A 54,358-nucleotide genomic window follows, 5' to 3' on the forward strand; every position below is an offset into this window, starting at 1 on the left:
CTTCTTGCGACCGCCGTCGAGGAGCTTGACGTTCTCGTGGCCGTAGAGCTTGAAGTACCAGTAGGCGTAGGACGCGAACCAGTTGTTGTTGCCGCCGTAGAGGATCACCAGCGTGTCGTTGGCGATGCCCTTCGCCGACAGGAGCTTCTCGAAGCCCTCCTGGTCGATGAAGTCGCGGCGGACCGGGTCCTGAAGGTCCTTGGTCCAGTCGATGCGGATCGCGTTGCGGATGTGGTTCTTCTCGTAGGCGGAGGTGTCCTCGTCCACCTCGACGATCGCGATCTCGGGGTTGTCCAGGTTGTCCTGGACCCAGTCGGCGTCGACCAGGACGTCGCTGCGGCTCATGCTCTTTCTCCTCCGGGGCAGATACGGCGGGGCGTGCGAGTGCGGGTGGTGCGCGCGTCGGCGCGCACGGATGCCCTCGGCGAAGGAGGGCAGGGGGGATGCGGAGGCGGCACGGCCTCCGCCGTCAGAAGGGGCGACAGAGCATGGCGGCGACGCGGCACAGGTCGACTGCCCGCCGCTTCGTGAGATCCGCCTGACGCTTCATGGGCTCGATCGTAGGGACGGATAACGGGGCATGTCACCGGCATGTCGTATGGTGAGACGCGATCGTCCGAATTGCGAGACGCCGGAAGGGCCCGAGGCGTGGTTCCGGGGCGGCCGGGTGCCTGTATCGGTCACCACATCTACGGTACGGACGCGGCCGTCTCGCGTGGTGGAACGGCGCCGGTGGCCGCCGTGCCGCCTCCTACCCGGCGAGCAGGACGTTCGAACCCTTCACCGCGATCTCCACACCGGCCTTCTGCGCCTCGACCTTGTCCAGCTTGATGCCGCCGGGGAGCCGGTCGATCGCCTGCTGGAAGTCGGCGGCCTGCCGCAAGCGGTCCTCGGCGAGGCCGATGCCGGCGAGCTTGGGGAGGTTGTCGGCGTGCACCTGCACGGTGTTGTCCTTGACGGTGACCGTGCTCAGGACGTTCACCTTCTGGTGGGCGCTGACGCCGGGGACGGTGACGTCGACGGTGACCTTGATCTTGCCGTTGCCGCCGTCGGCGAGACCGACGACCTGGCCGGTGAAGCCGAGGCCGAGGTCGGTGGGTTCGGTCTGGGCGTCCTTCAGCAGCTCGGCGTAGGAGATGAACGCGGTGCCGGTGGCGGTCTGCGCGGTGGCGGAGCTGTAGTCGCCGGTGAAGGTGACGTCCTTCATGTCGGCGTTCAGGTCCTGGATACGGATGGTCTTGCCGGCGGTGCCGGTGGTGGCGTCGTAGTCCTTGATGCCGACGTGCACGTCGTCGAGGGTGCCGCTCGCGACCTGGGTGAGGAAGGGGAAGCCCTTGATGGAGACGTCGGGGGTGCTCGCGAGGTCCTCCGTCGTCTTCAGCTTGCCGGCGGCCTCGCCCTGGGCGAAGTGGACCGCGACGCGGTCGACGATCACGAAGAGGACGCCGAGGACCACGACGGTGATCAGAAGGATTCGTAGTGCACGCATGTGGTCGGTTTCCCCCGGGGTCGGCTGCTCACGTCGGTGCCGCCACGCTAACCCTGCGGGAGCGGGCCGACGCAGAATTGTCGAGCACCTGTGACATGTTCCGCGGGGCGGGGGGCCGCTTTCGAGCGCGGCCCGGTGGGGGCTGGTCGCGCAGTTCCCCGCGCCCCTTACGGGCCACTACGACCGCCCCCTCTCTACCAACCGAGACGGGCGGGTGGGTGGGAAAAGCTTTTCGGCCTCGCCCTCTCTACCAACCGAGACGGGTGGGTGGGTGGGGAAGGTCTTTCGGCCTCGCCCCCGGAGGGGCTAGTGGAGGATCCACACCACCGGGGCCGCTGCGGTCAGGGGGAGGGCGACGCCGGCGGTGAAGTGGACGAACCTCGACGGGTAGTCGTAGCTCGCTGCGCGGTGGCCGACGAGGGCGCAGACCCCGGCCGACGCTCCAATGAGGGCACCCTTCGTGCCCAGCCCCGTCATGCCGCCCACCGCGATGCCCGCGCCCGCCGCGGCCAACAGGGACACGACCACCGAGGCCGGGGTCGGCAGGGGCAGCGCCCGGGCCAGGACGGCCACCGCGACCGCCGCCGCGCCGACCGACACCGTGTCGGGGTCCGCGCCGAGGTACCCCGTCGCGATGATCGCCAGCGCCGAGGAGGCGACCGTGGCCATCAGGCCGTACATACGGGTGTCGGGGTCCGCGTGCGAGCGCAGCTGGAGGACGAGGGTGAGCAGCACCCAGACGCCCAGCGGGCCGAGGATCGCCGCCGGGGCCTGGTCGCGGCCGGCCACCAGGACCGCGACGTCCGCCGTGACCCCGCCCAGGAAGGCGAGGGCGATGCCCTGCCGGGCCGGCCACATGCCGTTCAGCCGGAACCAGCCCGCCGCCGTCACGGCCTGGAGGATCACCAGGGGGACGACGAGGGCGTACGAGGAGATCGGCGCCGTCGCCGCCAGCAGCACGCCCAGCAGGGCGGTGAGCAGCGCCGGCTGCATGCCGGGCTCGATGATCGGCGAGCGGCCCTCCAGACGGGCCCGCTGGGCGTCCGTGACGCGCGCGTTGCCGGCGAGGGTGGCGGGACCGTAGCCCGAGTCAGGGTCGGCGGGGGCGGGAGTGGGAGCGGGGTCAGCGGCGGCCCGGGGGGCGCCGTACACCTGCTGCGGCTGCCCCTGCGGCTGCGGTTGCGGCTGCGGTTGCTGTTCGGCGACGTACGGCCGTTCGTACGACTGCGGCGGCAGGTACGCCGTCTCCGCGGCCGGCGCCGTCGGCGGGACGGCCGCCGCCTGCACCGGGGCGTGCGTCTGCGTCTCCCAGGTCTGGCCCTGCCACTGCTGCGTGGCGTACTGCTGCTCGTCGTACCCCCACTGCGGCTGCGCGGGCGGCTGCTGCTGGTAGGGGTCGTAGCCCTCGTACGGCTCGTACGGCTGGTTGGTCATCGCTCTCGCTCACCCTCCTGCGAACGGCGGGAGCACCTCGACCGTGCCGCCCTCGGCCAGCCGTACCGTCTCATGTCCGCGCGTGCCCACGGGGTCACCGTCGACGAGGAAGGAGCATCGCCGCAGGACGCGCGCCAGTTCCCCGGGGTGTCGCGTGCGCACCGCGGTCAGCGCCTCGGCGAGGGTGTCCGCGTCGTACGGCTCCTCGGCGATGCCGGCCGCGGCCTTCGCGGCGGCCCAGTAGCGCACCGTGACCTTGGGCATGCGGTTCCTCGGGAGACTCGGAAGTTCATCAGTCGGCCGTGTACCCGGCTGGGTACGGCTGTGTACTGGGTCAGGCTAGCCCGCCCGGGACGCCGCCCAGTCGCCGATCCTGGCCAGCAGCGCATCGTCCGCCGCGTGTTCCGCGTGGCCCATGCCGGGCTCCAGCCAGAGTTCGGCCCCGCCACCTGCGGCGTCGGCCAGCATCCGGGGATGGTCGACCGGGAAGTAGCCGTCGCTGTCGCCGTGCACGATCAGCAGCGGGGTCGGGGCGATCTTCGGCACCGCCTCCGCCGGGGAGAGCGGCACCGGGTCCCAGTCGCGGTAGTGGATACGGGTGTGGAAGCCGTAGCGGCCGACCAGCCGGCCCTCCGGTCTGGTGACCAGCCAGTGGACGCGGCGCATGGGGGCGGTGCCCCGGTAGTACCAGCGGGCGGGGGACGAGACGGAGACGACCGCGTCCACTCCGGCGTGCAGCGCCGCGTGCCGCAGGACCACCGAGCCGCCCATCGAGAAGCCGACGGTGACGACGCGCGCGTGGCCGAGGTCCCGGGCCCAGGCCACGGCCGCCGCCAGGTCGAGGACCTCGCGGTCGCCGACGGTGGTGCGGCCGGCGGACCTGCCGTGGCCGCGGAAGGAGAAGCTGACCACCGGCGCGTAATCCGTGAGGGCGGCCACCACCCGTCGTACGTGTGGCCGGTCCACGTCTCCCGTGAACCCGTGGGCCATGACGAACACCAGGTCACGGGAAGGTGGCCGGGAACCGTCGTATACGACGGAGGCGGGATCGTATACGGAATCGATGGAAACCCCGTCGTCCGTGCGCAGAAACGTCCGCATAGAGGCGTTTCTGCTCGTCTCATATGTCGGACGAACGGCGGAACGTGCCACATGACCTGCCGGACCGATGCTCATGTGGGCTATTCTGCTGGGCAGAGGACTCGGGCAGCGCCGCCACCGGGTCCTTTTGTGCTTTCGGAAGGGCTGTATACGAAGCGGGAAACTCCAGGTGACCTGCGATGTACGGAGTCTCGGGAGCGCAGCGCAGTGTCATTGCACACAGTCCTCGCAGGGACCGAGGAGGAACCAGACATATGAGTTCTCTGCTGCTCCTGACCAACGCCCTCCAGCCGTCGACGGAGGTGCTGCCGGCTCTCGGCCTGCTCCTGCACAACGTGCGGGTCGCACCGGCCGAAGGGCCCGCACTCGTCGACACCCCGGGTGCCGACGTCATCCTGATCGACGGCCGCCGCGACCTCCCGCAGGTCCGCAGCCTCTGCCAGCTGCTCCGCTCCACCGGGCCCGGCTGTCCGCTCATCCTCGTCGTGACGGAGGGCGGGCTCGCCGCCGTCACCGCCGACTGGGGCATCGACGACGTCCTCCTCGACACGGCGGGTCCCGCCGAGGTCGAGGCGCGGCTGCGGCTGGCCATGGGCCGGCAGCAGATCGTCGCCGACGACTCCCCGATGGAGATCCGCAACGGCGACCTGTCGGTCGACGAGGCGACCTACAGCGCGAAGCTGAAGGGACGGGTCCTCGACCTCACCTTCAAGGAGTTCGAGCTGCTGAAATACCTCGCCCAGCATCCCGGCCGGGTGTTCACTCGCGCACAGCTGCTCCAGGAGGTCTGGGGCTACGACTACTTCGGCGGAACCCGGACCGTCGACGTACACGTACGACGGCTGCGCGCCAAGCTCGGCGTGGAGCACGAGTCCCTGATCGGAACCGTCCGGAACGTCGGTTATCGATTCGTTACGCCCGAGAAGGGCGACCGGGGCGAGCGGGCCGCCGACGCGGCCAAGGCGCACGCGGAGCGGCCAAAGCCGGAGGATGCGGACGCATCGGCGGCCCTGGACGCGGTCGAGGTACCGGCGGAGGCGTAGTCGTCGTCCGGGCGAGGGGTGGCCGTCGCCCGGACGGGGCATTGCTTACGCAAGCGAAGCTTCGATTCGCCCTGCCCAGAGCGGGTCCATCCGCGTAGACTCCGCGCGTGGCCAAGGTGACTCGGGATGATGTGGCGCGGCTGGCGGGGACTTCCACCGCCGTTGTCAGTTATGTCATCAACAACGGACCCCGGCCGGTCGCCCCGGCCACGCGCGAGCGTGTCCTCGCGGCGATCAAGGAGCTGGGGTACCGCCCGGACCGGGTCGCCCAGGCGATGGCGTCCCGGCGCACCGACCTCATAGGCCTCATCATTCCCGACGCCCGTCAGCCGTTCTTCGGCGAGATGGCGCACGCGGTCGAGCAGGCCGCGTCCGAGCGCGGAAAGATGGTGCTGGTCGGGAACACCGACTACGTGGGCGAGCGCGAGGTCCACTACCTGCGCGCGTTCCTCGGGATGCGGGTCTCCGGCCTCATCCTCGTCTCCCACGCGCTGAACGACCTGGCCGCGGCCGAGATCGAGGCCTGGGACGCCCGGGTGGTGCTGCTGCACGAGCGGCCCGAGGCGATCGACGACGTGGCGGTGGTGACCGACGACCTCGGCGGCGCCCAGCTCGCCGTCCGTCATCTGCTGGAGCACGGCTACGAGTACGTGGCCTGTCTGGGCGGCACGGCGGAGACGCCGGCCGTCGGCGACCCGGTCTCCGACCACGTCGAGGGCTGGAAGCGGGCGATGGCCGAGGCGGGCCTGCCGACGGAGGACCGGCTGTTCGAGGCGCCGTACAACCGGTACGACGCGTACCGGATCGCCCTGGAGATCCTCGCCGGACCCAGCCGTCCCCCGGCGATCTTCTGCTCCACCGACGACCAGGCCCTCGGCGTCCTGCGGGCGGCGCGGGAGCTGCGCATCGACGTGCCCGGGGAGCTGGCGGTGGCCGGCTTCGACGACATCAAGGAGGCGGCGCTGGCGGATCCCCCGCTGACGACGATCGCCTCGGACCGCCCGGCGATGGCCCGGGCGGCGGTGGACCTGGTCCTCGACGACAGTCTGCGGGTGGCGGGGTCGCGACGGGAACGCCTGAAGACGTTTCCGTCGCGGCTGGTGGTGCGTGGGTCCTGCGGGTGCCAGTAGTACTTCGGCCTAAAAGCAGGGCGATGCGCTGAGCGCCCCTTTAGGGGCGCGGGGAACTGCGCGACCAGCCCCCACCGGCGCGCACCCACAGGAACACCTTCATGAACGGCCCATGAGAACCGTCCGCGACCTGCGAGAAGGTTCCTTACATCGGGCAAACGAGCTTCTCGCGGCGTTCTCAGCGGGCACTCAGGGAGCTCTCATGGTCGCGGGACAAGCTGTTTGTCATGACCGAGAGCTTCCGCCGCAGCGGCGAGTACGAGAACCCGCAGGGTCCCCAGGGTGACGCCTACCAGGGCGCGTACCCCCAGCAGCAGCACGCCTCCTCCCCCGTCAACCCGGAGTGGCCGCCCCCGCCCACCCACCAGCCGACGCAGCAGCCGTCGGCGCCCGCCGACGGCACGGCCGTACTCCCCACCGTCGGCCTCGACGCGGAGCACCCGGCGGAGCACGGAACGCACTCGGCCCCCAAGAAGCGCACCCGCGGCCCGATAGCCCTCCTCGCCGCGGTCGCCATCGTCGCGGCGGCCGTCGGCGGCGGCACCGCGTACGCCTTCCAGGAGCTGACCGGCAAGAACGACGTCGTCTCCAGCAGCACCACCACCAGCGTGGTGCCCTCCAGCAAGAAGGGCGACGTCGCCACCATCGCCGCCGCCGTCAGCCCGAGCGTCGTCGAGGTCAACGCGACCCTCAGCAACGGCACCTCCACCGGCTCCGGCGTCATCATCACCAGCAACGGCGAGATCGTCACCAACAACCACGTGATCTCGGGCGCCCAGTCGGTCAAGGTCTCCACCAGCGACGGCAAGTCGTACACCGCGAAGGTCGTCGGCACCGACAGCTCCAAGGACCTCGCGCTCCTCAAGCTCGAAGGCGCCTCCGGCCTCACCCCCGCCGTCCTCGGCAACTCCGACGGCGTCCAGGTCGGCGACACGGTCGTCGCGATCGGCTCCCCTGAGGGCCTGACCGGCACCGTCACCAGCGGCATCGTCTCCGCGCTCAACCGGGACGTGACCGTCTCCACCGACGAGGGCCAGCAGCAGGAGCAGCAGGGCGGCGGCAGCGGCCAGTGGCCGTTCTCCTTCGGCGGCCAGCAGTTCAACGGCGACACCGGTTCGTCCACCACGACCTACAAGGCGATCCAGACCGACGCGTCCCTCAACCCGGGCAACTCCGGCGGCGCGCTGATCGACGCCAGCGGCGACATCGTCGGCATCAACTCCGCGATGTACTCGGCCAGTTCGTCCTCCTCCTCGTCCTCCTCGGACGCGGGCAGCGTCGGCCTCGGCTTCGCCATCCCGATCAACACCGTCAAGTCCGACCTGGCCAAGCTGCGGTCGGGCTCCACCAGCTGAACCACCGGCACGAGCACGTAGGGAGTACGTCATGATCAAGCAGGTTTCGCACACGATGCCCGCCGACAGCCCGGCCGGGTTCAGCCTGGCCCTCGCCGTGGCGTACGAGCTCCACGCACCGACGGAGGCGGCGGTGGCCCCGACCCCGGCCCCGCGCGCCCCGGAGGTCGCACCGGCCCCGCAGCTGATGGGCCTGCGCACCTCGGCGGCCCGGCCGCACCAGCGCAAGGTGCCGCTGAGCCGCATGACCCTGGTCCGCGGCTAGGGGCGTACCGCCCCACCAGCGTGCATACCCGACAGCCGAGAAACATGCGAGGCTGAGAGGCGTCCCGACCCAGACCCACCGCACCCCGAGGAAACGCGAGCGATGAGCCCCGCCGATGGCGACCGTGAACCCCAGCGCATCCTGATCGTCGACGACGAGCCGGCCGTACGCGAGGCGCTCCAGCGCAGCCTCGCCTTCGAGGGGTACGAGACCGAGGTCGCGGTGGACGGCGCGGACGCACTGGAGAAGGCGACCGCCTACAAGCCGGACCTGATCGTCCTCGACATCCAGATGCCGCGCATGGACGGCATGACGGCCGCCCGCCGTATCCGCGGGGCGGGCGACACGACCCCGATCCTGATGCTCACGGCCCGCGACACGGTCGGCGACCGCGTCACCGGGCTCGACGCCGGGGCCGACGACTACCTGGTCAAGCCCTTCGAACTCGACGAACTCTTCGCCCGCATCCGTGCGCTGCTGCGCCGCAGCTCCTACGCGGCCTCGCTCTCCGAAGGCGTCCAGGAGGACGAGGCGCTCACCTTCGGCGACCTGCGCATGGACCTCGCGACCCGCGAGGTCACCCGGTCCGGCCGCCAGGTCGAGCTGACCCGCACGGAGTTCACCCTCCTGGAGATGTTCATGGCGCACCCGCGCCAGGTCCTCACCCGCGAGCAGATCCTCAAGGCCGTCTGGGGCTTCGACTTCGAGCCCTCCTCGAACTCCCTCGACGTCTACGTCATGTACCTCCGCCGCAAGACCGAGGCCGGCGGCGAGCCCCGCCTCGTCCACACCGTGCGCGGCGTGGGGTACGTCCTGCGCCAGGGCGGCGCCGAGTGAACAGGCTCACCGCCCGCTTCCGCACCCTCCCCCTCCGCGCCCGCCTGTCGATGCTGGTCGCGGCAGCGGTGGCGTTCGCGGTGGCTGCGGTGTCGGTGACGTGCTGGTTCATCGTGCAGGGGCAGCTGTACAACCAGGTCGACAACGACCTCCAGAAGGTGTCGGGCATGCGGGGTCCGCAGCTCGGCGATATCGCGGATGCCCTCAAGAACTGCCAGCACACCACGCAGGGCACGGTCACCGGGTTCCGGAACAGCTACTCCCAGGCGATCAAGGCTGACGGCACCGTCTGTGTCAGCCAGAACTCGGCGGGCACCATCAAGGTCACCCAGGCCGACAAGGACGTCATCAAGGAAGCGAGCAGCAACAAGGGCCTTCTCCGCAACGGCGTCGACAACAAGGGCAACGCCGTGCGGGTGTTGACCCTTCCGGCTCCGTTCATCGTCACGGACACCAATACCGGGACCAGCTCCCGCACAGCCCTGATGGTGGCCGTTCCCTTGAAGGGCACCCAGTCCACCCTCAACGAGCTGGCACTGGTTCTTCTGCTCGTCTCCGGCATCGGAGTCCTCGGCGCCGGAGCCGCTGGCCTCGCCGTCGCTCGTGCCGGTCTGCGCCCCGTCGACAAGCTCACGGAGGCCGTCGAGCACGTCGCCCGTACCGAGGACCTCAGCGTCCGCATCCCCGTGGAGGACGAGTCGGACGACGAGATCGCCCGTCTCTCCCGCTCCTTCAACAGCATGAACAGTTCGCTGGCGAGCTCCCGGGAGCTCCAGCAGCAGCTGATCGCGGACGCCGGCCACGAGCTCCGCACCCCCCTCACCTCGCTCCGTACGAACATCGAGCTCCTCACCCGCAGCGAGGAGACGGGCCGCCCCATCCCCCTGGCGGACCGCAAGGCGCTGCTCGCCTCGGTGAAGGCGCAGATGACGGAGTTGGCGTCGCTGATCGGCGACCTCCAGGAGCTGTCCCGCTCGGAGGGCCAGCGAGGCGAACGCGTCCAGGTGGTGGCCCTTCAGGACACGGTCGAGGCGGCCCTGCGCCGCGCCCGCCTGCGCGGCCCGGAGCTGACGATCACGGCGGACGTCCAGCCGTGGTTCGTACGGGCGGAGCCCTCCGCCCTGGAGCGCGCGATCGTCAACATCCTCGACAACGCGGTGAAGTTCAGCCCGGAGGGCGGCAAGATCGACGTCGCTCTGGACCGCGGCGTCCTCACCGTCCGCGACCACGGCCCCGGCATCGCCGAGGATGAACTCCCCCACGTCTTCGACCGCTTCTGGCGCTCCCCGAGCGCCCGCGCCCTCCCCGGCTCCGGCCTCGGCCTCTCCATCGTGGCCCGCACGGTCCAGCAGGCCGGCGGCGACGTCACCCTGGCCCGCGCCGACGGCGGCGGCACGGTGGCGACGGTACGGCTGCCGGGGGCGCCTACGGCTCCGCCAGAGGTTCCGTAGGCGCTTCGCCTCCCATCCAGAAAAGCTCTTCCACGATGATCTGGGGGTCTTCGAGACGGGGTACGAACGTGTACTTGAGCCAGCCGTTCTCGTAGTCGAAGAAGAGCACACGAGGGCCCTTCGGATCACTGGATCGGACCGGCGTGACCGTCATTCCGTTGGGGAGGCAGGCGTCCATCTCGATACCTCGGAAATAAGGATCCTTCGCGGTGACCAACTCAGCCCGCGCGGCGCGGACGATCTCACGAACGTGGCCGCCGTCGGTCACTCGCCGGGCTCCAGTTTCCGCACTCGGTGACGGATCTTCGAGGCCTCTTCGAGAAGGGCCCTGGCTTCGGCGCCGTCGGTGGACTCCGAGGCCCGGATTTCGAGATCGTGCACATGTGCGTCCAGCTCGGGATCGCGGGCGAGCGCGTACTCACCCCACCAGAAGGCCATGAACGCCGGCACAGGGGGAAGGTTGAAGGTGTCGGCACTTGAGGCAATTGCCCTTTTCCAGTGCCTGTCGAAGTCCGGAAGCAGCACGGGGGCGTGCTCCGCGATGGCCGCGCGCAGCGCCTTCGGTGTCCGCTCCGGCATCGGCGGGATGACCTGGTCGTTCTCCGTGGTGTGACCGGTCATGACCGATGCCCTCCTGCGACGCTTCAGGTCTACGACCATAGCCGCCCCGCACTCCGTGGATCAGTCGTTCGTGTCGTGGTCACGGGATCCAGCGTGTGGGCGGCAACGCCTCGAATATCAGGACTTCGGGCATATGTCACCCGAATGTGCGCCGACCGGCCTCTCCCTTGACCCCGGCCACGAACACGGACCAGGACGCGGCCGAGAAAAGGAGAGGACAGACGGCCGGGAGCTTGCTGTCCCGGACGGGGACTATGCCGGGGTGGCCGTCGGCGACCTCGACGCAGTTGTTGTCTCCCCCGTCGCTGTAGCTCGACTTGCGCCATACGGAGTTACTGAGGTCGGGGGTGCGGGTCATGATCCGTGCTCCTCCAGTAGGCCCCTGATGAACGCGAGCGAGTCCGGCGGGGACAGTGCCAGGTCGCGGAGCCGATCGTAGGACAGTCGTTCCCGAAGGATGTCGTCCGGATCTTCGAACAGCCAACCCTTGCTGTTGCCTTCCGTATAGGCGACAGCGCTTCCGTCCCGCTGCCAGAGCAGCGTCAGCGACCCGCTCATATGGTGGTGTGCCCCCGCGGAGAAGGGGAGTACCTGGAGCGTCACGTTGGGCCACTGCGCGGCAACCTCAAGATGGCGCAGCTGGTCCTGCCAGGTCTGGCCTTGCGCGGCGGGGCGCCGGAAGGCGAACTCGTCCACGATGAGCCGGACTTCGGGCTGCGGCTTCTGACTCAGGAGGTACTGCCTGCCCAGTCGTGCCGCCACCTGCTCCTCGACCGACTCGTCTCCGTCAGCCGTTGCCAGCGCCCCGGACAACACCTCACGGGCAAAGTCCTCGGTCTGGAGCAGTCCGGGAATGCCCGGCGAGAACTTCCACATGACCCGGGCCGTCGCCTCCAGCCCCATGAACTCCTTGTACTGGTCCTTGAACGCGTCCAGCCTCGCCACTCTCCAGTGGCTGACCAGCAGATCACCGGTGCCGTAATACCCGTCCAGGTCCTCCATCACCGTCACCTTGGACAGCCGCTCCCCGGACTCCAGCCGGCTCAGGTAGCTCTTGTCGTACCCCGTCTCGGCGGCCAGCTGCCCCAGCGACTTCCCGGCCTTGTCCCGCAGCACCCTCAGGGTCTGGCCCAGCACGGCCCGCCCGGAAACCGGCCCCGCGTCAGCTTGTTCGCCCACGTCACCTCTCCCCGTTGCCCGGCATGCGCCTCCTCCCCTGGACCAACCTCGACGGCCACCCCTGCTACCTCAGCGCCGACGACCACCGAAGCAGCCTCTCCCTCCTCGCGGACAGCGTCGAGGTGGCTCAACTCGCCTCGGGCAAGGACGTACTGGCCGGGGCCAGGGCCGTGCTCGCCGACGAGAAGGCGGGTGAGTTTGCCGTACGGTCCGCGCTGACCAGGGCGACCGAGTCTCTGGAAGACGTGATCCGGATCGCGGTCAGCCGCGGCGGGCGCCTGCTGGAGCACGGCGGGTGAGATCGCTTCCGGGACTCAGTAGAAGCCGAGCATTCCCGGGGAGTCGATGTCGATGGCAACGACCCCCGGTGGATAGCGGTCTTCACGGTCCGTCAGGAGGATCGACATCCCGTTGAAGTCGGGGCGCGGCAACGCCGCATACAGGGCGTGGCAGGTGTCGGCTCCGCCGTAGCCGTCTCGGATCATGGTTCCGACCGTGGCCGCTGCGGCCGTGTTCAGCGCGTCGACCTCGACGGACGAGAAGGCGAGGGCGCGGTGTGCGGTTCCCTCGTCCTCCGACTCGGCCTGCATGAGGCAGAGCGCCGGGATGCGCAGGAGATCGCCGGGGGTGCGCGCCATGTTCGCGGCCAGGAGGTTCAGCGTCTTGTGGCCGGCCGCCAATGCGCGGGTCGCGCTGGTGTCGAGGATGATCACGCCGCAGCGGTTCCCCTGGCCGCGCGCGCCTTCTCCGCGGCAATGCGACGGATGTTGCCCAGCACGTCAGGAGCCCGTTCGAACTCCTCGTCGCTGATGTCGAGCCCGATGACATCCCGCACCACCTGGCGATCGGCGGCGAGTCGCTCGGCGATCTGCCCGGCCGTGGGCTGCTGGGCCGCAAGTTCGTCCACGAGTTGCCCCAGAGTCAGCCCCCTTTCCTTGGCGATCTGCGCCAGGTGATCTCGGGCCTGCCGGGAGACCTGGATCGTGGTGGTGTCGGTCATGGCTCCACCATAGCCACCCCATAAAACGGGCGGAGCCTTCTTTCGTCGGCTTCACCCGTTCGTGGCACTCACCCGCGCTTCGGGCCCGTGATCGCCTCCCCGATCACGAAGCCCTTGGCGGGCCCGTCGGAGATGGTGACCTCGGTGCCGTAGGGGACGCGGTGGACTCCCACCCACTCGGCCCGCTCGGGTTCGGGTTCGGTGAGGACGGTTACGGTGCCGTGGCTGTCATGGTCGTCGATGACGACGTAGACCGGGATACCGGCGCGGGCGTACTCACGGCGCTTGCGGATGCGGTCGCGGTCCTGGTTGCGCTTGCCAGGAGAAACGACTTCGAAAACCACGCCGACCGCCGAGGCCTTCACACCGAGACCGTCTTCTTCCTCAACCAGCTCCGCGTCGCGAGGCGCCACGAACCCATCCGGAATCCATGCCTTGCGGGCGTGGATCACGTTCGTATCGTTCCAAGCGCCGCATTCACTGTCCTGCAGAAAGATCGCCAGCGCGTCCCGCAGTCGGTTCACGATCTGGGCGTGGGAAAAGCGTCCGGTGGGCGACACCTCGATGGCTCCCTCGATGATCTCAGCGCGGTAGCCCTCGGGGAGTTCCATGGCCTTCCATGCCTGCCACAGGACCTCGTCCAGGTCGGGAACGTTCACGATGTCAGCCGAAGCCTCGGACATGGTCTCGGGCCTCTCCTGTGCGAGAGCGGTCAAGGTGGCACCTCCTCATCAAGTGTGGGCTTGGCGTGACTGCGGCACAAGCAACGCGATCACGGTAGGTCGGACGAGACCGGTGACCTGGTGATATGACTCCAGACCACCCGTTCGAGCGATAACGAAACGGTCCGCCGACGGTCGGTCCGAGCCGCCTCCTGACGCCTCGGGAAGCAGCCTTATCCTCTCCCCAGTCGCGCACCCGTTCGGTGCGTGTGGGGAGGGGTTCGGATCGTGGACGAGGGTGGAGTCGTCGAGCGGGAGTACCGGAAGCGGCGGAAGCAGCCCCGGGCACAGCTCATGCTTCTGGGGCTGCTGCTGGTGAACGCGTTCGTCCAGACCAACCGGGTCTCCGCCGACGGGGGCAGTGGCAGGGACTGGTGGGGGCCGCCGGTCTTCGGGCTGGTCGTGTTCCTGGCGATCGCGCGGATCGCGCTGGAGCAGTTCCGGGCGCGCACCCGGGTCACGGCCGCCGGCATCACCGCGCAGGGGCCGGTGCGGGCGCGGACCTGGGCCTGGTCGGAGGTGTACGACATCCGGGTCGAGCAGGCGCCGCGCGGTTCCGGGCGGGCGGCCCCCCAGTGGCTCACCTACCTGTACGACTTCCAGGGCCGCCGCTTCCTGCTGCCGCACCTCGACGACTGGCAGGTGGACGACCCCTACGCCGAGGTCGCGGAGCTGTGCCTGGCCGCCGCCCCGCTGCGCAGCCTCACCTGGGAGCGCCGCCCGGACGTCGAGGAGCGGATCCTGCGCGGGGCCGTGCGGCGCAAGGCCGGAACGTGGGGGGCGTACGGAGCGCTCGGGGTCTTCTTCGTCTCGTTCGTGGTCGACATCTGGTGGGTCGCCACGGGGCGCCCGGACCATCCGTTCGTGCTGATGGTGTGCGTGCCCCTGGCCTCGGGCGTCGCCCTGGCCGCCGGGCTCGACCGGTACTGGCGCATCCGGCCGCCACGCACCCCGGCCCGGCAGCCGTAGCCCATCCACATCCCCCGCCCAGCCCCGTCACAGTCCCTCGTCACACTTTTGTCAGATGGCTGAGATGGCTCAGATGGCGAGGAAGATCCTGCTGGCCGACGACGACGCGGCCGTGCGGGACGGGATCGGCCGGCTGCTCAGGTTCGAGGGGTACGAGACGGTCCTCGCCGGGGACGGCAGAGTGGCGCTCGATCTCGTCGGGGCTCCGGAGAGCGCGCCCGACCTGGTGCTGATGGACGTGGAGATGCCGGGCCTGGACGGGCTGGCGGCCACCCGGCGGATCCGGGCGTCCGGGTCCACCGTGCCGATTCTCATGATCACCGGGCGGAATGCCGTGGGGGACCGCATCGTGGCCCTCGACAACGGGGCCGACGGGTATCTGGCCAAGCCGTTCGCCGCCGAGGAACTCCTCGCCCGGGTACGGGCGTTGCTGCGGCGCAGCCCGCGGCGCGAGGGGGCGGAGGGGGCGGAGGGGGCGGATCCGAGCGGGGACCGCCACCTCGGGTTCGACGACGTCTCGATGGACCTGCGCGCCCGGACCGTGCACCGTGGGGAGCAGGCCATCGACCTGACCAAGACCGAGTACGCGCTGCTGGAGTTCCTGCTGCGGCAGCCCGGGCGGGTGCTCAGCCGGGAGCGGATCCTGCGGGACGTGTGGGGCTTCGAGTTCGCGCCCGCGTCCAACACGCTGGACGTCTACATCATGTACCTGCGGCGGAAACTGGAGAGCCGCGGCGAACCGCGGCTCATCCACACCGTGCGCGGGATGGGGTACACCCTGCGGACGGTTCCCGCCAGCCGGGTCACCACCTGAGGATCATCGTCTCGTCCGGGACCGGCGCCGCCGACTCCGCCGCGATCGTCTCGGGGAGCGGGTGGGCCAGGGCCGCGTAGGCGCCGTCGCGGGCGAGGAGTTCGGCGTGGGTGCCGGCCTCCACCAGACGGCCGCGGTCGACGACCAGGATGCGGTCGGCGTCGGGGGCGAGGGTGAGGTCGTGCGTGATCATGATGGTCGTACGGCCGGCCATGAGCCTGCGCAGGGGGGCGACGACCTGGCGGGCGGCGATCGCGTCCAGGCCGGCCGTCGGCTCGTCGAGGACGAGGACCGGGGCGGCGCGGAGCATCGCGCGGGCGATGGCGATGCGTTGCAGCTGGCCGCCGGAGAGGGCGGCCGTGCCGGGGGCGATGTGGGTGTCGTAGCCCTCGGGGAGGGCGGTGATGAAGTCGTGGGCGGCGGCGTCGCGGGCGGCCTGCTCGATCTCGGTGTCCGTCGCGCCGGGGCGTCCGCACCCGATGTTCTCGCGGACCGTGCCGTTGAGGATCAGCGTCTGCTGCGGGAGCAGGGCGACGTTCTCACGGAGGAACTCCAGGGGGAGGTCGGTGAGCGGGACGCCGTCCAGGCAGATCACGCCGGCCGAGGGGTCGTAGAAGCGGGTGAGGAGCTTGGAGAGGGTGGACTTGCCGGCGCCGCTCCTGCCGGTGACCAGGATCAGTTCGCCGGGGCCCGCCGCGAACTCGACGTCGCGCAGGGAGGCCCGGGGGGACTCCGGGTAGCGGAAGGAGACGTGGTGGAAGCTGACCCAGCCGCGGACCGGCCAGGGGCCGACGGGTGCGGCGGGGTCGGTGACGGCGGGCTCGGCGTCCAGGATCTCGCCGATGCGCTCGGCGCCCGCGGTGGCGGCGGTGAGGGTGAGGCCGAGCTGGCCGAGGTTGCGGATCGGCGGGTAGAGGTAGCCGAGGAAGGCGGCGAAGGCGAGGAGCTGGCCGAGGGTCATGCGGCCGGCGGAGATCTCCCACACTCCGAGGCCGATGACGGACAGGACGCACACGGTCTCCACGACCTCGACGAACTGCGCGTACATCTCGCTGAGGCGGGCGCCGCGCACGCTCGCCCGCATCCAGGCGCGGGCCTCGACGTCGAGGCGCTTCTCCTCGTCCCGGCGGCGGTTGTAGGCCTGGGTGAGGACGACGTTGCCGAGGGACTCCTCCACCACGGAGGTGATCGCGCCGTCGGCGACCCGCTCGTCCTGGGAGGCGGTCCTGATCCGGCCGGAGAAGCGGCGGGCGGCGAAGAGGAAGAGGGGCGCGAGGACGAAGGTGGCCAGGGCCAGGTCCCAGCGCAGCCAGAACGCGGCGGTCGCGTAGAAGACGGCGGAGAAGGCGGCGGCGACGGTGCCGACCACGCCGGAGACGACCATCTGCTCGATGGCCTCGACGTCACCGGTGAGGCGTTCCACCAGGTCGCCCTGGCGGTGCTTCTGGAAGAAGTGCGGGGGCAGGTCCTGGACGTGCCGGAAGACCTTGGCGCGCAGCCGCAGGACGAATCTCTCGGCGGTCCAGGTGGCCAGCGAGTTGCCGAGGTAGCCGACGAGCGCGCCCACCGCGGCGACCAGCAGCCAGGCGCCGGCCGGGCCCCAGAAGGCGGAGAGCGAACCGGCCGCCAGGGCGTTGTCGGTGAGGTTCGCGAAGAGCAGGATCGCGGCGGTCTCGGCGAGCGCGGACACCACGACACACGCGATGATCATCCACAGCCACCTGCGGTCGCCGCGGGTCAGCGGCCAGAAGCGGCGGAAGGCCGTACGGGCCTCTCTCATGGTCTACAACTCCCTTCGGGGACGGTGTCGGTACGGACATGGCCGAGGCGGGGCCACCGGTGCGACCACGCGTAACCGGTGACCCCGCCTCACTGCGTACCTCAGTGCTGGTCGCCGACGGGACGCTTCGGCTCCGGCTTCTTCGGCGCGGGCTTCTTCGGGGCCGGGGCCGGCTTGCGGTGCTTCTTGACGGGGACGATCTTGTGGAAGCTCATGGTGCTGTTCCTCTCCCTGACGACTTGTGTCGTGGTTCTGCAACAGTTTTTCTACTGTCCCGCTGCAATAACCTGTGAATTGATTTGAATTACGTCTGTAAATTCTTTGTCAGCGCTCGTCGCCGACCGGGCGACGCTTCGGGGCCGGCTTCTTCGGCGCGGGCTTCTTCGGAGCCGGAGCGGGCTTGCGGGTCTTCTTGACGGGGACGATCTTGTGGAAGCTCATGGGAATTCCCTCCTCTGGGCCGGTGAGTTAGCGGTTGCCGACAGGGCGCTTGGGCTGGGACTTCTTGCAGTCCTTCTTCTTCGGAGCCGGCTTCGGGGCGGGCTTCTCGGTCTTCTTCACCGGGACGATCTTGTGGAAGCTCATGATCTTCTCCTTCGTTCCGTCGTCCGCGCCGTTCGCTTTCGACATGGAAAACATTACGCGGTCCGAGAGCCGGAGAAAGCCATTTTCAGTTAGACCTCGATGAATTGCGGCTGAGACGAATTTTCAGGAGCAACCGGGAACCGTTCACTGCCTCACCTAGGTTTTATCCAGCAGATCCAGCACAGATCCAACAGAAAGGGCCCGGTGCGCACGGGTGTGCGTACCGGGCCCTGGGCGGGGCTGGGCGGTGCCTACTGCACGATCATGATCCGGTCCGTGGCCGGCGGCGCGAGCGGGCTCGTGGCCGAGGAGTTGGCCGTCAGGTACTGGGCGAGGGCGGAGAGGTCGTCGGTGCCGACCAGGTCGCCGGTGCCCTGGCCGAGGGTGGTGAAGCCGTCGCCGCCGCCCGCGAGGAAGGAGTTGGTGGCGACGCGGTAGGTGGCGGCCGGGTCGATGGCCGTGCCGTTCAGCTTCACGGAATCGGCGACGACACGGTCCGCGCCCGTCTTCGTCAGGTCCAGCGTGTAGGTGAGCCCCTTGGAAGGCTGCAGGATCTTCGGGGCAGCGGCGTTGCTGCCGCTCACCTGCTCCTTGAGCACCTGGATCAGCTGGGCCCCGGTGAAGTCCTGGAGGTTCACGGTGTTGGCGAAGGGCTGGACCGTGAAGCCCTCGGCGTACGTCACGACGCCGTCGCCCTCACTCCCCTTCGCCGCGTACGTCAGCCCGGCCCGCACCCCGCCCGGGTTCATCAGCGCGAGGTCGGTCTCCGGGTCCAGCTCCTTGCCGTAGGCGAACTGGGCGTCGGCGATCAGGTCGCCCATCGGGGACTCGGTGCCGGTGCTGTTGACGTCGGCGGAGATGTAGCCGATGGCACGGTTGCCGATCGGGGCGGCGAGGGTGTTCCACCTGCTGATCAGGTCGGTCATGTCGGGCGCCTTGGCGACGTCCCGGGTGACCACGTGGTTCGCCGACTGCACGGCCGTACGCGCGATGTCGCCGGTGCGGCGGTCGTACGTGAGGGTGGTGTCGGTGTAGAGGCGACCGAAGGAGGCGGCGGAGGTGACCATGCGGGGGTTGCCGGCCGCGTCGTCGATGGTGCAGACGTACGCGGTGTGGGTGTGGCCGGTCACCAGCGCGTCCACCGCCGGGGTCACGTTCTTCGCGATGTCGACGATCGGGCCGGAGATGCCGCTGCCGGCGCCCGCGGAGTCGCAGTCGTAGTTGTAGTTGGAGGAGGCCGGGAAGCCGCCCTCGTGGACCAGCGCCACGATCGACTGGACACCCTGGCGCTGGAGCACCTTGGCGTACTTGTTGATGGTCTCGACCTCGTCCTTGAAGGCCAGGCCCTTGACGCCGTCGGCGGAGACGATGCCGGGCGTGCCCTCCAGGGTGACGCCGATGAAGCCGATCTTCACGTCCTTCTTCTGCCAGACCCAGTACGGCTTGAGGATCGGCTTGTCCGTCTTCTCGTCGAGGACGTTGGCCGCGAGGTAGGGGAAGTCGGCGCCCTTGAACTTCTTGCCGGTGTAGCAGCCGTCGGTGGGGTGGCAGCCGCCGTTCTGGAGGCGGGCCAGCTCCCTGGCGCCCTCGTCGAACTCGTGGTTGCCGACCGTCGTGACGTCCAGGTCGAGCTTGTTGAGCGCCTCGATGGTCGGCTCGTCGTGGAAGAGCCCGGAGATGAGCGGGGAGGCGCCCACCATGTCGCCGCCGGCGGCGGTGACGGAGTACTTCTTGCCCTTGCGGGCCTCCCGCAGGTGGGTGGCGAGGTACTCGACACCACCGGCGTCGATCGTCTTCGTCGTTCCGTCGGCCTGGGTCTCGGTGACCCGGCCCGAGGAGCCGGACGGCGGCTCCAGGTTGCCGTGCAGGTCGTTGAAGGAGAGCAGCTGGACGTCCTGGTAGCGGCTGGGGCCGTGGTGCCCGTGCCCCTTGTCGGAGTGCGCGTCGGCGGGCAGCGCGCTCGCCAGGGCTGCGACGGTCGCGAGCCCTGCGGCCGACGCGAGCAGCGCGTACGAACGCCGTCTGGACGGTCTGGACTTCGCTTGCATGGAACCCCCCTGTGGGTCTGCTGAGAAGTGGCCCGGTCCGGCGCAGCCTAGGGTCAACGCGCGTAGCGCAACAGGGGGTTCATGGTTACATCTTGGTTGCCGGTTGCCCTGCCCTTTACCTTTCCCCGGTGCCCGCACTTTGCCGATCCCGCCCCGTACCCTCGTACGCATGACCAGCGACGACACCGCACGGCCGCCCATGTACTCCCGCTCCATCGACACCTACTCCGCGCTCACCCCGGATCAGGCCGAGGCCGTACGGGAACTGCTGGCGCGGGCCGCCGAGGCCGACGGCCAGCAGCCGGTGTCCGAGCAGGGCCGCCTGCAGCTGAGCGGCGGCGCCCGGGCGGGCGTCTCCCATCTGCTCCTCTCCGTCGGCGACGAACTCGTCGGCTACGCCCAGCTGGAGGACACCGACCCGGTGGAGGCGCCGGCCGCGGAGCTGGTCGTGCACCCGGCCCACCGGGGCCACGGCCACGGCCGCGCGCTGGGCGCCGCCCTGCTGGCCGCGTCCGGCAAGCGGCTGCGGGTCTGGGCGCACGGCGGGCACTCGGCGGCCCGCCACCTCGCGCAGGTCCTCGGCCTCACGCTGTTCCGCGAACTGCGCCAGATGCGCCGCCCGTTGACCGACCTGGACCTGCCGGACCCGAAGCTGCCGGAGGGCGTCACCGTCCGCACCTTCGTCCCCGGCCGGGACGACACGGCCTGGCTCGCCCTCAACGCCGCCGCCTTCGCCCACCACCCGGAACAGGGCTCGCTCACCCAGCGCGACCTGGACGACCGCAAGGCCCTGCCCTGGTTCGACCCGGCCGGCTTCTTCCTCGCGGAGCGCGGCGGCGAACTCCTCGGCTTCCACTGGACGAAGGTCCACGACGCGGAACGCCTCGGCGAGGTCTACGTCCTCGGCGTCTCCCCCACCGCCCAGGGCGGCGGCCTCGGCAAGTCCCTCACCACCGTCGGCCTCCGCCACCTGGCCGACCTCGGCCTGCCCACGGCGATGCTGTACGTCGACGCCGACAACACGGCTGCGGTCGCGGTCTACGAACGCCTGGGGTTCACGACCCACGAGACGGACCTGATGTACCGGACGGAGACCTGAGGGAGGCCGGGAGGGAGACCTTGAGGGAGACCTTGAGGGTCCCTCACCGGTTCGGCGGTCGCCTGCGGTTGATCAGGTAGGCGGACCTGCCGAGCACGGCGACGGCGACCGCCGCGGCGACGACCTTGACGAGGGGCCCGGCGCCGCCCGCCAGGGTGGCCGCGGCGAGGACGAGGACCACGGCGGCCGAGAGCCAGGGCATCGCCCTCTCGGCCGGCCCCCCGTCCCGGAAGGGATGGTCCACACCCGCCTCCACGCTCCGCCTGACGTCTGTCGCCGTCGCCTGTCGCCTGTCGCCTGTCGCCTGTCGCCTCCATCATGCCCCCGTCAGCCCGCCTGGCAGTCGTCCGGCCCCTTCGGTGTCTTCACGCCGAGCAGGCGGGCCGCCTCGGTGGTCGTCGTGTGCGGTGAGACCAGTTGCTGCCAGTGGGACTTCACCCGGGCGGCGATCGTGTCGTGCGGCTCGCGGAACAGCTCGCGTACGACCTCGGTCTGCTGGGCCGAGACGGACATGCTGCCGCCGTCGGGGGTGAGGACCGCGGCCGGGCCCGCGAGGCTGTCGTCGATGCGGAGGCGGCGGAAGGTGTCCTCGGGGGTGGGGTCGGTGGCGAGGGCCAGCCACATCGTGGTGACCGGGCGGGCGTCGCACATCTCGACGGAGGCCCGCTCGTTGCCCGCGACCAGGACCCGGGCGACGCCGACCGCGAACTCGGGGACCCGGTTGCCGCCCCACTGGGTGCCGACGGTGACCGTGCCCGGGGTGGAGCTGGTCGGGAGGGTGGCGTCCGTGGTGAGGTCGGTGATCTCCTGGATGCGCTGGCGGACGGTGAGGCGGGTGGTGGCCTGTTCGCCGCCCGCCTCGGACCGGACCCGGCGCACCGCTCCGGCCCAGTCGACCGTCCAGCCCTTCCAGTCCGGGTACGCGCAGTACCGGGAGCCGGCCCGCTCCACGCACGTCTGGAACTGCGCCGGGTGGTCCGCCTCCGCCTTGCGCTGGGCCTGAAGCCCCGTGGAGTCCCCCGGCGCCTGCCCGGCCACGCCGGCCACCGCCGCCACCAGGGCCACGGCGGTCGCCGCCTTCAGGAACCGCGCCCGGCCGCCGGCCACCAGCATCGCCACGCACACCAGCAGCACCGTCAGACCCAGCAGATACAGCGCGTGCCAGTTCGCCGGGCGGCCCAGCAGTTCGCCGGGGACCGGGGTGCCGCCGTTCTGCAGCACCGCCGGCCACAGCCAGTCCACGCCGTGCGTGCCCGAGCCGCCGGGCAGCAGGCTGGTGCCGAACCCGATCGCGAGCAGGAAGAGCAGCGGGGCCGCCGGGTGGGGCATGATCCGGGCCAGCAGCACGCCGACCGCACCGGCGAGCAGGACGGTCAGCGGGGCCACCGCCAGTTCGAACACCGAGCCGTGGCCGACCGCGCCCGGCCGCAGCGCCGCCCAGGCGAACTGGACGTCGACGACCAGGGCCACGCCCACCGCGAAGGGCACGACGGACAGGGCGTGGGCGAGCGTGCGGCGCGCGGGCGACATCGCCAGCACCCCGAACTGCTCCTCCAGGCCGCGCCGCCGCGCGAGCAGCGCCGCCCGGTGCACGCACACCAGCAGGGCCACGGCGAACAGCTCCGGGCCGCCCTGGGTGGAGCGGTCCACGTCGTGCAGGACGGGATACGCGTCCATGCCCTCGCCCCGGGCGAACAGGCCGTAGCCGACGTAGACGAGGTACAGCAGGCCGAAGACCAGCAGCGGGATCTGCAGGAGGAGCTGGCGGGCCTCGAACACGGCCAGGGCGAAGACCGACGCGGACGCGGTGTCGCGCTCGTGGTCCCCGCGTCCTGCCGTCTCGGACTCCCGCACGAGTACGGTCGTCATGCCGCCGTCACCTCCGTGCCCACGGTGCCCGCGCTGCCCGTCGCGTTCTCCTCGTCGAGGACCAGCAGGTAGCCGTCCTCCAGGGTCGGTTCGAGCAGGTCGGCGCCGGTGGGCGGATCGCCGACGTTGCGGAAGGTGCCGGTGCCGGTGCGCCAGCCCGCCCGTGCGCCCGGGGCGCGTTCCGTACTGCTCCACACCCGGCCGGCCGCGCGGGCCGTCAGCTGGGCCGGTGTGCCGTCGAAACGGACCCGGCCCTCGGCGAGCACGACCACCCGGTTGCAGAGCATCGCCACGTCCTCGGTCTGGTGGGTGGACAGCAGCACCGTGCGGCCCTCGCCGGCCTCCGCGATCAACTCCCGGAAGCGCATGCGCTGTTCGGGGTCGAGTCCGACCGTCGGCTCGTCCAGGACCAGGAACCGGGGGTCGCCGACGAGCGCGGCGGCCAGCGCGACCCGCTGCCGCATCCCGCCGGAGAGCCGCTTGATCCGCCTGCCGCGTACGTCGGCGAGACCGACCTGGTCCAGGACGTGCCGGACCTCGCGATGACGGCCGCCCCGGTCGGTGCGCTCCTTGAGGATGGCGACGTAGTCGACGAACTCGAAGGCCGTGAAGTCCGGGTGGAAGCCGGGGGTCTGCGGGAGGTAGCCGAGCGTGCGGCGGACCGCGAGCCGGCCGGCCGGGGTGGCCGGGTCCTCGCCGTACACCGTGAAGGCGCCGCCGTCCGGCGGTACGGCGGTGGCGAGGACCCTCAACAGGGTCGTCTTCCCGGCGCCGTTGGGCCCGAGCAGGCCCGTGACGCCTTCCCTCAGGGACAGGGTGACGCCGTCGAGCGCCGGGGTGCCGCCGTAGCGCACGGTGAGGCCGGCGGCGGAGACAGTGGTGGTCAAGGTAGGACTCCAGCAATCAGTCGGTCAGTAGGGCCTGGCGTCGAAGCGGTCCCGTACCTGGTGGAGGAGGAGGGTCGCGAGGGCGGCGAGTGCGGCGGCCACCGACTGCCCGGCCGTGGTGAAGGCGGCCGGTGTGCCCGTCGGGTGCATCGCCGCCACCGCCATCAGGGCCGTCCACGCCCCGCCGACCAGTCCGGGCCCGAACAGCGGGCCCAGCCGGACGGAGAGGGCGAGGCCCGCCGCGGTGAGCGCGAGGGCGGGCAGCAGCCAGCCGAAGGCGAGCAGGCCGTAGCCGGGCAGGGCCAGCGCGGCCAGGCAGTTGAGGCCGAGCGAGGCGGTCAGCGCGGCCACGGTACGGATCATCAGCAGCCGGAAGCCGTGGGTCGGGGCGACCGCGGCGATCTCGTACGTGGGGTCGAGGACCGGCCCGTACGACAGGGCCACCGCGGCCAGCGGGAGCAGCGGGGCGAGGGCCAGGAACAGGGCCGGGGCGTCCACCGCGTGGACCACCAGGACCGTCGCCGCCAGCACGCACGCCACCGACACCAGCCAGGACCTGCGCAGTACCGGGGTCGCGGTGAGCAGCCGCGCGGTGGGCTCGGAGACGTGCAGGCGGACCAGGAGGCGTTCGCCCAGCCCTGGTTTCGGCGCGTCCAGTTCGGCGTCCAGACGCTCCCAGCCGGCGTCCAGCGCGACCGGGTCCGACACGGACGCCAGGACCGCCCTGCACGCGGCGCAGGAGCCGAGGTGGGTGTCGGCCGACCACAGCAGCGGCGGTGCCAACTCGCCGTGCGCGTAAGCCCGTAGATCTTCTTCAGACACGTGCCAGGTCATGCCAGCTCCTCCCGCAACTGCTTGCGCGCCCGCATCGCGCGGGTCTTGACCGTGCCCGGCGGGATGCCGAGCAGGACCGCGGCCTCGCGGGTGGTCAGTCCGTCGATCACCGTCGCCTGGAGCACCGCCCGCAGTTCGGGCGAGAGCCGGACCAGGGCCCCGGCGAGGTCCCCGTGCTCCACCCCCGCGAGCACGCGTTCCTCCGCCGAGGCCTCGTCCCGGTGCCGCAGCCGGGCCAGTGCCTGCCGCAGCCGGCCGCGGGCCCCGTCGCCGCGCAGTGCGTCGACCAGCCGCCGCGACCCGATCCGCCACAGCCAGCCGGCCGCGTCGGTGTTCTCGGTGGGCTCGGTCTCTCGGTACCGGGCGGTCCCCCGCCACACCGCGAGGAAGGTCTCCTGCACGACGTCGTCGACGACCGACGGATCCGCGCACCTGCCGCGCAGCCGCGCGGTCAGCCACGGCGCGTACCGCCGGTACAGCTCCTCGAAGGCGCGCCGGTCCGCGTCCGCCGCGACCGCGCGCAGCAGCTCACCGTCGCTTCTCGTTCCGCTCACGTCTCCTCATCGCACGAGCCCCGCCGATCGGTTCACCGATCCCGGGTTGACTTTCAGGCAGCGCTTCCACCACCCTTTCACTACTCAATTAGTGAAAGGGTGGTTGTACGGGTGGTCGAGTACCGCATCGACCGGCGCTCCGGCGTCGCCACCTACGTCCAGATCGTCCAGCAGACCAAGCAGGCCCTGCGCCTGGGGCACCTCCAGCCGGGAGACAGGCTGCCCACCGCCCGAGAGGTGGTCGAGGCCACCGCCATCAACCCCAACACCGTCCTCAAGGCCTACCGGGAGCTGGAGCGCGAGGGACTGGTCGAGGCCCGGCGCGGCCTCGGCACCTTCGTCAAGCGCTCGCTCGGCACCGCCCCGGCCGCCGAGTCCCCCCTGCACGGGGAGCTGGCGGACTGGGCGGCCCGGGCCCGGGCGGCCGGCCTGGACCGCGAGGACGTGGCCGCGCTCTTCACCGCCGTACTCGAAACACACTTCGCCAAGCACCTCCAAGGAGAGAGTTCATGACCGACACCGCGATAGCGGCGTCCGCGCTCGGCAAGCGGTTCGGCCGACGCGGGGGCTGGGCGCTGCGCGAGTGCGCCTTCCGGCTCCCCGCCGGGCGGGTCTGCGCCGTCGTCGGCCCCAACGGGGCGGGCAAGTCCACGCTCCTCGCCCTCGCCACCGGTCTGCTGGGCCCGACCGAGGGCGAGCTGACCGTCCTCGGCACCACCCCGGCCGAGGCGCGCGGCCGGGTCGGCTACGTCGCCCAGGACAAGCCGCTCTACCCGCAGCTCACGATCGCCGAGACGCTCGCGATGGGCGCCGACCTCAACCCCGGGCGCTGGGACGCGGCCACCGCCGAACAGGTCGTGGCCGGCGGCGACCTGGACCCGAAGTCCCGGGTCCGCACCCTCTCCGGCGGCCAGCGCACCCGGGTCGCGCTCGCCCTCGCCCTCGGCAAGCGGCCCGAACTGCTCCTCCTCGACGAGCCGATGGCCGACCTCGACCCGCTCGCCCGGCACGAACTCATGGGCACGCTGATGGTGGAGGCGGCCCAGCACGGCACCACCATCGCGATGTCCTCGCACGTGGTCGCCGAACTGGAGGACTCCTGCGACCACCTGCTGCTGGTCGGCGGCGGCCGGGTCCGGCTGGCCGGCGAGATCGACGACCTGCTGGCCGCCCACACCCGGGTCGCCGCCCCCGCCGAAGCCGACCTCGACCCGCACACCGTCGTGGACTCCCGGACCACCGGACGGCAGCTCAGCGCCCTGGTCCGGCCCGCGGGCCCGCTGCCCGCCGACTGGCGCACCGACGCCCCCTCCCTGGAGGAACTGGTCCTCGCCCACCTCCGCAACCCCGAGGCCCCGGCCCTGACCGCGGTGGAGGCCACCGTATGACCACCCTGACCGCACCCGTACCGGCGCCGGCCGCCCGGGCCCACCTCGCCCGCTGGCTGCTGCGCCTGCACCGCCCCGCGCTCTACGTCTGGACAGGCCTGGTCCTGGCCCTCACCGCCCTGCTCCTCCTCCTGCACGGCCCGCTGACCGACGCCGCGGCCGACGCCTGGCGCCAGTACGACGCCTGCACGGACTGGGAGCGGTGCACGTACAACCAGCACGCGATCCTGCGCTACAAGGACTGGTACAACTACGTCACCCTGGCCCTGGCCGCGGTGCCCTTCCTGGTGGCCGCCTGGGCCGGCGGCGCGTTCGGCAGGGAGCTGGAGTCCGGCACCGCCCGGCTCGGCTGGACGCAGTCCAGCACCCCCGTGCGCTGGCTGACCGTCCGGCTCGCGGTCCCGGCCGCGGCCGTCGCCGCCGGGACCGCGCTGCCGGTCTGGCTGCACCACCTGACCTGGACCGCGGGCAACGGCCGTATCGACACCGCCAAGCAGTGGTACGACATCCCGACCTTCCACACCAACGGCCCCACCCTCGTCGCCCTGTCCCTGTGCGGCCTCGCCGCGGGCGCGCTGACGGGCCTGCTGTCCCGCCGCACCCTGCCCGCCCTCGGCCTCGGCCTGCTCCTGACCGGCGCGGTCTGGACCGCCGCCCAGCTGCTCATGCCCCGCCTGTGGCCGACGAGGACCAGCAGCGGAAAGGCCTACTTCGCCCTCCCCAACAGCTCCTGGACCTGGCGGTCGGGCAAGCTCGCCGACGACGTCCCCTACGGCGACTACCACCCCGCCGCCCACGCCTGGCCGCTCCAGCTGACCACCACCGCCCTGCTCCTCGCCGTGGCGGCCCTGCTGACCCTCGGCTGCTACCTGGCCCTGCGCCGCCTGACCGGAAAGACGACCGCCCGATGACGGCCCTGCCCGCCACCCCCGCCGCCCCGGGCTCCGCTCCCGCCTACCGCTCGCTGCACAGGCTGCACCGCCCCGCGCTGCTCGCCTGGGCCGCGTTCGGGCTGCTCGTGACGGGCTGGCTGCTCTGGGTGCACTTCGCCGAGGTGCCCGCCGAGCGGACCTGCCGGAGCTTCTTCCGCTACTCCCCCATGGCCGCCGGCTCCCTCCCCGGCTGCGACTACTCGGCGTTCACCGACGCCAACAACGTCGTCAACTTCCTCGGCGAGGTCCTCGGCTACTCCTGCGTGGCCGTCGCCGCCTGGGCGGGCGGTGCGCTGATCGGCCGCGAGCTGGAGTCCGGCACCGCCCGGCTCGCCTGGACCCAGTCCGTCTCGCCGGCCCGCTGGCTGGCCGGCCTGCTCACCGTGGCCGCCCTGCCACTGGCCGCCGGGGGCGCGCTGCTCGCCCTGGTCTTCGGCTGGGTGTGGAGCTCCGACCGGCCGCAGCTGGTCAGCAACTGGACCTACGACCGCGTCTTCATCCCGCACGGCCCGCTGCTGCCGGCCCTGCTCCTGCTCGGCCTCGCCGTCGGCGCCCTCGCCGGGCTCGCGCTCGGCCGCACCCTCCCGGCGCTCGGCACGGCCGCCGCCGTGACCCTGGCGGTCAGGCTCTACCTGCGCACGGCGTGGCTGCCGCTGCGCGGCCCGCTGCACGGCTTCTGGGCCCTTCAGCTCGCCGCCACCGCGATGGTGCTCGCCCTGGCCGCCGCGGCCACGGTCGGCGCGTTCTGGCTCTTGCGCCGCCGGACCCGCTGAGGGAACGTCGGTCCCGCGTGTCGCCCGGACGGGCGAAGGGTGCGCGGGGCCGGTGGGAAGGTCGTACAGGATCGTCGCTTTCGTGATCCCCAAGACCCCCTCGGGCTGATCACAGACGCCCGCGAGCCTCCCGCCGCTATCCCATACGCCATGTCTTCGTAACCATTGGTTCAGACGGACTTGCGACGCTCAGCCAATGAAGCCCGCTGTGCCAGAGCCTTCGCCGCCCCCCGAGGGGTTCGCGGGAAACGGGGTCGTCCAGCTCCCACCCGCACGCTCCGACGCGCCTGTCACGGCCCGGGCGCGGAAGAATGGGGTCATGAGTCAGCAGAACGCCCAGGCAGCCGAGGTTCACCACGCCCAGCCCTCCGTGGGCTCCATAGCCGCACACCGCCCGCACACCGTGGCCGCCGTGGTCTCCGACCTGGAACCCGACCTCGACGCCGACCTCGACACGTACGAGGAGTCGCAGGTCGACGGGGTGCAGCTGCCCCAGGGGCGCTTCCTCGACCGGGAGCGCAGCTGGCTCGCGTTCAACGAGCGGGTACTCGAACTGGCCGAGGACCCGAACACGCCGCTGCTGGAGCGGGCGAACTTCCTGGCGATCTTCGCGAGCAACCTGGACGAGTTCTTCATGGTGCGGGTGGCGGGCCTGAAGCGCCGCATCGCCACCGGCGTGGCCACCCGCTCCGCCTCCGGGCTCCAGCCCCGCGAGGTGCTGGAGATGATCTGGGCCCGCTCCCGCGAGCTCATGGCCCGGCACTCCGCCTGCTACCACGAGGACGTCGCCCCCGCGCTCGCGGAGGAGGGCATCCACCTGGTCCGCTGGGCCGAGCTGACCGAGAAGGAGCAGGCGCGGCTCTTCACGCTCTTCCGGCACCAGATCTTCCCGGTCCTGACCCCGCTGGCGGTCGACCCGGCGCACCCCTTCCCCTACATCTCGGGCCTCTCCCTGAACCTGGCCGTGGTCGTACGCAACCCGGTCAGCGGTCACAAGCACTTCGCCCGCGTGAAGGTGCCGCCGTCGCTGTCCCGCTTCCTGGAGAGCTCCCCGGGCCGGTACGTCCCCATCGAGGACGTGATCGGCGCCCACCTGGAGGAGCTGTTCCCGGGCATGGAGGTCGTGGAGCACCACGCCTTCCGGCTGACCCGGAACGAGGACCTGGAGGTCGAGGAGGACGACGCGGAGAACCTGCTCCAGGCCCTGGAGAAGGAGCTCATGCGGCGCCGCTTCGGGCCGCCGGTGCGCCTGGAGGTCGAGGAGTCCATCGACCGCGAGGTGCTCGACCTGCTGGTGCGCGAGCTGAAGATCTCCGAGGCGGAGGTCTACCCGCTGCCGGGACCGCTCGACCTCACCGGCCTGTTCCGCATCGCGGGCCTGGACCGGCCGGAGCTGAAGTACCGCAAGTTCATCGCGGGCACCCACCGGGACCTCGCCGAGGTCGAGTCGGCGTCCGCGCCCGACATCTTCGCGGCCCTGCGCGAGCGGGACGTGCTGCTGCACCACCCGTACGACAGCTTCTCCACCTCCGTGCAGGCCTTCGTCGAGCAGGCCGCCGAGGACCCGGACGTCCTCGCGATCAAGCAGACCCTGTACCGGACCTCCGGCGACTCCCCGATCGTCAACGCGCTCATCGACGCCGCCGAGGCCGGCAAGCAGGTCCTCGTCCTGGTCGAGATCAAGGCCCGCTTCGACGAGCACGCCAACATCAAGTGGGCGCGCAAGCTGGAAGAGGCCGGCTGCCACGTCGTCTACGGCCTGGTCGGTCTGAAGACCCACTGCAAGCTGTCCCTGGTGGTCCGCCAGGAGGGCGAGACGCTCCGCCGCTACAGCCACGTGGGCACCGGCAACTACCACCCCAAGACCGCCCGCCTGTACGAGGACCTCGGCCTGCTCACCGCCGACCCGCAGGTCGGCGCGGACCTGTCCGACCTGTTCAACCGGCTCTCCGGCTACTCCCGCCGGGAGACCTACCGCCGCCTGCTGGTGGCCCCCAAGTCGCTGCGCGACGGCCTGATCGCGCGCATCGAGAAGGAAATACAGCACCACCGGGCCGGCCGCCCCGCGTTCATCCGCATCAAGGTCAACTCGATGGTGGACGAGGCGATCATCGACGCCCTGTACCGCGCGTCCATGGCGGGCGTGCCGGTCGACGTCTGGGTGCGCGGCATCTGCGCGATCCGCCCGGGTGTCGCGGGCCTGTCGGAGACCGTCCGGGTCCGCTCGATCCTCGGCCGCTTCCTGGAGCACTCCCGGGTCTTCGCCTTCGGCAACGGCGGCGAACCCGAGGTGTGGATAGGCAGCGCCGACATGATGCACCGCAACCTCGACCGCCGGATAGAGGCGCTGGTCCGGGTCGTCGACCCGGCTCACCGGGCCTCGCTCAACCGGTTCCTCGAGTCCGGCATGTCCGACTCCACCTCCTCCTGGCACCTGGGCCCGGACGGCGAATGGACCCGGCACGCGACCGACGCGGACGGCCAGCCCCTGCGCAACATCCAGGAGATGCTCATAGACGCCCGGAGGCGCCGGCGTGGCACAGCAACACCTTGAACCGACGGACCCGACGGCCCGGGTGACGACCGGGGACGCCCTCGCGGGCTACCTGCGCACCCAGGCCACGGAGTTCCTCCGCGCGCTGCGCCTGCACCGGGAGACCGGGACGGTGAGCGCGACGGAGGAGTCCGTCGACGCGGCCCGCGCCCTGCGCCGCTCGGCCCGGCGCATCAGCGGCAGCCTGCACACCTTCCGACCGCTCCTGGAGTCCGACTGGTCCGAGGAGATCCGCCCCGAACTGGCCTGGCTGTCGGGCACGTTGGGCCTCGAACACGCCTACGAGGCCCGGCTGGAGCGCCTGTTGCTCGCGCTGCACCGCCTCTCCGGCTCGACGAGCCTGCCGGGCCAGGCCACTTCGGAGACGGTGACCGAGCGCGGCAACCTGACGGTGGGCGCGGCCAAGGCGGGCGCCCTGCTCGACCGCCAGCTCACCCTGGCCCGCACCCGGGCCCACTCCACGGCCCTCCAGGCGCTCGGTTCCTCCCGCTTCCACGCGGTCGCCGACAAGGTCGCGGTGCTGGCCAGCGAGGTCCCGCTGACGGCCGCGGCGCCCACGACCGACCTGCGCCCGCTGGCGTCGGCGGCCGAGGAGCGGCTCACCGACGCCATCGCGGCCCTCCCCCTGGTCACCGCGGGCCACCCGTACAACGCGGAGGCCCTGGTCCACGGCCTCTCCCCGGACCCGGCCCCGCACCCCCAGGACGGCCCCTGGCACCAGGTCCGCCTCCTGCTGCGGCTGCACCGCTACGCCCGCGAGGTGCTGTGCGGCGAGGACGCGCCCGTGGACGTACGGCTGCTCGCGGCCGGCCAGGCCCTGAACCGGCACCGCGACGCCTCGGAGGCCGCCGCCGCTGCCGCCTCCGCGGCCCGCACCCCGCGCATCGCCCCCGCGACGGCCTACGCCCTCGGTGTCCTCCACGCCGACCAGCGGCACGAGGTGGAGGCGGCCCGGTTCGCGTTCCAGCAGGCGTGGCAGAAGCAGCGGGTGGAGGCCGTGTGACCGACACCCCGGTGCAGGCGGCGGGCTGCGTCCTGTGGCGCCGCTCGCCGGTCGACGGCGGCCTGGAGGTCTGCCTCGTCCACCGCCCCAAGTACGACGACTGGTCGCACCCCAAGGGCAAGCTCAAGCGCGGCGAGGACGCGGGGGCGGGCGCGCTGCGCGAGGTGGCCGAGGAGACCGGCTACACGGCCGCCCTCGGCAGCGAGCTCTCCACCGCCCACTACTACGCCAACGGCCGCCCCAAGGAGGTCCGTTACTGGGCCGGGGAGGCGGGCGAGGGGCACTTCACCCCGAACCACGAGGTGGACCGGATCCTCTGGCTCCGCCCGGCGGAGGCCCGGCAGCGCCTGACCCAGCCCCGGGACGCCGAGCTGGTGGACGAACTGCTGGCCTCGCTGCACAACACGCCTTAGGGAGCGCGGAACCTCGGCATCACCGTCCCTTCAGGAAGGTGAGCAGGATGTCGGTCATCTCCGCCGGGTGTTCCTCGTAGAGCCAGTGGCCGGAGTCGGGTACGACGACCCCGGTGACGTGGGTCGCGTACTTCCTGACCTGCTTGGGCACGGAGTCGCCGAGGCTGCCGTCGGCCCCGATCGCGAGCACGGGCATGGTCAGCTTCTTCTTCTGGTAGACGGCGTCGTTCTTCATGTCCTGCGGCAGCGTCCGGAACCAGGCCAGGCTCGCCCGGAGATGGGCCGGGTCCTTCAGGTAGCCGGCGAAGACGGCGACTTCGTCGGGGGTGACCGCGCCCTTCCGGACCTCCAGGTCGTCGATGAACCGGTCCGTCCACACCTCCTCGCGGCCCTGGATGAGGTCCTCGGGCAGGCCGTTGCCGAGGGCGAAGAAACCGAAGTGCCAGGCGCCGGGGCCGTCCGCGGTCAGCGACGGGAAGCTGTAGATGCTCGGGGCCGGGATCGGGGCCTCGCTGAGCACGAGCTTCTTCACGTCGGCGGGGTGCGCGGCGGCGTAGGAGTAGGCGACCATCGTGCCGATGTCGTGGCCGACGAGCCGGATGTCCTTGTCGTGGCCGATCCTGGCGAGCAGGCCGTGGATGTCCGCGGCCATGCTCTTCTTGTCGTAGCCGGTGGCCGGGGCGTCGCTGCGGCCGGCGCCGGGCAGGTCGGGGGCGATGACCGTGTAGTGCTCGGCGAGCGCGGGCATGATGTGCCGCCACTCGTACCAGGTCTGCGGGTAGCCGTGCAGCAGGACCAGGGTCGGGCCGTGGCCGCCGATCACGTAGTTGAGGCCGACGGTGCCGACCTGCGTCCTGTGCTGGGTGAAGCCGGCCGGCAGGTCCTCCTGCACGGCGGCGGACAGGTGTCGCACGGGGAACTCCAGGGAGGGAGAGAGTCCGGGCAGCGAACCCGGGAAGCGCGAGAGGAACTGCCGGTCCAGCCAGGTCAGCGGCGTAGTGCTCGACGACGTCGCCGACGCCGTGTAGCCGCCGTCTCGGTCGGACAGCAGGACACCATCCGGGCCGTGCCGTTCGAATCGGGGTGCACCCACAGTCCCGTGCGCCGCCGGCCACACCGTCCTGTGGGCCACCGCCGCCAACTCGGCGAAGCGCCGCGCACTGTGAAGCTGACCGGCAGCGCGCCCCTCAGGGGCGCGTCTCACACTCCGGTTCTGTGTCCCTCGCCGTCCGTTCGTGCCAGGCTTCTCGCCCGCCGTGCCGGTCCGCGCCAGCCGCATGTGCACCGGGCGAAACAGAACCGCCCCTGCTCGATCATGCTCGTGTGGTGTTCCTGTCCCTGCAAGGCCCGCTCGGAACCGTCCTCCTGCGCCACACCGACAACGTTACCGACGCTCGGTAAAGCACTGGTATGCGTGACGGCCCCTCCCACCCCTCGTTAAGCGGAACGACGCGGGACCCGTGACGGACGCACCGGCTGGGGGTAGGCAGAATGGATCGGCGGCAGCACTGGCGCGCTGGGAAGACGGCCGTCACCGTAGGGCTCGTGGTCGGCCTCGGCGCCTGCGCCACCGGCTGCGGCGGCGCCACGGCCGAGGGCGTCAGCGGCTCCCCCGGCGACAACCCGGTCGCCCTCCTGAAGCGCACGGCGGACACCCTGCGGGCCACCCGCACCTCCCAGGCCACGACCTCGATGGAGATGGCCACCGGCGGCACCCGGGTCACCATCCGCGGCAAGGGCGTCTACGACTACGACCGGCAGCTCGGCAGGCTCACGGTGGTCCTCCCGCAGGACCCCGCCGGCACCTCCGAGCACCGCCCGATCACCGAACTCCTCGCCCCGGGCGCGCTGTTCATGAAGAACCGGGGTGCCGGGGTGCCCGCCGACAAATGGGTCCGGGTGGAGACGGCGAGCCTCTCCGACGGCAACCTCGTCACCGGCGGCGCGACCGACCCGTTCGCGGCGGCCGAGCTGCTGCGCGGCACCCGCACCGCGACATACGTGGGAGAGACCGAGTTCGCCGGGACCGAGGTCAGGCACTACCGGGGCACCGCCGACCTCGCGACCGCGGCCCGTACGGCGTCCGCCGGCGTCCGGGCCGCCCTGGCCGCCGCGGCGAAAGGGTTCGCCACGCCCGAGGTTCCGTTCGACGTGTACCTCGACGACCAGGGCCGGATCCGGAAACTCCGGCAGCGGTTCAGCTTCGTCAACGACAGCGGCAAGGGCACGGTGGCGGTCGCCTCGACGACCCTGCTGTACGGTTTCGGCACTCCGGTGGACGTGAAGCTGCCACGCTCCGAGGACATCTACGCGGGCCGGATCGCCGAAAACCAGCCGACGCACTAGTCAGACGACGGCTCCGTACAACCTGTGAACTAGCCCGTCCGTGCCATGCGCGTTGTGTAGACCGCTGCCTACTCTAGAGAGTCGGTGACGGCAGAGAAGAGGTGATGCACGTGGCTCCGGTCGGCGGTACGGCAGTTCAGGACCACGTGGCCCTCGCCGAGATCGATCTGTGCGGCGAGCTGATCATCGCGGCCTCGGCCGCCGAGGACCGGCTCAGCCTGGAGAGTATCGACGAGGTGCTGCGCGTGGCCGAGGAGCGCGAGGCGTACTGATTCAGGCCAGGACCCGGCCGGGCGGGCTCAGGTCCGCAGCATGCGGGCGATGGCCTGGGTGGCCTCCTCGACCTTCGCGTCGATCTCCGACCCGCCCTTGACGGCCGCGTCGGCGACGCAGTGCCGCAGGTGCTCCTCGAGGAGCTGGAGCGCGAAGGCCTGCAGCCCCTTGGTCGAGGCGGAGACCTGGGTGAGTATGTCGATGCAGTAGGTGTCCTCGTCGACCATGCGCTGCAGGCCCCGGATCTGGCCCTCGATCCGGCGCAGCCGTTTGAGGTGCTCGTCCTTCTGCTTGTGGTAACCGTGCGTGGTCGCAGGCGCTCCGCTTCCGGAGGGCGTCGTGGCGCCGGCCTCGGTGGTCGTCATCGCGTCCTCCGCATCGTCGATTCATATACCCCTGGTGGGTATATGGTAACGAACTTTGCTGGGTATAGGGCCCTCGGGACGCCCCCCTCATGATCACCAAGCCCGATGGGCGAAACTGGAGGGCGGCCCATTAGCCGTGGCCGGATGATGCGCTTAGCATCAGCCTGACCGAAACCCATGCATACCGAGGACCCCAAGTGCGCTTTCGTCTGACCCCCAGGGAGACGAGCTTCTACGACATGTTCGCCGCGTCCGCGGACAACATCGTCACGGGCTCGAAACTCCTGATGGAACTGCTCGGGGCGGACGCGTCTGCCCGGGCCGAGATCGCAGAGCGTATGCGGGCAGCGGAACACGCAGGTGACGACGCCACGCACGCGATCTTCCACCAGCTGAACTCCTCGTTCATCACGCCCTTCGACCGCGAGGACATCTACTCCCTCGCGTCCTCCCTCGACGACATCATGGACTTCATGGAGGAGGCCGTCGACCTGGTCGTCCTCTACAACATCGAGGAACTGCCGAAGGGTGTCGAACAGCAGATCGAGGTGCTGGCCCGGGCCGCCGACCTGACGGCCGAGGCGATGCCCCACCTGCGCACGCTGGAGAACCTCACCGAGTACTGGATCGAGGTGAACCGCCTGGAGAACCAGGCGGACCAGATCCACCGCAGGCTGCTCGCCCACCTCTTCAACGGCAAGTACGACGCGATCGAGGTGCTGAAGCTCAAGCAGATCGTGGACGTCCTGGAAGAGGCGGCGGACGCGTTCGAGCACGTGGCGAACACGGTGGAGACCATCGCCGTCAAGGAGTCCTGAGCCGTCGATGGACACCTTGGCGCTCGTCGTGACCATCCTGGTCGCGCTCTTCTTCACGTATACGAACGGTTTTCACGACTCGGCGAACGCGATCGCGACCTCGGTCTCCACGCGGGCGCTGACGCCGCGCGCGGCCCTGGCGATGGCGGCCGTGATGAACCTCGCGGGCGCCTTCCTGGGCTCCGGGGTCGCCAAGACGGTCAGCGAGGGCCTGATCGAGACGCCCAAGGGCTCCACGGGCATGGGCATCCTCTTCGCCGCGCTGGTCGGGGCGATCGTCTGGAACCTCGTCACCTGGTACTTCGGCCTGCCCTCGTCCTCCTCCCACGCGCTCTTCGGCGGCCTGGTGGGCGCGGCGCTGGCCGGCGGCACGACCGTCCTGTGGAACGGCGTCGTGGACAAGGTCATCGTCCCGATGTTCCTGTCCCCCGTCGTCGGCCTGATCCTCGGCTACCTGGTCATGACGGCCATCATGTGGCTGTTCCGGCGCTCCAACCCGCACAAGGCGAAGCGGGGCTTCCGGATAGCGCAGACCGTCTCCGCGGCCGGCATGGCTCTCGGCCACGGCCTCCAGGACGCCCAGAAGACGATGGGCGTCGTCGTCATGGCACTGGTGATTTCCGGCCACGAGACGTACGGCGACCCGATCCCGGTCTGGGTCAAGATCATCTGCGCCGTGATGCTCTCCCTCGGCACCTACGCGGGTGGCTGGCGCATCATGCGCACCCTCGGCCGCAAGATCATCGAACTCGACCCGCCGCAGGGTTTCGCCGCCGAGGCGACCGGCGCGTCGATCATGTTCACCACGGCGTTCCTCTTCAAGGCGCCGATCTCCACGACCCACGTCATCACCTCGGCCATCATGGGCGTCGGCGCGACCAAGCGCGTGAACGCGGTCCGTTGGGGCGTCGCCAAGAACATCGTCCTCGGCTGGTTCATCACCATGCCGGCAGCGGCCCTGGTAGCAGCAGCCGCCTTCGGCCTCATCGACCTGACGCTCCTGTAACTCCCCAGGGCGAGGTCGAAAGGCGTTCCCACCCACCCACCCACCCGACTCGGTCGGCAGAGAGGTCGAGGTCGAAAGACGAGGGCCGCGCTCCGAACACCGGCCGGGCCAGCGCCCCGCCAGGGGCGCGGGGAACTGCGCGACCAGCCACGACGCGCCCGCAGCCGCCGTACGACAGCGCCGTCCACCCCCTGCGGCTCTTCGCCGCCCCCAGGCCCGCAAGCCGCCGGACGGCCCCCTGCGCCCAACCGCACCCCGCAAGCCGCCGGCCCGCGGTCACCCCCACCCCTTGACCTCGCCCTTCTCGAAGAACCGAGTCGGGTGGGCGGGTGGGTAAAGGAAAAGGCGAAGAGAATGCAGGCGGGCCCGCCCCCGGGAGCCAGGGGCGGGCCCTTTTGCGTCCTCGCGGTGGCACCGCCATGCAGCACCGCGAGGGGTCAGTTCCGGCTCAGCCGAATCGGCCGGAGATGTAGTCCTCGGTGGCCTGCACCGACGGGTTGGAGAAGATCCGCTCCGTGTCGTCGATCTCGATCAGCCTGCCGGGCTGGCCGACGGCCGCGAGGTTGAAGAACGCCGTACGGTCGGAGACACGCGCCGCCTGCTGCATGTTGTGCGTCACGATGACGATCGTGAAGCGCTCCTTCAGCTCACCGATCAGGTCCTCGATGGCGAGGGTCGAGATCGGGTCGAGGGCGGAGCAGGGCTCGTCCATGAGCAGCACCTTCGGCTCGACCGCGATCGCGCGGGCGATGCACAGACGCTGCTGCTGACCACCGGAGAGACCGGAGCCCGGCTTGTTCAGGCGGTCCTTGACCTCGTTCCAGAGGTTCGCGCCCTTGAGCGACTTCTCGACGACGTCGGCGAGCTCGCTCTTCTTGAAGTTGCCGTTCAGGCGCAGACCCGCGGCCACGTTGTCGAAGATCGACATCGTGGGGAACGGGTTCGGACGCTGGAACACCATGCCGACCTCGCGGCGCACCGCCACCGGGTCGATGTTGGCGCCGTAGAGGTTCTCGTCGTCGAGGAGGACCTTGCCCTCGACCCGGCCGCCGGCCGTGACCTCGTGCATGCGGTTCAGCGTGCGCAGGAACGTCGACTTGCCGCAGCCGGAGGGGCCGATGAACGCCGTGACGGTGCGCGGCTCGATGTTCATCGAGATGTCTTCGATGGCCTTGTGGGAGCCGTAGTAGGCGGTGAGCCCGCTTACGTCGATTCGCTTGGACATTACTTCTTCACTTCCAGGAGTCGGTCGCTGTCGGCCGGTCAGCGACCGGTCTTGGGGGCCTTCCAGCGGGCGATGCCGCGGGCCACCAGGTTGAGGATCATCACGAAGGCGATCAGCGTGAGCGAGGCCGCCCAGGCACGGTCGTAGGCCGCGTTGGCACCGGCGCTGTTCGCGTACTGCTGGTAGATGAACAGCGGCAGCGACGACTGCGCACCCTCGAAGGGGTTGTTGTTGATGAACGGGTTGCCGAACACCAGCAGCAGCACCGGCGCGGTCTCACCCGCGATACGGGCGATGGCCAGCATGACACCGGTCGTGATGCCGCCGATCGAGGTCGGCAGGACCACCTTCAGGATGGTGCGCCACTTGGGCACGCCGAGCGCCAGAGACGCCTCGCGCAGCTCGTTCGGGACGAGCTTGAGCATCTCCTCGGTGGAGCGCACGACCACCGGCATCATCAGGATGGCCAGGGCCAGCGATCCGGCGAAGCCGAAGGGCTGCATGTCGAAGATCAGCATGAGGCTGAGGATGAACAGACCCGCGACGATCGACGGGATACCGGTCATCACGTCCACGAAGAAGGTGACAGCCTTCGCGAGGCGACCGCGTCCGTACTCGACGAGGTAGACCGCGGTGAGGATGCCGATCGGGGCGCCGATCAGGGTGGCGAGGCCGACCTGCTCCAGCGAGCCGATGATGGCCGCGTAGGCACCGCCGCCGGGCTCGGAGTCCTGGACGACACCCATGGAGTGGCTGAGGAAGTACGGGTCGAGGACCTTCACACCGCGCGAGACGGTCACCCAGATCAGGGAGACCAGCGGGACCACGGCGACGATGAAGGCGACCCAGACCAGGGAGGTCGCGACCCGGTCCTTGGCCTGTCGGCGGCCCTCGACGCGGGCGGCGACGACATAGGTGCCGAGGACGTACAGGAGACCGGCGATCAGGCCCCACTGGATCTTGCTGTCCAGGCCGCCGACCAGGCCGATGACCACACCGAGCACGATGGCGCCGGCGACGATGGCGTAGGACGACCACTTGGGGAGCGTGGCACCGCGCAGGGTGCTGGCTGCTGCGGTGCTCATGCGTTGGCCCCCGAGTACTCTGCGCGGCGCTGGATGATGATGCGGGCCGCGCCGTTGACCAGCAGGGTGATGACGAAGAGGACCAGACCGGAGGCGATGAGCGCGTCACGGCCGTCCGAGGTCGCCTCGCCGAACTTGCTGGCGATGTTCTGGGCGAAGGTGCCGCCGCCCGGGTTGAGCAGGCTGGCGTGGATGTCGAAGTCCGGGGAGAGCACGGTGGCGACGGCCATCGTCTCGCCGAGCGCGCGGCCGAGGCCGAGCATCGAGGCGGAGATCACGCCGGAGCGCCCGAAGGGCAGCACCGACATCCGGACGACCTCCCAGCGGGTGGCGCCGAGGGCCAGGGCGGCCTCTTCGTGCATCTGCGGGACCTGACGGAAGACCTCACGGCTCACGTTGGTGATGATCGGCAGGATCATGATCGCGAGCAGGATCGAGACGGTCAGGATCGAGCGCGGGGCGCCGCCGTCCCAGGAGAAGATCCCGGTCCAGCCGAAGTAGTCGTTCAGCCAGCTGAACAGGCCGGTCATGTGCGGCACGAGGATCAGCGCGCCCCAGAGGCCGTACACGATGGACGGCACGGCGGCGAGCAGGTCGACCACGAACGAGACGGGGCCGGCCAGGCGGCGGGGCGCGTAGTGCGTGATGAACAGCGCGATCGCGACGGCGATCGGGACCGCGATGGCCATGGCGATGATCGAGGAGACGATCGTGCCGAAGGCGAGGACCGCGATGCCGAAGGTCGGCGGGATGAGGTTGGTGTTCCACTCGAAGGTGGTGAGGAAGTTGCCGTGGTCGCGGTTGATCGCGAGGGCTGCCCGGTAGGTGAGGAAGACCGCGATCGCGGCCATGATCACCAGGAGCAGGACGCCGGATCCGCGGGAGAGACCGAGGAAGACCCGGTCACCGACCCGGGTGGCGCCGCGCGCGTTGCGCTTCTGCTGGGCCGCGGAGGGCTGTGGGGGCGTCGGGGGAGATGCGTCTGCTGTTTGCGTCGATATGTCCATCGGGTTCTCCGGTCTGCGGAGTCGCCCTGGGGGGCGGCTCGGAGGAGCCGTACGTCCCACACGTAGGGGCGTACGGCTCCGGGCGGCGGTGCACCGGACGGTGCGGCCGGGCTCCTCACGGAACTCGGCCGCACTCGCGGATCTTTAGCTCAGGCCCTCGATGGTGGTGCGGACCTTGGCGATGATGTCGTCGGGGACGGGGGCGTAGTCGATCGTGGAGAGGAGCTTCTGGCCGTCCTCGGAGGCGATGTAGCGCAGGAACGCCTTGGTCGCCGGGAGGGTGTCGGCCTTGTTGCCCTTGTCGCAGACGATCTCGTACGTGACCAGGGTCATCGGGTACGCACCCTCGGCCTTGGTGTTGTAGTCGAGCTGCAGCGCCAGGTCCTTGCCGGTGCCGACGACCTTGGCGGCCGCGATGTCGGCGGTGGCGGACTCGGTCGACGGGGCGACCGGCGCGCTGGCACCCGTGTCGATCGAGACGGCCTTGATGCCGTCCGAGACGTAGGAGAGCTCGAAGTAGCCGATGGCGCCGGAGGTCTGCTTGACCTGCTGGGCCACACCCGCGGACTGCGGAGCGGACTGGCCGCCCTTGGCCTGCCAGGCCTTACCGCCGGAGTACTTCCAGTTGGCCGGGGTGGCCGCGATCAGGTACTTGGTGAAGTTGTCCGTCGTACCCGACTCGTCCGAGCGGTGGAACGCCTGGATCTTCAGGTCGGGGAGCTTGGCGGACGGGTTCAGCTTCTTGATCGCCGCGTCGTTCCACTTGGTGATCTTGCTGTCGAAGATCTTCGCGATCGTCTGAGCGTCCAGAACCAGGTTGTCGACACCCGGGACGTTGTAACCGAGGGCGATCGGGCCGCCGACCATCGGGAGGTCGATGCCCTGGCCGCCGGAGCAGACCTTCTTGGAGGCGGTGACCTCTTCCGGCTTGAGCGCCGAGTCGGAACCGGCGAAGGCGACCTGGCCCTGCGTGAAGGCGGTCACACCGGCACCGGAGCCGGAGCCCTTGTAGTTGATCTGCACACCACAGGCCTGGGAGAAGTTCTTCACCCAGGCGTCGATCGCGTTCTTCTGCGCGGAGGAGCCGTCGGCGAGCAGCTGGCCCTTGGCGTCGTCACACTTGATGGAGCTGGCGTTCGAAGAGGCCGAGGCGGTGCTCGAACCACTGCCGCCACCGTTGTCGTCCGAGCCGCACGCCGTCAGGGCCAGGGCGCCGGAGACAGCGACAGCACCGAGAGACAGGGCGCGCAGCCGGTTCTTGCGCTGAAGCTTCACTTTCGGGAGTTCCTTCCAGAGGCGCCACCTTCGGCGGCGTGCGAAGTAAGTGGTGGGCGAGGGCCTCCTGACTGGGCATTTACGACCGCTCACCGCACCCGGTAAGGCCGAAATTAGGCAGAACAGGTGAAGCGACCGATGGCCGTAGGTGAACGGAGGGTGAACCCCTGCCGTCAACCCGGTTAGGTCACGGAATGCTTACGGTGAGGGCACATGCCGGTTCCAACGAGCGGGTTACACGAACATTTCTTCGCCGTTCGCCATCGCAGTCGTTACGACGTCACAGCGTTCGTTACACCGCACGGGAACCCGTGTGCGACGGACGCCGTCTCGTCCCACGACAGCCGACGCGAAAGGCACGGGCATGGAACGGCGTTCCTTCATATCGGGCGGGGCGGCCACCCTCGCGGCGACCGCACTGACGGGGTGCAGCTCCGGCGGCGCCACGGCGTCCCACACGACCGGCGCGCCACTCGCGACCACATCCTCTCGTACGGCGCTGAAGACCACCAGCGCAGCGGCTGCGGCCAACTGGACGGCCCTCGCCCACGCCCTGGACGGCACCCTGGTCCGCCCCGGAGAGGCCTCCTGGACGACCGCCCACCAGCTCTACAACACGCGGTTCGACGGCCTGAAGCCGGCGGCGGTCGCCTACGTGGCCCACGCCGACGACATCCGCACCACGCTGTCGTACGCCCAGGCCCACGCCCTGAAGGTCTCGATCCGCAACGGCGGCCACTCCTACGCGGGCTACTCCTCCGGCGACGGCCGTCTCGTCCTCGACGTCTCCAAGCTGAACCGCATCCGCGTCAGCGGCGGTACGGCGGTCGTCGGCGCCGGCTCCAAGCTGATCGACGTATACCGGGCCCTCGCGGCCAAGGGCGTGACCATACCCGCGGGCTCCTGCCCCACGGTCGGCGTCTCCGGCCTGGTGCTCGGCGGCGGCCACGGGGTCGCGTCCCGCGCCTATGGCCTGACCTGCGACAGCCTCACCCAGGCGACGCTGGTCACGGCGGACGGCACCCAGGTCGTGGCCAACGCGACGACGAACAAGGACCTCTTCTGGGCGCTGCGCGGCGCCGGCAACGGCAACTTCGGCGTCGTCACGGAGCTGCAGTTCAGGACCCACCCGACCCCGCAGGGCGTGACGGCGTACCTGACCTGGCCGTGGGCGAAGGCGGCGCAGGTCTTCAAGGCCTGGCAGGAGTGGGGCCCGTCCCAGCCGGACGAGATCTGGTCCTCCCTGCACCTGGAGAACTCGGGCAGCGGCCCGCGCGTCTCGGTCGCCTGCTTCTCGATGGGCACGTACGGCGAGCTCCAGAACGCGGTGGACGCCCTCGCCCACAAGGCCGGCGCCAACGCCTCCTCCGTCTCGCTGCGCCGCCACGGCTACGAGGAGGCGATGGAGATCTACGCCGGCTGCTCCTCCTTCTCCACCGAGCCGCAGTGCCACCTGCCCGGCTCCACGCCCGGCCGCTCCCCCCAGGGAAAGCTCGGCCGCGAGACGTACACGGCCCGCTCCGACTTCTTCGACCGCTCCCTCTCGGCGGCCGGCATCCAGACCGCCCTGCGGCAGATCTCCGCGGTCCGCGGCGGCGCGGGCAGCATCGCCTTCACGGCGCTCGGCGGAGCGGTGAACCGCGTCTCGCCGACGGCGACGGCGTTCGTGCACCGCCGGTCGCGGATGCTGGCGCAGTACATCGTGTCGTGGGGCGCGGGGGCCTCCGGCAGCATCGGCCAGTCCTGGCTGAACGCGGCACACACCGCGATGAGGCCGTACGCCTCCGGCGCGGCCTACCAGAACTACACGGACCCGACGCTCACGGACTGGAAGAAGGCGTACTACGGCGACGCCGTGACCAAGCTGACCAAGGTCAAGAAGCAGTACGACCCGAACCGGTTCTTCTCTTCCCCGCAGGGGTTGTAGCGGGTCGTCTTCGCCTGCGGGCGCGTGGGAGCTGCTCGCGCAGTTCCCCGCGCCCCTTACGGGGCGCCTACGCCGCCAGGTCACGCTCCTCCGCCTCGACCGCCGTACGACCCCCGGGCACCAGCCCCACGCCCGCGGACCGCCCCCGCACGACCCATCTCACCCGCGACGACCCCTCCACCGCCTTCATCACCGGCGTCAGCAGGGCCGTCGCCACCGGAGACAGCAGCAGCACGACCGCCGTACCCAGCGCGAACCCCCCGACCACGTCCGTCGGGTAGTGCACCCCCATGTACACCCGGCAGAACCCCTCCACCAGCGCCAGCCCTATCCCCGCCGCCCCGAACTTCCGGTTGGCGACGAACAGCCCGACCCCCATCGCCATCGTGATCGTCGCGTGGTCGCTCACGAAGGAGTAGTCGGTCTTGCCGGAGACGAGGACGTCGATCCCCTGGTGGGTGAGGAACGGCCGGGGCCGCTCGACGAAGCCGCGGATGGGAACGTTCACGAGGACGGCGATCGCGGCGGCGAGCGGCGCCCACACCAGCGCGGCCATGGTGGACGGCACGTCCTCGTCCGCCCGGCGCCGCACGGACCACCAGCACCACACCACCAGCAGCACCATCGCGACCAGCAGCCCGTACTCCCCGACGAACTCCATGGCCCGGTCGAACCAGTGCGGCGCGTCCTTGGCCAGGCCGTTGATGTCGTAGAGCAGGTCGACGTCAGGGTTCGACCCGGATTCGGCGATTACAGCCATCGCGCTGCGGCCCCTTCGTCGTCGTTCCGGGACGCACCTGGTGTGCGTCGCTCGCTGCCACCCCCGTGGTCGGCTACGTCAACAGGAACGCACGGCCCACACCACTACGTTCCAGGTTCCACCGAATGATCACGCAGACGTTATCGAAGAGAGATACAAACCCCCAGCTCAGGGGGTGGGTTATACGCTCCGTTCACACCGTGGTGGGGAGCGCTTTCGCGCCATCCTCGGTGACCCGGGTGGCCCCGAAGTAGTCGGCCGAGTCGATGGGGTCGAACCGGATCACGGCCCCGGTGTAGGGCGCGTCGATCATGTATCCGCCGCCGACGTAGATCCCCACGTGGTGGATGGCGCGGGAGTTCGAGAGGTCGGTCGAGAAGAAGACGAGGTCCCCGGGGAGCAGCTCGCTCCGCGAGGGGTGCGGTCCCGCGTTGTACTGGTCGTTGGCGACCCGCGGCAGCGTGATCCCGACACTGGCGTACGCCGCCTTGGTCAGCCCGGAGCAGTCGAAGCGGCCGTTGTCCGCCGCGGTGCCGTTGCCGCCCCAGAGGTAGGGGGTGCCGAGCTTGTTCTGGGCGTAGTTGATGGCCCCGGCGGCCTGCTTGGTCGGGGAGAGCCGGCTGACCGGCGCGGCGAAGCTCTGCTCCAGGGTGGTGATGGTCCTGACGTAGTTCTGGGTCTCCTTGTACGGCGGCACGCCCTTGTACTTGATGACCGCGTACGCCCCCGCGTTGTAGGCGGCGAGCATGTTGTCGGAGATGTTGCCGGGCACGTCCTTCACGTAGGACGCCAGCTGGCAGTCGTAGGAGGCGGCCGACGGGATCGCGTCGTTCGGGTCCCAGACGTCGCGGACCCCGTCCCCGTTCCCGTCGATGCCGTGGGTGGCCCAGGTCCCCGGGATGAACTGCGCTATCCCCTGCGCGGCGGCGGCGCTCTGCGCGCGCGGGTTGAACCCGCTCTCCTGGTAGAGCTGTGCGGCGAGCAGGGCGGGGTTGATGGCCGAGCAGAGGTTGCCCCACTTCTGCACGAGGCTGGAGTACGCGGCCGGCACGGCTCCCTTGGCCAGGGTCTTGCCGGTGCCGCCGACCCCGTTGAGAAGGTTCCCGGCGACGACGTACACGCCGACGACGAGCAGCATGACGAAGCTGACGCCGAGCGCCGTCGCCGCGCCACCGATCACCCATACTTTCCGCACGCCCCAACCCTCCCCCATGTCAGGGCTGTTCAACGCCATTTCGGCCGAGAGTGGCGCTATTTCACAGGAAGACGGCGCATGTGACGCCGTCTCAGCCGTCGACGGCGTCCTTGTAGAGCTCGGCGGCCTCCCGGCCGAGCACCACGCTGTACGAGACGTCGGCGGTCGACCCGCCCTGTTCGTGCCCGCCGAGGACCCCGACCACCTCGTGGTCCCCGTTCACCCAGGGACTCCCGCTCGTGCCGCCCGTGAACTCGGGGCAGTCGATGCGCTGTTGGGTGGCGCTGTGGGCGACGGGCTTGTTGGTGCAACTGACCGGCACCTCCCGGGAGTCCGGGTACCCGGTGACGGTGACGGCGGTGGCGCCGGTGGCCACCCCGGCGGCGAACCGGTTGCTCCCGGTCACGTCCTCGACCCGCTTCCCGTCCCGCTCCTCGACGGCGGCGAAGGCGACGTCGCTGTCCTCGCTCTGCCCGTGGGCCCACCCGTCGGGCAGGTAGCGCTTCCCGACCTTCCACACCCCGTACGGCGCCTGCCCGTCCCGGTAGCCGGGCACGAACACCAGCCCGGCGGCGTCACCGTCCCCGTCGATGCAGTGCGCGGCCGTGACGATCAGATCCCGCTGCGGGCTGTGCACGACGGATGCGGTGCAGAAGTGGTTGCCGGACAGGCTCCCGGCCCGGTCGGCGCCGAACAGCGCCCCGACCCTCGCGCTCTCCGGCGTGGCCCCGACCACCGCGGTCACTCCGAACGGCCCCGCCGCTTCGTCGGCAGCCGCGACGGAGGCCGAGGTGGCGGCCAGCACGACGACAGCGCAGAGCGCGACGCGGCGCAGGGGGGCGGAGATGCGTGAGGTGCGCTTCATCAGCGCCCACTGTCTCCCACAAAGGTGAGAAACGGTTCCCGACTTCACTGAGATTTTTCTGGGAACCGCCCTTGCGGCCGGTTTCACCCCGCCGGACGGCCTCAGAACGTCGTCGTCATCCCGCCGTCCACCGCGATGGTCTGGCCGGTGATGAAGGACGCCGCGTCGCTCGCCAGGAAGACGACGATGCCCGCGATCTCGGCCGGGCGGCCCCACCGGCCCAGTGAGGTCCGGGTCCGCAGCCATCTGCCCCACTCCGGGTCCTCGGCAAGCTCCGCGTTGACCTCGGTGGCGAAGGTGCCCGGGGCGACCGAGTTGACGGTCGTGCCGCTGGGGCCCAGGTCGGCGGCGAGGGCCCGGGTCAGGCCGTCGAGGCCCGCCTTCGCCGTGGCGTAGGCGACGTCGCCGATGCGGCCGAGCTGGCCGACGACGGACGAGACGTTGATGATGCGGCCCGGGGTGCCCCGGGCGGCGAGCCCCCGGGCGACCGTCTGGCTCAGTGCGTACGCCGACGTCAGGTGGACGTCGAGCAGTGCGGACAGCTCGTCCGGCGCCATCTCCTCGACGCCCCTGCGGTCCCGGTGGCCCACGTTGTTGACAAGGATGTCGATCGCGCCGAGGGCGGTCACCGCCTCCTCGGCAGCCTCGCGGTCGGTGACGTCGAAGGCGGCGCCCGTGACATCCAGGCCGTCGTTCTCGCGCAGGGCCGCCGCCACCTCCTCCAGCGTCGCCGCGTCCCGGCCGTTGAGGACCACCCGCGCACCGGCGCCCGCCAGCCCCCGCGCCATCTCCAGGCCCAGCCCCCGCACGGACCCGGTCACCAGGGCCGTCCGCCCGCCGAGCGTGAAGTCCACGGCGCCGCCGTTCATCCGGCCACCTCCCGGAGCACCGTCCTGTCCGTTGTACCCGTCGTATCCGCTCACCGTATCCGGGTACCGCGACGGGCCGGCCGGGCGTCCGGCAACTGGGCGGTCACGCGGCCTCGACGCCGAGCGGCCAGCGCACCCCCGTCAGCTCCTCCGACAGCGTCCAGAGCCTGCGGGCCGCCGCCGGGTCGCTCGCCGCCGCGCTGCGGCCGACCAGGGTCGGTGCTCCGCGCATCTCGCCGAGGCCGTCCGGGCCGACATAGCTCGCACCCGGCAGGTCCTGGGTCGCCGCGAACAGCGTGGGGAGGGTGCCCGCGCGGTCGTCCTGGGCGAGGAGCCGGTTGCCGAGCCGCATGCCCAGGCGGGCCAGCGGGTTGGCGGTGTGGCTCTGCAGGTTGGTGGCCGCGTAGCCGGGGTGGGCGGCGAGGGCGCGGACGGGGGAGCCTGCCGCCGCGAGCCGGCGCTGGAGCTCCAGCACGAACAACAGGTTCGCCAGCTTGGACTGGGCGTAGGCGCGGGTCGGGTTGTAGGCGCCCTCCAGGTTCACGTTGTCGAAGTGGATCATCCCGTCGCCGCCCCGGTGCAGGCCCGAGGAGACGGTGACCACGCGGTCCGTGAGGTAGGGCAGCAGCAGGTTCGTCAGCGCGAAGTGGCCCAGGTGGTTGGTGCCGAACTGCATCTCGAAGCCGTCCTTGGTGCGCAGCTCCGGGAGCATCATCACGCCCGCGTTGTTGACCAGGAGGTCCAGCGGCCGGTCCCAGCCCGCGGCGAACTCCCGTACCGAGGACAGGTCGGCCAGGTCCAGGCGGCGGACCTCGGTGCTGCCGGTCACCCGTGCCGCGGCGGCCCGCCCGCGCTCCGGGTCCCGTACCGCCAGCACCACGTGTGCACCCGCCCGGGCCAGCGCGTCCGCGGCCGTGAAGCCGAGGCCGCTGTTGGCACCGGTGACCACGGCCGTACGGCCGGCGAGCCCGGGGAGGTCGGAAACGTTCCATTTGCGATTCTTCTCAGCCATGCCCGCCAATGTAGGCGTCGCCAACAATGCTGTCAATGACAACAAAGATGGCAACGTCAACAAAGATGCCACCGCCTACAAAGCTGGCAACGACTACATCGGGTTACGATGGCGCTCATGCCGCCGAGCCGCCCCTACCACCACGGAGACCTGCGCGCCGCCCTGCTCACGAGCGCCGAGCGCACCCTGCGCGAGAAGGGCACCGCCGCGCTGTCCCTGCGCGAGCTGGCCCGAGACATCGGGGTGAGCCACGCCGCCCCCGGCCGGCACTTCAAGGACAAGCAGGCCCTGCTGGACGCGCTCGCGCTCAGCGGGTTCGAGCGGCTGAACCAGACCCTGGACTCGGCGGACCTCCCGGACGCCGCCCTGGAACCGCGCATGACCGCACTGGCCCGCGCCTACGTCACCTTCACCGTCGACCACCCCGAGCTGCTGGAGCTGATGTACTCCCGCAAGCACGACCCCGAAGCCGACACCGAGCTGGCCGCCGCGGCCGAGCACTCCCTCGGCTGCTTCGTCCAGCTGGTCGCCGACGCCCAGCGGCGCGGCGAGATCGTCCAGGGCGACCCGGAGGCCGTCACCCTCGCGGCGGCGGCCTGCATCCACGGCCTGGCCGTGCTGGCCACCAACGGCACCCTCCCGCCGGAAGCGGCCCTGGCCGGCCTGGACCAGCACGTCCACCTCCTCCTGCACGGCCTCAAGCCCCGCTGATCCAGGCTCGATCGGAGCCGCGCGACGGCTCGGTACGCCCCGATCAACGCGCATTGAGCCCCGCCCGGAACGGGCTTCAGGTCAACCGAACCCCAACTTCCGGCCATCCGGGCCCCAATGATCAGTAAGCCCTTCCCGCGCTTCAGTAACGCGGAAGTCAGGATTCCGAAACCCACCTTGTTGTCGCGTACTCAACAAGGGGATGGTCGTCGCGGGCCGCCGCCCCCACCGGCAACCACACCGGTGGTCCCCCACCCGCAGGCCTCTGTCCCACCTCTCCCAGGAGGCTGTACGTTGCGTACGCCCACCCCCAACTCCCCCCACATACGCGGCAGATGGCGTCAGGTCGGCTCGGCAGCAGCCGCCACCGCCGCGCTCCTCGTGGCCGGCTTCGGCACCGCCGCCCACGCCTCCGCGGCCACCGCCGCGACCCACAAGGTCAGCGCCAAGGCCGTCGCCGCCCAGGTCGCCAAGGCCCACGTCCGGTACGAGAAGGCAGGCTGCGGCGCCACCCCGAAGGCGGGCTTCGCCGCCTGCAACGCCCTCCGGGTCACCGGCGGCACCACCGCCTTCATGGAGAAGCAGGCCGCCCTCAAGGGCGTCACGCCGAAGACCGTCAGGCCGAACGCCGCCTCCGACTCCCCCACCGGATACGGCCCGAGCGACATCCAGTCCGCCTACGGCCTGGCGGACGCCGCCGCCTCCAACGGCTCGGGCGAGACCGTCGCCATCGTCGACGCCTACGACGACCCGAACGCCGAGGAAGACCTCGCGACCTACCGCTCGTACTACGGCCTGTCGGACTGCACGACCGACAACGGCTGCTTCAAGAAGGTCTCCCAGACCGGCTCCACCACCTCCCTCCCCTCCGCCGACAGCGGCTGGGCGGGCGAGGAGTCGCTCGACCTCGACATGGTCAGCGCGACCTGCCCGAACTGCAACATCCTGCTCGTCGAGGCGAAGTCGGCCTCCGACGCCAACCTGGGCACCGCGGTGAACGAGGCCGTCAAGCTGGGCGCCAAGTTCGTCTCCAACAGCTACGGCGGCTCCGAGTCCTCCTCGGACACCACGTACGACACCTCGTACTACAAGCACGCGGGCGTGGCCATCACCGCGAGCGCCGGTGACGAGGGCTACGGCGCCGAGTACCCGGCCGCCTCCCGCTACGTGACCGCCGTCGGCGGCACCGCCCTGAAGACCTCCTCCAACAGCCGCGGCTGGACCGAGTCGGTCTGGAAGACCAGCTCCACCGAGGGCACCGGCTCCGGCTGCTCCGCCTACGACGCCAAGCCCACCTGGCAGACCGACGCGAGCTGCTCGAAGCGCATGATCGCCGACGTCTCCGCGGTCGCCGACCCGGCCACCGGCGTCTCCGTCTACGACTCCTACGGCGACGACGGCACCGGCTGGAACACCTACGGCGGCACCAGCGCCTCCTCGCCGCTCATCGCCTCGGTCTACGCCCTCGCCGGCACCCCGGGCAGCAGCGACTACCCGGCCGAGTACCCGTACGCCGCGGCCGGCACCTCCGCCCTCAACGACGTGACGAGCGGCAACAACGGCACCTGCTCCACCTCGTACTTCTGCACCGCCAAGTCGGGCTACGACGGCCCGACCGGCTGGGGCACCCCCGAGGGGACCGACGCCTTCACCGGCTGAGCCCTTCACCGATTGACCTCCCCGTCGGGTCACGGGGAGCCGCCACCGTGAGGGGGACGTGGGGTCCCCTCGGCGGCAGGGAAAGAGAGACGGGCCACGGCAGCCGGCCGTGGCCCGTTTTTCGTGCCTTTGCAACTCCCGTGAGCCAGCTGTGAGTTGAGTCAAGCGCCCGTCACCCGCAGTCCAACGGGCCGCCATCGGACGGTCACGCGAACGCCCCGTTCGGCAATGCGGAAGTCAGGATTCCCGATGGGTCTTGTTGTCGCGTACTCAACAAAGGATTCTCGTCGCGGACCGCCGCACCAGATCGCACCCGCACCGCCCCTGTTCGAACTGTTCCACCCCATTCAGGAACATCAGGAGGCTGCACGCATGCGTTCCACTCCCCCCAACAGATCCTCGTTGCAGCGCGGTTGGCGCCGGCTGGGCACCGCCGCGGCTGCCACCGCCGCGCTGGTGTTCGCCGGCTTCGGCACGGCCGTCCAGGCCGACGCCGCCGCCACCGCGTCCGGCAAGGTGACCTACGTCGCCACCCCCTGTGCCACCCCCAAGCACACGGGCGACCTCACCTGCAAGTCCTACCGCGTCACCGGAGGCCTCACCGCCTTCCAGAAGCAGCAGGCCGCGAGGACCGGCATCACCCCCAAGGCCGCCGACGCCTCCACCCCCTCCGGCTACAGCCCGACCAACCTCCGGTCCGCCTACGGCCTGACCTCCGCCGCCGCCTCCAACGGCTCCGGCGAGACCATCGCGATCGTCGACGCGTACAACGACCCGAACGCCGAGGCCGACCTCGCGACCTACCGCTCGTACTACGGCCTGTCCGCCTGCACCACGGCCAACGGCTGCTTCAAGAAGGTCAGCCAGACCGGCTCCACCACCTCGCTGCCCTCCTCCGACGCCGGCTGGTCCGAGGAGATCTCCCTCGACCTCGACATGGCCTCCGCGATCTGCCCGCTGTGCAACATCACCCTCGTCGAGGCCACCAGCGCCAGCTACGCCAACCTCGGCACCGCCGAGAACGAGGCCGTCGCCCTCGGCGCCAAGTTCGTCTCCAACAGCTACGGCGGCTCCGAGTCCTCCTCCCAGACGACGTACGACACCTCGTACTACAAGCACGCGGGCGTCGCGATCACCGTCTCCGCCGGTGACAGCGACTACGGCGCCGAGTACCCGGCGACCTCCCAGTACGTGACCGCGGTCGGCGGCACCAAGCTGTCCACCTCGTCCACCACCCGCGGCTGGACGGAGACCGTCTGGCGCACCTCCAGCTCCGAGGGCACCGGCTCCGGCTGCTCCTCCTACGACGCCAAGCCGAGCTGGCAGACCGACACCGGCTGCACCAAGCGCATGGAGTCCGACGTCTCCGCGGTCGCCGACCCCGCCACCGGCGTCTCGGTCTACGACTCCTACGGCGTCACCGCCGGCTGGTACACCTTCGGCGGCACCAGCGTCTCCGCCCCGATCATCGCCGGCGTCTACGCCCTCGCCGGCACCCCGGCCAGCGGCACCTACCCGGCGCAGTACCCCTACGACTACGCGGGCACCTCGTCCCTCAACGACGTGACGAGCGGCTACAACGGCTCCTGCTCCACCGCGTACTTCTGCACCGCCGAGACCGGCTACGACGGTCCGACCGGCTGGGGCACCCCGGAAGGCATCTCGGCCTTCGCCAACTAGTACCCGGCTCCACCCCCACACGGGTCGCGGCAACCAGCCGCGGCCCGTTCGTCATGAGAACATCGGGACGGTGACGTTCACCCGACTGGCCGTCAAAAACCCCGCCAGGTCGTAAAAGGGCATAACGACGGAACTACACCACAGGTTCCGCCCAGGCCTCATTGCCCGGCGTGACCTGCCGTGATACACAGAGTGACCGTACGATCCCTTCGCACGAAACCCGCCAATCAATGACGTCAAGTCGACATACTCCGGCGACGTTGTCGGCGAGAATGATGCGTGACCTCTGCACCGAGCAGGGGCGGACAGAACTACCCACCAGGGGCGGTGACTTACATGTTCCTTGCAGCCGACAAGGGTGACATCAACACCATCATCGGCGGAATCGCTCCGGACTGGGGCCCCTTCGGCAGCCTGGGCAACGAAGCGAAGACGATGATCCAGGTGGTCATGGCCGTCGCCATCCTGCTCTGCCTCGGCATCGCCGTCTGGGGTGCCGCCAAACAGCGCATCGGCGCCACGGCCCTCCGCGACACCTTCAGTGCCGAACAGGGCAAGGGCCTCATCATCGCCGGACTGACCGGAGTCTTCATCATCGGCTCGCTCGGCACCCTGTTCACCATCGTGTACGGCATGGCCGTCTAGCTGCCTGGACCTCACCCTTCCCCGCTCCGAGGTTGCGTCTCCCTGATGTCGAGTCACCACACCGCGCCCGCGCGGGAACCAGCACGGCTACCGTCGTACTGCTACGCGTTCCGGTACGACGTGGAGGGGGAGTACCCGGCATGAGCCTCGGAGACGAGCCCGGCTACCCGGAGACCGGCCACACCCGCACCCGCCTGCCCGAGGGCGACCCCTACGGAGGCGCCGCCCGCCGCGCCGGCCGCTCCTCCTCCCGGAGCCTGGTCACGGTCGTCGGCGTGGTCGTCCTCCTCATCGCAGCGATCGCCTTCGCGAACAGAGGCGGCAACGACACCTCCTCGGACACCACGGGCACCGGCAGCTCCGGCGACGGAAGCCGCCCGGGCACGTCCTCGACGGCCGCCAGCGGAACCAGGCCGGTGGAGACGAAGAGCGACGGCATCCCGACGGGGTACGCACACACCCAGCAGGGCGCACAGAGCGCAGGGGCCAACTACGCGACGGCGCTGGGCTCCGACGGCATGTTCATCACCGCCACCCGGCACTCGATCGTGCAGACCGTCGCCGACCCCACCGTCATGAACAGCATGCAGTCCGGCTTCGATGCCGACTACTCGGCCGACTTCCTGAAGAGGGCCGGCCTCAACACCGACGGTACGGCCCCCCAGGGCAGCACCTTCGTCAACCGCACGCTGCCCGCAGGCACCAAGGTCACGTCGTACAGCGACGCGACCGCCACCGTCGAGGTGTGGTGCAACGGCCTGTTCGGCATGGCCGGGACGAAGTCGACCACCCCGGTCACCAGCAACTGGTTCACCATCACCATGAAACTGAACTGGAGCGGCGGCGACTGGAAGGTCCTGGAGTCCAGCCAGACCACCGGCCCCACCCCGGTCACCGGAGACAACCCCGTCTCCGGGACCGACGAGATCAGCAAGGCGGTCCAGGAATTCGGAGGGTTCACGTATGCCCGCTAGCCAGCACCGCGTGCTCAAGCTGACCGGCCTGGTGGCCTCCGTGCAGGCCTCCGCCATCCTTCTGGCCGCCCGCGCCACCGCGGCCCCGTCGCCGACCGGCACCCCCTCCGCGACCCCGTCCGCCACCCCTAGCAACGGCAACTGCACCGGACTCACGGGTCCGTCCCTGAATCTCTGCGACAAGGGCTCCAGCGGCAGCAGCGGCTCCACCACCGACCCGCTCACCTCCACCCTGGACCCCCTCACCTCCCTCGCCCAGGGGTGCGCGAAGGCCGCCTCCTGGACCGTCGACAAGCTCAGCGGCGCCGTCAAGGAGACCGCGAACGTCGACTTCACCAACGAGAAGTTCCTCCAGCAGTACGCCGTCGTCTTCGCCGCGTCGACGATCCTCACCCTGGTCCTGTGGCTGCTGGCCGTGGCCAAGCGCGCGGTACGAGGCGTCCCCCTCTCCACCGCCATCTCCGAGGCCATCGGCTTCCTCTGGCTCACCGTCCTGGCCTCCGCCTTCACCCCGCTGATCCTCTACACGGTC

60 protein-coding genes (2 of these 60 cut by a window edge) are annotated in these 54,358 nt (G+C 70.6%); 28 read left to right on the forward strand and 32 right to left on the reverse strand.

Annotated features, from left to right (window positions below; genetic code table 11):
- From AB0D74_RS40260 to AB0D74_RS40285, 6 genes are all read right to left on the reverse strand, one after another.
- Nucleotides 1-345: the 5' end (the start) of a sulfurtransferase gene (locus AB0D74_RS40260; protein WP_362598465.1), read on the reverse strand. Its footprint begins 495 nt before the window's first position; only the first 345 of its 840 coding nucleotides appear in the window; the start codon lies at nt 343-345; the stop codon falls past the left edge of the window.
- A gap of 124 nt (nt 346-469) precedes the next feature.
- Nucleotides 470-550, reverse strand: a complete 81-nt coding sequence (locus tag AB0D74_RS40265) for an Ms5788A family Cys-rich leader peptide (protein WP_350751515.1) — start codon at nt 548-550, stop codon at nt 470-472.
- A 201-nt stretch (nt 551-751) separates the two neighbouring features.
- Nucleotides 752-1,489 carry a DUF2993 domain-containing protein gene (locus tag AB0D74_RS40270; protein ID WP_362598468.1) on the reverse strand — a complete coding sequence of 246 codons (738 nt, stop codon included), beginning with the start codon at nt 1,487-1,489 and terminating at the stop codon, nt 752-754.
- Between the two features lie 306 nt (nt 1,490-1,795).
- Nucleotides 1,796-2,923 (reverse strand): hypothetical protein, encoded by a 1,128-nt coding sequence (locus AB0D74_RS40275; protein WP_362598471.1) that lies wholly within the window; start codon nt 2,921-2,923, stop codon nt 1,796-1,798.
- 9 nt (nt 2,924-2,932) lie between these two features.
- Nucleotides 2,933-3,187: a MoaD/ThiS family protein gene (locus AB0D74_RS40280; protein WP_362598474.1), complete on the reverse strand. Its 255-nt coding sequence runs from the start codon at nt 3,185-3,187 to the stop codon at nt 2,933-2,935.
- Between the two features lie 75 nt (nt 3,188-3,262).
- Nucleotides 3,263-4,099: an alpha/beta fold hydrolase gene (locus tag AB0D74_RS40285; protein ID WP_362598478.1), complete on the reverse strand. Its 837-nt coding sequence runs from the start codon at nt 4,097-4,099 to the stop codon at nt 3,263-3,265.
- A gap of 179 nt (nt 4,100-4,278) precedes the next feature.
- Between AB0D74_RS40285 and AB0D74_RS40290 the strand changes: the two genes are divergently transcribed.
- The 6 genes from AB0D74_RS40290 (at nt 4,279) to AB0D74_RS40315 (ending at nt 10,105) form a co-directional block, all read left to right on the forward strand.
- Nucleotides 4,279-5,067, forward strand: a complete 789-nt coding sequence (locus tag AB0D74_RS40290; protein ID WP_362598481.1) for a response regulator transcription factor — start codon at nt 4,279-4,281, stop codon at nt 5,065-5,067.
- A 107-nt stretch (nt 5,068-5,174) separates the two neighbouring features.
- Complete coding sequence (locus tag AB0D74_RS40295; protein WP_362598484.1) at nt 5,175-6,197, forward strand: LacI family DNA-binding transcriptional regulator; 1,023 nt, start codon at nt 5,175-5,177, stop codon at nt 6,195-6,197.
- Nucleotides 6,198-6,424: 227 nt separating this feature from the next.
- Complete coding sequence (locus AB0D74_RS40300; protein ID WP_362598486.1) at nt 6,425-7,552, forward strand: trypsin-like peptidase domain-containing protein; 1,128 nt, start codon at nt 6,425-6,427, stop codon at nt 7,550-7,552.
- Nucleotides 7,553-7,583: 31 nt separating this feature from the next.
- Nucleotides 7,584-7,817: a hypothetical protein gene (locus AB0D74_RS40305; protein ID WP_362598489.1), complete on the forward strand. Its 234-nt coding sequence runs from the start codon at nt 7,584-7,586 to the stop codon at nt 7,815-7,817.
- A gap of 102 nt (nt 7,818-7,919) precedes the next feature.
- Nucleotides 7,920-8,654, forward strand: a complete 735-nt coding sequence (locus AB0D74_RS40310) for a response regulator transcription factor (RefSeq protein WP_362598492.1) — start codon at nt 7,920-7,922, stop codon at nt 8,652-8,654.
- Nucleotides 8,651-10,105 carry a HAMP domain-containing sensor histidine kinase gene (locus AB0D74_RS40315; RefSeq protein WP_362598495.1) on the forward strand — a complete coding sequence of 485 codons (1,455 nt, stop codon included), beginning with the start codon at nt 8,651-8,653 and terminating at the stop codon, nt 10,103-10,105. Before AB0D74_RS40310 ends, AB0D74_RS40315 begins: the two co-directional genes overlap by 4 nt.
- On the opposite strand, the gene AB0D74_RS40320 is transcribed toward AB0D74_RS40315, so the two are convergent.
- The 4 genes from AB0D74_RS40320 to AB0D74_RS40335 all read right to left on the reverse strand — a co-directional run bounded on the left by AB0D74_RS40320 (nt 10,080) and on the right by AB0D74_RS40335 (nt 11,905).
- The gene (locus AB0D74_RS40320) at nt 10,080-10,373 is read right to left on the reverse strand and encodes a hypothetical protein (protein ID WP_362598498.1); all 294 of its coding nucleotides are present in this window, start codon (nt 10,371-10,373) and stop codon (nt 10,080-10,082) included. The two genes, AB0D74_RS40315 and AB0D74_RS40320, sit on opposite strands and share 26 nt — an antisense overlap.
- The gene (locus tag AB0D74_RS40325; protein WP_362598501.1) at nt 10,370-10,726 is read right to left on the reverse strand and encodes a DUF6247 family protein; all 357 of its coding nucleotides are present in this window, start codon (nt 10,724-10,726) and stop codon (nt 10,370-10,372) included. The genes AB0D74_RS40320 and AB0D74_RS40325 overlap by 4 nt, the downstream gene beginning before the upstream one ends.
- Before the next feature lie 136 nt (nt 10,727-10,862).
- A complete protein-coding gene (locus AB0D74_RS40330) occupies nt 10,863-11,084 on the reverse strand; it encodes a DUF397 domain-containing protein (RefSeq protein WP_362598503.1) in 222 nt (73 codons plus the stop codon).
- Complete coding sequence (locus AB0D74_RS40335; protein WP_362598506.1) at nt 11,081-11,905, reverse strand: helix-turn-helix transcriptional regulator; 825 nt, start codon at nt 11,903-11,905, stop codon at nt 11,081-11,083. The genes AB0D74_RS40330 and AB0D74_RS40335 overlap by 4 nt, the downstream gene beginning before the upstream one ends.
- A gap of 23 nt (nt 11,906-11,928) precedes the next feature.
- On the opposite strand from AB0D74_RS40335, the gene AB0D74_RS40340 reads away from it, so the two are divergent.
- Nucleotides 11,929-12,204, forward strand: coding sequence for a hypothetical protein (locus tag AB0D74_RS40340; RefSeq protein WP_362598509.1), 276 nt, complete (start codon nt 11,929-11,931; stop codon nt 12,202-12,204).
- Between the two features lie 15 nt (nt 12,205-12,219).
- Here AB0D74_RS40340 and AB0D74_RS40345 read toward each other — a convergent pair whose 3' ends face one another.
- The 3 genes from AB0D74_RS40345 to AB0D74_RS40355 form a co-directional block, all read right to left on the reverse strand.
- Complete coding sequence (locus AB0D74_RS40345; RefSeq protein WP_362598512.1) at nt 12,220-12,618, reverse strand: hypothetical protein; 399 nt, start codon at nt 12,616-12,618, stop codon at nt 12,220-12,222.
- Nucleotides 12,615-12,905 carry a hypothetical protein gene (locus AB0D74_RS40350; protein ID WP_362598515.1) on the reverse strand — a complete coding sequence of 97 codons (291 nt, stop codon included), beginning with the start codon at nt 12,903-12,905 and terminating at the stop codon, nt 12,615-12,617. Before AB0D74_RS40350 ends, AB0D74_RS40345 begins: the two co-directional genes overlap by 4 nt.
- Nucleotides 12,906-12,973: 68 nt before the next feature.
- Complete coding sequence (locus tag AB0D74_RS40355; protein WP_362598518.1) at nt 12,974-13,621, reverse strand: Uma2 family endonuclease; 648 nt, start codon at nt 13,619-13,621, stop codon at nt 12,974-12,976.
- Between the two features lie 234 nt (nt 13,622-13,855).
- Here AB0D74_RS40355 and AB0D74_RS40360 point away from each other — a divergent pair, with 234 nt between their 5' ends.
- Both AB0D74_RS40360 and AB0D74_RS40365 read left to right on the forward strand, forming a co-directional pair.
- Nucleotides 13,856-14,596 (forward strand): PH domain-containing protein, encoded by a 741-nt coding sequence (locus AB0D74_RS40360; RefSeq protein ID WP_362598521.1) that lies wholly within the window; start codon nt 13,856-13,858, stop codon nt 14,594-14,596.
- 64 nt (nt 14,597-14,660) lie between these two features.
- Nucleotides 14,661-15,410 (forward strand): response regulator transcription factor, encoded by a 750-nt coding sequence (locus AB0D74_RS40365; RefSeq protein ID WP_362598657.1) that lies wholly within the window; start codon nt 14,661-14,663, stop codon nt 15,408-15,410.
- Here the strand turns inward: AB0D74_RS40365 and AB0D74_RS40370 are convergent.
- From AB0D74_RS40370 to AB0D74_RS40380, 3 genes are all read right to left on the reverse strand, one after another.
- Nucleotides 15,400-17,190, reverse strand: coding sequence for an ABC transporter ATP-binding protein (locus AB0D74_RS40370; protein ID WP_362598524.1), 1,791 nt, complete (start codon nt 17,188-17,190; stop codon nt 15,400-15,402). The genes AB0D74_RS40365 and AB0D74_RS40370 overlap by 11 nt on opposite strands.
- Nucleotides 17,191-17,658: 468 nt before the next feature.
- Nucleotides 17,659-17,820, reverse strand: a complete 162-nt coding sequence (locus AB0D74_RS40375) for a hypothetical protein (RefSeq protein ID WP_362598527.1) — start codon at nt 17,818-17,820, stop codon at nt 17,659-17,661.
- A 206-nt stretch (nt 17,821-18,026) separates the two neighbouring features.
- A complete protein-coding gene (locus AB0D74_RS40380) occupies nt 18,027-19,823 on the reverse strand; it encodes a bifunctional metallophosphatase/5'-nucleotidase (RefSeq protein WP_362598530.1) in 1,797 nt (598 codons plus the stop codon).
- A gap of 169 nt (nt 19,824-19,992) precedes the next feature.
- Here AB0D74_RS40380 and mshD point away from each other — a divergent pair, with 169 nt between their 5' ends.
- Nucleotides 19,993-20,922, forward strand: coding sequence for a mycothiol synthase (gene mshD / locus AB0D74_RS40385; protein WP_362598533.1), 930 nt, complete (start codon nt 19,993-19,995; stop codon nt 20,920-20,922).
- A gap of 43 nt (nt 20,923-20,965) precedes the next feature.
- On the opposite strand, the gene AB0D74_RS40390 is transcribed toward mshD, so the two are convergent.
- From AB0D74_RS40390 to AB0D74_RS40410, 5 genes are all read right to left on the reverse strand, one after another.
- Nucleotides 20,966-21,166 (reverse strand): hypothetical protein, encoded by a 201-nt coding sequence (locus tag AB0D74_RS40390; protein ID WP_362598535.1) that lies wholly within the window; start codon nt 21,164-21,166, stop codon nt 20,966-20,968.
- Between the two features lie 83 nt (nt 21,167-21,249).
- Nucleotides 21,250-22,791: an ABC transporter permease gene (locus tag AB0D74_RS40395; protein ID WP_362598538.1), complete on the reverse strand. Its 1,542-nt coding sequence runs from the start codon at nt 22,789-22,791 to the stop codon at nt 21,250-21,252.
- A complete protein-coding gene (locus tag AB0D74_RS40400) occupies nt 22,788-23,678 on the reverse strand; it encodes an ABC transporter ATP-binding protein (protein ID WP_362598541.1) in 891 nt (296 codons plus the stop codon). The genes AB0D74_RS40395 and AB0D74_RS40400 overlap by 4 nt, the downstream gene beginning before the upstream one ends.
- Before the next feature lie 24 nt (nt 23,679-23,702).
- Nucleotides 23,703-24,512: a zf-HC2 domain-containing protein gene (locus tag AB0D74_RS40405; RefSeq protein WP_362598543.1), complete on the reverse strand. Its 810-nt coding sequence runs from the start codon at nt 24,510-24,512 to the stop codon at nt 23,703-23,705.
- Entirely contained in the window at nt 24,509-25,066 is a 558-nt protein-coding gene (locus tag AB0D74_RS40410; RefSeq protein WP_362598546.1) for an RNA polymerase sigma factor, read from the reverse strand. The genes AB0D74_RS40405 and AB0D74_RS40410 overlap by 4 nt, the downstream gene beginning before the upstream one ends.
- A gap of 111 nt (nt 25,067-25,177) precedes the next feature.
- On the opposite strand from AB0D74_RS40410, the gene AB0D74_RS40415 reads away from it, so the two are divergent.
- The 7 genes from AB0D74_RS40415 (at nt 25,178) to AB0D74_RS40445 (ending at nt 32,129) form a co-directional block, all read left to right on the forward strand.
- Entirely contained in the window at nt 25,178-25,579 is a 402-nt protein-coding gene (locus tag AB0D74_RS40415; protein WP_362598549.1) for a GntR family transcriptional regulator, read from the forward strand.
- The gene (locus tag AB0D74_RS40420; RefSeq protein ID WP_362598552.1) at nt 25,576-26,454 is read left to right on the forward strand and encodes an ABC transporter ATP-binding protein; all 879 of its coding nucleotides are present in this window, start codon (nt 25,576-25,578) and stop codon (nt 26,452-26,454) included. Before AB0D74_RS40415 ends, AB0D74_RS40420 begins: the two co-directional genes overlap by 4 nt.
- Nucleotides 26,451-27,365 (forward strand): ABC transporter permease, encoded by a 915-nt coding sequence (locus AB0D74_RS40425; RefSeq protein ID WP_362598555.1) that lies wholly within the window; start codon nt 26,451-26,453, stop codon nt 27,363-27,365. Before AB0D74_RS40420 ends, AB0D74_RS40425 begins: the two co-directional genes overlap by 4 nt.
- Nucleotides 27,362-28,159: a hypothetical protein gene (locus tag AB0D74_RS40430; protein WP_362598558.1), complete on the forward strand. Its 798-nt coding sequence runs from the start codon at nt 27,362-27,364 to the stop codon at nt 28,157-28,159. Before AB0D74_RS40425 ends, AB0D74_RS40430 begins: the two co-directional genes overlap by 4 nt.
- A gap of 196 nt (nt 28,160-28,355) precedes the next feature.
- Entirely contained in the window at nt 28,356-30,713 is a 2,358-nt protein-coding gene (locus tag AB0D74_RS40435; RefSeq protein ID WP_362598561.1) for an RNA degradosome polyphosphate kinase, read from the forward strand.
- Nucleotides 30,694-31,716, forward strand: a complete 1,023-nt coding sequence (locus AB0D74_RS40440; RefSeq protein WP_362598563.1) for a CHAD domain-containing protein — start codon at nt 30,694-30,696, stop codon at nt 31,714-31,716. Before AB0D74_RS40435 ends, AB0D74_RS40440 begins: the two co-directional genes overlap by 20 nt.
- Nucleotides 31,713-32,129 carry an NUDIX hydrolase gene (locus AB0D74_RS40445; protein ID WP_362598565.1) on the forward strand — a complete coding sequence of 139 codons (417 nt, stop codon included), beginning with the start codon at nt 31,713-31,715 and terminating at the stop codon, nt 32,127-32,129. Before AB0D74_RS40440 ends, AB0D74_RS40445 begins: the two co-directional genes overlap by 4 nt.
- A 19-nt stretch (nt 32,130-32,148) precedes the next feature.
- Here the strand turns inward: AB0D74_RS40445 and AB0D74_RS40450 are convergent, their stop codons facing one another.
- On the reverse strand, nt 32,149-33,222 hold the full coding sequence (locus AB0D74_RS40450) for an alpha/beta hydrolase (protein ID WP_362598567.1): 1,074 nt from the start codon (nt 33,220-33,222) through the stop codon (nt 32,149-32,151).
- Nucleotides 33,223-33,620: 398 nt separating this feature from the next.
- Between AB0D74_RS40450 and AB0D74_RS40455 the strand changes: the two genes are divergently transcribed.
- The gene (locus AB0D74_RS40455) at nt 33,621-34,475 is read left to right on the forward strand and encodes a hypothetical protein (protein WP_362598570.1); all 855 of its coding nucleotides are present in this window, start codon (nt 33,621-33,623) and stop codon (nt 34,473-34,475) included.
- Between the two features lie 104 nt (nt 34,476-34,579).
- A complete protein-coding gene (locus AB0D74_RS40460; RefSeq protein ID WP_362598573.1) occupies nt 34,580-34,747 on the forward strand; it encodes a hypothetical protein in 168 nt (55 codons plus the stop codon).
- Nucleotides 34,748-34,774: 27 nt separating this feature from the next.
- Here the strand turns inward: AB0D74_RS40460 and AB0D74_RS40465 are convergent, their stop codons facing one another.
- Nucleotides 34,775-35,113, reverse strand: a complete 339-nt coding sequence (locus AB0D74_RS40465; RefSeq protein ID WP_362598576.1) for a metal-sensitive transcriptional regulator — start codon at nt 35,111-35,113, stop codon at nt 34,775-34,777.
- Between the two features lie 197 nt (nt 35,114-35,310).
- Between AB0D74_RS40465 and AB0D74_RS40470 the strand changes: the two genes are divergently transcribed.
- Complete coding sequence (locus AB0D74_RS40470) at nt 35,311-35,931, forward strand: DUF47 family protein (protein WP_362598579.1); 621 nt, start codon at nt 35,311-35,313, stop codon at nt 35,929-35,931.
- Nucleotides 35,932-35,938: 7 nt separating this feature from the next.
- Nucleotides 35,939-36,937, forward strand: a complete 999-nt coding sequence (locus AB0D74_RS40475) for an inorganic phosphate transporter (protein WP_362598582.1) — start codon at nt 35,939-35,941, stop codon at nt 36,935-36,937.
- Nucleotides 36,938-37,385: 448 nt separating this feature from the next.
- Here AB0D74_RS40475 and pstB read toward each other — a convergent pair whose 3' ends face one another.
- The 4 genes from pstB to pstS form a co-directional block, all read right to left on the reverse strand.
- Nucleotides 37,386-38,162, reverse strand: a complete 777-nt coding sequence (gene pstB / locus AB0D74_RS40480) for a phosphate ABC transporter ATP-binding protein PstB (protein WP_362598585.1) — start codon at nt 38,160-38,162, stop codon at nt 37,386-37,388.
- Between the two features lie 38 nt (nt 38,163-38,200).
- On the reverse strand, nt 38,201-39,247 hold the full coding sequence (gene pstA / locus AB0D74_RS40485) for a phosphate ABC transporter permease PstA (RefSeq protein ID WP_362598588.1): 1,047 nt from the start codon (nt 39,245-39,247) through the stop codon (nt 38,201-38,203).
- The gene (pstC, locus tag AB0D74_RS40490; RefSeq protein WP_362598591.1) at nt 39,244-40,254 is read right to left on the reverse strand and encodes a phosphate ABC transporter permease subunit PstC; all 1,011 of its coding nucleotides are present in this window, start codon (nt 40,252-40,254) and stop codon (nt 39,244-39,246) included. Before pstC ends, pstA begins: the two co-directional genes overlap by 4 nt.
- Nucleotides 40,255-40,398: 144 nt before the next feature.
- On the reverse strand, nt 40,399-41,529 hold the full coding sequence (gene pstS, locus AB0D74_RS40495) for a phosphate ABC transporter substrate-binding protein PstS (protein ID WP_362598594.1): 1,131 nt from the start codon (nt 41,527-41,529) through the stop codon (nt 40,399-40,401).
- A gap of 364 nt (nt 41,530-41,893) precedes the next feature.
- Here pstS and AB0D74_RS40500 point away from each other — a divergent pair, with 364 nt between their 5' ends.
- Nucleotides 41,894-43,456 (forward strand): FAD-binding oxidoreductase, encoded by a 1,563-nt coding sequence (locus AB0D74_RS40500; protein WP_362598596.1) that lies wholly within the window; start codon nt 41,894-41,896, stop codon nt 43,454-43,456.
- A gap of 67 nt (nt 43,457-43,523) precedes the next feature.
- On the opposite strand, the gene AB0D74_RS40505 is transcribed toward AB0D74_RS40500, so the two are convergent.
- The 5 genes from AB0D74_RS40505 to AB0D74_RS40525 all read right to left on the reverse strand — a co-directional run bounded on the left by AB0D74_RS40505 (nt 43,524) and on the right by AB0D74_RS40525 (nt 48,157).
- Nucleotides 43,524-44,216: a phosphatase PAP2 family protein gene (locus tag AB0D74_RS40505; protein WP_362598599.1), complete on the reverse strand. Its 693-nt coding sequence runs from the start codon at nt 44,214-44,216 to the stop codon at nt 43,524-43,526.
- 193 nt (nt 44,217-44,409) lie between these two features.
- Nucleotides 44,410-45,429, reverse strand: coding sequence for a bifunctional lytic transglycosylase/C40 family peptidase (locus AB0D74_RS40510; protein WP_362598602.1), 1,020 nt, complete (start codon nt 45,427-45,429; stop codon nt 44,410-44,412).
- 73 nt (nt 45,430-45,502) lie between these two features.
- Nucleotides 45,503-46,276, reverse strand: a complete 774-nt coding sequence (locus tag AB0D74_RS40515) for a trypsin-like peptidase domain-containing protein (protein ID WP_362598605.1) — start codon at nt 46,274-46,276, stop codon at nt 45,503-45,505.
- Between the two features lie 101 nt (nt 46,277-46,377).
- Nucleotides 46,378-47,145: an SDR family oxidoreductase gene (locus AB0D74_RS40520; RefSeq protein ID WP_362598608.1), complete on the reverse strand. Its 768-nt coding sequence runs from the start codon at nt 47,143-47,145 to the stop codon at nt 46,378-46,380.
- A 103-nt stretch (nt 47,146-47,248) separates the two neighbouring features.
- The gene (locus AB0D74_RS40525) at nt 47,249-48,157 is read right to left on the reverse strand and encodes an oxidoreductase (protein ID WP_362598611.1); all 909 of its coding nucleotides are present in this window, start codon (nt 48,155-48,157) and stop codon (nt 47,249-47,251) included.
- Nucleotides 48,158-48,265: 108 nt separating this feature from the next.
- Here AB0D74_RS40525 and AB0D74_RS40530 point away from each other — a divergent pair, with 108 nt between their 5' ends.
- The 6 genes from AB0D74_RS40530 to AB0D74_RS40555 form a co-directional block, all read left to right on the forward strand.
- Nucleotides 48,266-48,868: a TetR/AcrR family transcriptional regulator gene (locus tag AB0D74_RS40530; RefSeq protein WP_362598614.1), complete on the forward strand. Its 603-nt coding sequence runs from the start codon at nt 48,266-48,268 to the stop codon at nt 48,866-48,868.
- Between the two features lie 294 nt (nt 48,869-49,162).
- Nucleotides 49,163-50,527: a S53 family peptidase gene (locus tag AB0D74_RS40535; RefSeq protein WP_362598617.1), complete on the forward strand. Its 1,365-nt coding sequence runs from the start codon at nt 49,163-49,165 to the stop codon at nt 50,525-50,527.
- Nucleotides 50,528-50,899: 372 nt separating this feature from the next.
- A complete protein-coding gene (locus AB0D74_RS40540; protein WP_362598620.1) occupies nt 50,900-52,207 on the forward strand; it encodes a S53 family peptidase in 1,308 nt (435 codons plus the stop codon).
- Nucleotides 52,208-52,543: 336 nt separating this feature from the next.
- Nucleotides 52,544-52,852, forward strand: coding sequence for a hypothetical protein (locus AB0D74_RS40545; RefSeq protein ID WP_089101683.1), 309 nt, complete (start codon nt 52,544-52,546; stop codon nt 52,850-52,852).
- A gap of 140 nt (nt 52,853-52,992) precedes the next feature.
- Nucleotides 52,993-53,826 carry a hypothetical protein gene (locus AB0D74_RS40550; RefSeq protein ID WP_362598624.1) on the forward strand — a complete coding sequence of 278 codons (834 nt, stop codon included), beginning with the start codon at nt 52,993-52,995 and terminating at the stop codon, nt 53,824-53,826.
- Nucleotides 53,816-54,358, forward strand: the start of a protein-coding gene (locus AB0D74_RS40555) for a hypothetical protein (protein ID WP_362598627.1). Its footprint extends 807 nt past the window's final position; 543 of the gene's 1,350 nt are visible here — the first part of the coding sequence; it begins with the start codon at nt 53,816-53,818; its stop codon lies beyond the right edge, outside the window. Before AB0D74_RS40550 ends, AB0D74_RS40555 begins: the two co-directional genes overlap by 11 nt.

This window comes from Streptomyces sp. NPDC048278, assembly GCF_040652195.1.
In the GTDB taxonomy this organism is placed as follows: Bacteria; Actinomycetota; Actinomycetes; order Streptomycetales; family Streptomycetaceae; genus Streptomyces.

Excerpts from the sequence above, each read along its gene's own strand:
- AB0D74_RS40275 (WP_362598471.1), bottom strand. The coding sequence starts at position 2,923 with ATGACCAACCAGCCGTACGAGCCGTACGAGGGCTACGACCCCTACCAG.
- AB0D74_RS40430 (WP_362598558.1), top strand. The coding sequence starts at position 27,362 with ATGACGGCCCTGCCCGCCACCCCCGCCGCCCCGGGCTCCGCTCCCGCC.
- AB0D74_RS40510 (WP_362598602.1), bottom strand. The coding sequence starts at position 45,429 with ATGGGGGAGGGTTGGGGCGTGCGGAAAGTATGGGTGATCGGTGGCGCG.
- AB0D74_RS40520 (WP_362598608.1), bottom strand. The coding sequence starts at position 47,145 with ATGAACGGCGGCGCCGTGGACTTCACGCTCGGCGGGCGGACGGCCCTG.
- AB0D74_RS40365 (WP_362598657.1), top strand. The coding sequence starts at position 14,661 with ATGGCTCAGATGGCGAGGAAGATCCTGCTGGCCGACGACGACGCGGCC.
- AB0D74_RS40505 (WP_362598599.1), bottom strand. The coding sequence starts at position 44,216 with ATGGCTGTAATCGCCGAATCCGGGTCGAACCCTGACGTCGACCTGCTC.
- AB0D74_RS40370 (WP_362598524.1), bottom strand. The coding sequence starts at position 17,190 with ATGAGAGAGGCCCGTACGGCCTTCCGCCGCTTCTGGCCGCTGACCCGC.
- AB0D74_RS40425 (WP_362598555.1), top strand. The coding sequence starts at position 26,451 with ATGACCACCCTGACCGCACCCGTACCGGCGCCGGCCGCCCGGGCCCAC.
- AB0D74_RS40395 (WP_362598538.1), bottom strand. The coding sequence starts at position 22,791 with ATGACGACCGTACTCGTGCGGGAGTCCGAGACGGCAGGACGCGGGGAC.
- AB0D74_RS40270 (WP_362598468.1), bottom strand. The coding sequence starts at position 1,489 with ATGCGTGCACTACGAATCCTTCTGATCACCGTCGTGGTCCTCGGCGTC.
- AB0D74_RS40330 (WP_362598503.1), bottom strand. The coding sequence starts at position 11,084 with ATGACCCGCACCCCCGACCTCAGTAACTCCGTATGGCGCAAGTCGAGC.
- AB0D74_RS40285 (WP_362598478.1), bottom strand. The coding sequence starts at position 4,099 with ATGAGCATCGGTCCGGCAGGTCATGTGGCACGTTCCGCCGTTCGTCCG.
- AB0D74_RS40460 (WP_362598573.1), top strand. The coding sequence starts at position 34,580 with ATGCACGTGGCTCCGGTCGGCGGTACGGCAGTTCAGGACCACGTGGCC.
- AB0D74_RS40290 (WP_362598481.1), top strand. The coding sequence starts at position 4,279 with ATGAGTTCTCTGCTGCTCCTGACCAACGCCCTCCAGCCGTCGACGGAG.
- mshD (WP_362598533.1), top strand. The coding sequence starts at position 19,993 with ATGACCAGCGACGACACCGCACGGCCGCCCATGTACTCCCGCTCCATC.
- AB0D74_RS40500 (WP_362598596.1), top strand. The coding sequence starts at position 41,894 with ATGGAACGGCGTTCCTTCATATCGGGCGGGGCGGCCACCCTCGCGGCG.
- AB0D74_RS40475 (WP_362598582.1), top strand. The coding sequence starts at position 35,939 with ATGGACACCTTGGCGCTCGTCGTGACCATCCTGGTCGCGCTCTTCTTC.
- AB0D74_RS40280 (WP_362598474.1), bottom strand. The coding sequence starts at position 3,187 with ATGCCCAAGGTCACGGTGCGCTACTGGGCCGCCGCGAAGGCCGCGGCC.
- AB0D74_RS40350 (WP_362598515.1), bottom strand. The coding sequence starts at position 12,905 with ATGACCGACACCACCACGATCCAGGTCTCCCGGCAGGCCCGAGATCAC.
- AB0D74_RS40340 (WP_362598509.1), top strand. The coding sequence starts at position 11,929 with ATGCGCCTCCTCCCCTGGACCAACCTCGACGGCCACCCCTGCTACCTC.
- AB0D74_RS40325 (WP_362598501.1), bottom strand. The coding sequence starts at position 10,726 with ATGACCGGTCACACCACGGAGAACGACCAGGTCATCCCGCCGATGCCG.
- AB0D74_RS40310 (WP_362598492.1), top strand. The coding sequence starts at position 7,920 with ATGAGCCCCGCCGATGGCGACCGTGAACCCCAGCGCATCCTGATCGTC.
- AB0D74_RS40455 (WP_362598570.1), top strand. The coding sequence starts at position 33,621 with ATGGATCGGCGGCAGCACTGGCGCGCTGGGAAGACGGCCGTCACCGTA.
- AB0D74_RS40375 (WP_362598527.1), bottom strand. The coding sequence starts at position 17,820 with ATGTCGAAAGCGAACGGCGCGGACGACGGAACGAAGGAGAAGATCATG.
- AB0D74_RS40420 (WP_362598552.1), top strand. The coding sequence starts at position 25,576 with ATGACCGACACCGCGATAGCGGCGTCCGCGCTCGGCAAGCGGTTCGGC.
- AB0D74_RS40265 (WP_350751515.1), bottom strand. The coding sequence starts at position 550 with ATGAAGCGTCAGGCGGATCTCACGAAGCGGCGGGCAGTCGACCTGTGC.
- AB0D74_RS40305 (WP_362598489.1), top strand. The coding sequence starts at position 7,584 with ATGATCAAGCAGGTTTCGCACACGATGCCCGCCGACAGCCCGGCCGGG.
- AB0D74_RS40380 (WP_362598530.1), bottom strand. The coding sequence starts at position 19,823 with ATGCAAGCGAAGTCCAGACCGTCCAGACGGCGTTCGTACGCGCTGCTC.
- pstC (WP_362598591.1), bottom strand. The coding sequence starts at position 40,254 with ATGGACATATCGACGCAAACAGCAGACGCATCTCCCCCGACGCCCCCA.
- pstB (WP_362598585.1), bottom strand. The coding sequence starts at position 38,162 with ATGTCCAAGCGAATCGACGTAAGCGGGCTCACCGCCTACTACGGCTCC.
- AB0D74_RS40550 (WP_362598624.1), top strand. The coding sequence starts at position 52,993 with ATGAGCCTCGGAGACGAGCCCGGCTACCCGGAGACCGGCCACACCCGC.
- AB0D74_RS40530 (WP_362598614.1), top strand. The coding sequence starts at position 48,266 with ATGGCGCTCATGCCGCCGAGCCGCCCCTACCACCACGGAGACCTGCGC.
- AB0D74_RS40515 (WP_362598605.1), bottom strand. The coding sequence starts at position 46,276 with ATGAAGCGCACCTCACGCATCTCCGCCCCCCTGCGCCGCGTCGCGCTC.
- pstA (WP_362598588.1), bottom strand. The coding sequence starts at position 39,247 with ATGAGCACCGCAGCAGCCAGCACCCTGCGCGGTGCCACGCTCCCCAAG.
- AB0D74_RS40405 (WP_362598543.1), bottom strand. The coding sequence starts at position 24,512 with ATGACCTGGCACGTGTCTGAAGAAGATCTACGGGCTTACGCGCACGGC.
- AB0D74_RS40300 (WP_362598486.1), top strand. The coding sequence starts at position 6,425 with ATGACCGAGAGCTTCCGCCGCAGCGGCGAGTACGAGAACCCGCAGGGT.
- AB0D74_RS40540 (WP_362598620.1), top strand. The coding sequence starts at position 50,900 with ATGCGTTCCACTCCCCCCAACAGATCCTCGTTGCAGCGCGGTTGGCGC.
- AB0D74_RS40545 (WP_089101683.1), top strand. The coding sequence starts at position 52,544 with ATGTTCCTTGCAGCCGACAAGGGTGACATCAACACCATCATCGGCGGA.
- AB0D74_RS40435 (WP_362598561.1), top strand. The coding sequence starts at position 28,356 with ATGAAGCCCGCTGTGCCAGAGCCTTCGCCGCCCCCCGAGGGGTTCGCG.
- AB0D74_RS40525 (WP_362598611.1), bottom strand. The coding sequence starts at position 48,157 with ATGGCTGAGAAGAATCGCAAATGGAACGTTTCCGACCTCCCCGGGCTC.
- AB0D74_RS40465 (WP_362598576.1), bottom strand. The coding sequence starts at position 35,113 with ATGACGACCACCGAGGCCGGCGCCACGACGCCCTCCGGAAGCGGAGCG.